Raw genomic sequence first — 57,671 nt, forward strand, 5'->3', positions numbered from 1 at the left:
GACTCCTGCGCCAGGTTTCGACGGAGTTCTCGGCAAATGGTGGCATGATGCCTGCCTAATTCACGGGCAATGGCTCTGGCACTTTTCCCCTGCTGGTGGAGGATTTCTAGCTTGCTGCGCTCGATTATGCTAAGATGTGTGTAGCTCATGGTGGATTCTCCTTGTGTGAATGCGTGGTGTAGGAACCTTCATTCTACACGAATCCGGCCATGGGCCCTTTTTTATTTATTTCCAGTAGGTGTCGCACTTCATATTACAATCCGTCTATATGAAATGCTGATGCGCTAGTCAATAACACCATCCACTTAAAAGCTGAAGGGGTCTATACTTCCAAAATCAGTTTACCCACCGTGTTTTTTTGTTCTAAAGCTGCAAGTGCTTCTCCTGCCTTTTCCATTGGAAATACACCGTGAATCTCAGCATGGATCTCTTTTCTTGCCAGCATGGCTAGTGATTCTCGTGCTGCTTTCCCGGTCACTCCAGGATTAGTTTCGGCGTATTGGCCTATTGTAAAACCAGCAAACTGTTTGTTGGAAAACCAAAGCTGGTTAAAAGAAAGCGGAGTACCTTCTTCACCGCTGGCATTTCCGAGTACAACCAATGTGCCCAATGGGTTAAGCAACTCTATGCTTTGTTGTCGCACGTTTCCTCCTACCGGGTCTAAGACAGCGTCAATACCTCTTTCTCCTGCAGCCTCTAGAGCCTGCTCAATAAATGCTGAACGGATAAACAATTCGTCATATCCAAAGGAAGCAGCGAGTTTAGTTTTCTCCAGGTTCCCGACAGTGCCTAATACTTTGCCTGCTCCTAGACGTTTAGCAACCTGTCCAAGAAAGCTGCCTAAACCACCTACAGCAGCATGAATAAGTACGTTGTCACCTTGTTTCATTTTATATACCTCTGAAAGGGTCAGGTAAGCTGTCGTTAGATTTACAATCGCAGCGGCTGCTGTCGCAAGGTCAATTGCTGCCCCTAATTGATCAAGCGGAACCGTCATCTCTGGTCGCACATTCGCCATAGTGGCGAAGCCGTTATGATCTTTTAGCATCATTGAAGCTACGGGCTGACCGATGTGGAATCCTTCTACGCCTTCTCCAATGGCACGTACATATCCTGACACCTCTAGACCGGGGGTGATTGGAAATGGCATAAGGGACGCAAATTCGCCACGGCTCAGCAGCACTTCATAATATCCAACTCCTGCATATGCAACATCAATAGTAAGCATACCAGGGGCCGGCTGCAAATCCGGTTTTTCAACCCATTTTAAGCTTTCAGGCCCTCCTGGTTGATCGATAACAATAGCTTTCATATTAAAATGACCTCCTAAATTGGGAATGAGATCATTATATTTCGCATTGAACAAGGCAACCAGTTTCCCTGGATACAGGTATCCTGACTAATAGGATACTTGTTGCAAGTCCATTAATTTTTCTGCTGTTCCGCTATTTTCAATAGGAGTAAATATGCAGCAGTGTAGGTCTTCATGTCCGTTAATATTAGAAAACGTATTTAATTGAAAAAACATTCTCCCAACAACACAATGATCAAATGTGTAGAGGATGGCTTTCTTTTGCTGAATATTGTGCAATTCCCAGAGACTCTTAAACTCCGCGGATTCAAGGCACATGTGCTGAACGAAAGACTCAAACCACTGATCACCAGGCTTTTGGTCATAATAGATTCGAAAGGCACCTATCGTATAATCTGCAAGTTCATTCCAGTTGACCAGCTGATCACGCAAATTTGACTCTGTAAATGTTAGTCGTGTCAATATGCGTTCATCAGTAGGGATGGCATTGAAATCGGTAATAATTTCAGTTGCCATCCGATTAAAAGCCAGCACCTCGGTTCGATTATTAGCTATAAAGGCAGGGTAGTTCACTTGGTCGATAATCGCCTGAAGCTCGGGGTGTGTTTCCCCAGTGCTTGAACTTGGATGGCTATCTCCTCGATAATCGGCCAGTCGAAATAAATGATTCTGTTCCTCAGAAGATAATTGCAAGGCTCGGGATACGCTCTCAAGGACCTCCCTTGAAACGGAACCCACTCGTCCCTGTTCCAGCCAGGTATACCAAGTGATACTTACACCCGCAAGCTGAGCAACCTCTTCTCTGCGCAATCCCGGCGTTCTTCTTCTGCCATAACGACTGGCAATCTCGATCTGATCCGGCTTAATCCGTTCACGACGGGATTTTATAAAGTCACCAAGTATTTTCTTATCATTTTGCAATGCCATTTGATTACACCTCATAAAAGGAATTGTAGGGCAGAAGTCATGATTTCCGGCAACCGTGCAATCATGGTAGTCACAATGACGACAGGGCAACGGTCCGTTCAGCAGCCGTAAGGATTACATTCTATATGATCGTGTGTTGACCTTTGAGGTAAGTGAGTATCCATAGAATTACTTAAGGGCTTCATCGGCTAATGCTGATGGAGCTTTTTTTACTATACGGATTGTCAAGTCAAGGGGTGAATAAAGCTTCGATTACTTATCCCTAGGTCTTGGAAATAGCCTATCAAGCAATAAATATAAAGCAAAGGGAATAGCAACGGACAACCCTAAGTTCAAGATGAATTTAATAATATTTTCTAAGGTGAAGACACCCAAATCTCGATTGTACTGAAAATAGTCTAATCTTTTGTAGGTTAAATTCCCGATCATATTACCAATAAGTAGTGCAATGATAACTTTCCAAATATGCCTCACATCGCTCCCCCTCTGTCTATAATGTAAGTAACTATATTTTACCATCCATCAGATTCATCTACAAAAAGCCAGATACGCCACGCGAGGTGTTGTAAGAGCCATACTTACAGAGCTCTGAGCAATGCTTCATACACGAAAATAGTAATGGAGCATTGTGACATTTTGTTTGCATCTGCGTCAAACTTTGGTGACATCTGACCCCTATATTGAAGTATATTGCCGATTAAGGAAGCCTTACAAGCTTGATTATGGCTAGCAAAGATAGGAGAGAGAGCATTGAATACAGTGTTGACCCGCATGATGACGCTAGTAACTGCACTGTTACTATTGGTAGAGCTGCTGCCTTATGGGACATTGGGTGCAGAAGCAGCGCAAGCTTCAGGCAATATTTCGCGAGGTGCTAACCGCAGTGGAGTAGTTGCAGCTGAGAAGCCCCCACAAGTTCAAATCCTTAAGATGGATAAGCATGTTGCATCCATGACGGAGAAGAGGACATTCCACGTTCAATTTGATCTGCCGAACGGGGTAGAAGCGAAAAATATACATTGGACGTATGACGGCAAACCACTAACGGAATGGAAGACGTTTGAAGACTTTGATTTCACTGGCCCCTCTTTCATCACAGTGAATGGGGAGCAGGTTCAGAAAGGGGTATACACGGCGAACGTAACTTTTGATCTTCCTTACGGAACAAGCAATCTGGCTGAACCTCGTTTGCGCCGCCCGTTATTTGCATCCATGATGGGTACATATGAACTAAGCGCAGTAGCCAATGGACAGGTGATTGCACAGGCACCAATAAAATTAACACCATATGACAGCTTCCTGACATATGGTGAGCTGAAGCCGGCAATTGATGCTGTGACAGCGCAAGCAGGAAAAACAAATGATCGATATATTACAACGACTTCAATAGGGAAGTCCGTGGAGGGTCGAGATATATACTTCACGATCGTAGCTAAAGACCAGGAAACGATAGATAAATACCAAAATGTGACGCACCCGGCCATGATGAATGATCCCAAGAAGCTGCAATCAGATATTCAGTCGGGAGCATTTGGTGACTATGCAGTGCCGATCTGGATCAATAATATCCATCCCAATGAATCGCCTGGCGTGGATGCTATCTTTAATTATTTCAAATCCATGGCGCTGGATAAGGAGCTAGTGTACGATACCACGCTCCCTGATGGTGAACGTGGCAAAGTGAATCTGAATGTGGATGATGCGTTAGAGCATGTGTTCTTTTTGTTCGTGTATACGAATAATCCTGATGGCCGTGTCCATACAGATCGTGTGAATGCCAATGATTTTGATTTGAACCGTGATAACTCGTACCAGACGCAGCCGGAGACACGTAGTGTTACGGAGCACATTGCATTATGGTCCCCACTGTCGTTTCTGGATTTGCACGGATTCGATGCCAATTTTCTGATCGAACCAGCAACCCCGCCGCATGACCCGAATATGGAATACGATTTGTTAATTGGTAGTATGGTACAACAAGCGAAAGCGATGGGAGAAGCAGGAACTGCGAATACGAAATATGATTACTATCATATTCCTTACGAGGAACATCGAAAAACTGTCGAGGACCCCAACTACGTTTCCAAAGGAACGTCTTCGAATTGGGATGATGCATCTCCAGCCTATACGGCAGTATTCGCCATGCATCACGGTGCATTAGGACATACGCTGGAAATACCTGAGAATAACGAAGAATCGACGAAGGCATTATATTACAGCATTGCAGGGGCCACATCCTACGTCATGAATCACCAAGAGGAGCTATTTCTCAATCAACTCCGAATCTATGAACGTGGGATGGACAACGAGGATAATCACGCAGTAGATAAATACCTGGTTAATGCTAAAAACGAAATAATTGGCCGCCCACGGGAGGGAGCTCAAAACTTTTTCCCGGAGTATTACGTGCTGCCAGTCGATACAAGAATTCAAAAAAATGCACTCGAAACGTATCGCATGGTCGAATACTTGCTGCGCAATGGGGTTCAGGTGGAACGGTCCCGGGAAGCAGTCACCGTTGAAGGAATGACGTACCCTGAAGGATCTTTTGTGGTGAATATGCACCAAGCAACAAGAGGCATGGCAAACTTGGTCTTATATGATGGAATTGACGTCTCGGATTATGCATCGGTGTCCGGGGCGATTGTTCAGAACTTCCCGGATTTACGGGGCTTCAATCGTTATATTGTGAGACAGCCTAACGTATTCGCGCAGAAAACGACTCCTGTAACATTTGTAACGATTCCCAGCACTCAAATGCCGGATGACACCGAGTACGTTCTCATTCGAAATACCAATAACGATGCGATTATGTCAGTCAATGAATTGCTCTCTGCTGGAAAACCAGTGACGATGTTAACGGCAGGCGGTGCCGATTATGAGTTGGGGGATTTCGTCGTTTCTTATAAGGACTTGCATCCCTTGGCGTCGAAGTATCTTCTTGAAGTGAGTACTTATGACCGTAAGCCTGTTGGCAAACAGCTAAGAAGGATAACTGTAGCAGCGCTGGGCCAACCTGCCTACGTACTGCAGAAGATGGGCTTTAATGTGACGGCTGAGCCGGAGAGAGCCGACGTACTTGTCAATATGTTCGATTCTGATAAGTTCATAGCGAATGGGAAGCCTTTTATCGCTTATGGTAATATGGGCATGGGGATTGTTCAGGATTTCATTCCTGACTTTTCCTTCAGAGGACCAGAATGGGAGAGCTATGAAGGCGTATACCTCACAGACGTCAACCAGCATAGCGTAATCACAGCACCATATGATACGCAGGAATACTTTTACACCGTATCGGGATCTTATATCACATCGGCTCCACAGGCAGCAAAGATTCTTGCTACATTCAGCGAACAAGATAATTTTTATAAAGCTGGCTGGTGGCCAGGGCATGACAATGCCAAGGGGCATATTATGGCCTTCACGTATAAGGATAGTCATACAAATGTGACTGTGTTTGCCAACGATCTGGTCAGTGTTGATCATTCGCAGCATCAATATCGATTATTAGCGAACTCCATCTTTAATATCATTCCAGAGTAGACCCCAACACCTTAGTCTTTGTCGGAATAGATGAAGCCAAACAATTCATATAAGGCTATTTTGGTGGTAACGATGATAACGGGCTAATAACAAAGGTCCATTCAGCAGTCGTAAGGATTACATTCTGTATGATCGTGTCCTGACATTTGAGGTTAATGTAAATCAATCTAGGGCTTCATCGGCTAACGCTGGTGGAGCTTTTTTATACTTTTCCTTCTCCTAGTACTTTCACGTTTATTAACTTATATACCAAGTCTCATATTCCTATTTAAAACTTTGGAAGTTAATATTATATAAATAGTAAATAAAATACAATGTTTTGTCGATAAACCTTATTGAAGAGTCAAATCAAACAAAATATTGGGGGACTGTTGTTGGAAAAGCTAGTAAAGAACCGAGTTGATTACGAAGCATTAGAGAATGAACAAGTAGTAGAAAAGGTAGAATGGAATGAAAAAATTCATGGACCTAGAGGGATTAGCGGCTGGTTATTGGTCGTGTTTATAGGTTTGCTGATTTCGATGTTCCTTGTAGCGAATCATTTATTTAGTAAAACGCTGCCGGCCTTGTTCTCAGACTCTAAGATTGTGCGGTTTGAGACATGGTGGTTCAGAGAATATTACAATGCTGATTGGGCGACCATTTTGACTTACGAAGCTGTGGTTGAGGGGCTGATCCTTCTCTATAGCTGCTATGTTTTATTTGAATTTTTGCAAAAGAAGCCGATCGTACCGCGTTTAATGATCATTTTTTATATCGTGAATCTGCTAAGTATAATCATCGAAACATGCTTGCTTTTAACGACTGTTGAGGCTGTTAGCGAAGAGATTAGATTAGCATATTGGTCAATTGCTCAAGCTCTTGCTGTATGTTTAATATGGATTCCTTATTTTAAACTATCTGTTCGTGTGGAAAATACATTTTCTGATTCTTGGCGTTCGTGGAATTAGAATAATATGCCAAATGTTTAGTTAACGTCAGAGGAGAATTGTTCATAGGAATTACTTGAAAATTCCCCGGTTTCATTGGTGGGCCTAAGCTTCACCTGACAGTTAAGGTTGATTATGGTCAGATACTCCCATGATTGACCTTTTTGTTATGTTTTTATAACCAAAATCAAGAGATCTGATGGATAACGATGGAAGGTTTTTTATTTCTCGATACATTACATAATATGTAAATTTTGTGAACGACAATTTTCACCTTACTTCGACATATTCAAAGGTGTAACTTAAATGTGTAAGTAAATACATATATTGGAGGCGTAGTTGTGAAAAAGAAACTAGCAATAATAGCTCTATCCGCAATTCTCCTTTCAGTTCCAACTCTTTCTGTTGTCGATGCTAATGATACTCAAGAACCTATTGCACAAGAGCAATGGCAGTCAGTCACAGATGAGGTGTATGAAAATAGGCTAAGCGCAGTAAGTCTTACTGCCACTGGTTATTCGATCGGACAAGTTGTATCACACCGTGGTATTGCTGAGAGAGAACCTAAATCATCATCTAATATTAGCGTCGAAAAAACAGGTTTTCAAGTATTTGCATCCAATGCTCCAGAAACTATTAAATATAACACTCAGATCAATCAGACACTTTATAAGGATAATGTACATGGGAAGTTTAGGGTCTGGACTTCCCACTTTAATGACGTGAGCACTAGATTGAATTTTTATGTTTATATTAAGAATCCTACTTCGAATCCCGTGAATCTTTATAAAATAAGAGAGAGCAGTTCCGCAGGCGGAATTACTGCAGCACCGCTAGAAGCCACACAACAATTTATGAGAAAGAATGGTGCTACCCAGAAGTCAAAACCAGATGTTGTTATTCCTGCTGGAGGCTCCTATACGATTAATTATGGTTCCAGTGTAGGTCAACAAAGAGCTGCTGTGTATATAGGAGATTTTATTGCTATGAGTGTAATTAATGGAAGGGAATCGGGGCCTGCTGATTTAAAAGTTTCTGATATTGTTACAAATTCGAGTTCAGCAAATCTTGATAAAATTTCAAATACAGCTACGATAGCGCCTACTAACTTTGGATTTAAACAAAGTGACGATAATTACAGAGGTTTGTTGAAGTTTTCTGGGAGAACAGTTACTTTTAATAATTTTACGCTCACCCCCTCAAGCCCCGCAAAATATCTCGGGGTTAGTGATGGATACGGAGCAGAGTTTAAGGATGAGCAAGATGAGCTTTTATCTAGATGGACCGTGGAAGGGAATCCCCAAAATCAAGCGCCAGTTATAGGGAGAATATCTGGGAAAAAGGCAGGTGCATTTTGGTGTACAGACTACACCTATAAAATAGATATTAAAAATAATACAGGGCGCTCGAACGTCTATACGATTTATGGTGGTATAGACAGACCAGATCTGAAAGATGATCCAAAATGGGCAGAAAAGGTTAAATCTGGCTTTATAAACTATAAGACGGATACAGGTGCATTAGGATACTATAATTATAGTAAACTAAATGGAATGGTTATTAGCAACCGCTCTAAATATGATTTGTATACAATGGTGCAACCAGGCGCATCATTGCCATTAGGAATTTATTTTGTAGCTAAATAATATGATGATTAATGGTGACTACTCCCAGTTGAAGAGTCTAGCTTTTGGAAGCGAAGATGAGGATCGATGGATTGAGATTGACGACATCGTGGGAGCGCATGTGGATGTAGATAGATAAAGCCCAGGGCATATGCCTCGGGCTCTTTTGTGTTCTATTGGATGGGGAATACGAGCAAGATCGTTTCTAACTTCAACTGACAGTTCAGGTTGATTATGGCCAGTTACTATGATCGACCCTTTTGTTATGTTTGCCTACAAGCCTACGCTGGAAGATGCCGAGCTATTATTCCCAGCAGGCGATTAATTGCTTGATAAAATCCTCGTAATTATCCAAGGAGGAGAGGACATTCACATGGGTATCATTCGTTAATATGGTGGCGAGCGAATCGAATACGTCACGGAAAATCTTTCTTCCTTCTCCGCTCACGGTGATTAATAACACAATTTTCACGATAGAATGATCCCACTTGATCCCATTTGGATTCAGGTAGATGAACATGCCTGTTTTGTGGGACTCCATTTTAATCGCATGCGGAAGGGCTACCTGTCCAAATGCCGTTGACGACATGGTTTCTCGTTCCAGGATTTTGGAATAATAATCCTCGTCCGTATACCCATCCTGATTCATAATTTGGCAAATAAACCGTAAAACATCCTCCTTCTCAGACTGCTCCGTGGAGTGGCAGAAATGCCTTTCGTCCAGGAAAGCTTCCAGATGGAGCTTGAATTGATTCTTCTTCTTTTGCTCCTTTATCTCATATATTTTATCCGATACTTTTTCGCGGTCACTTTCGATAAAAAAGGGAGTAATCACGACAAAGGGCACTTCCGGAATTTTGTGTAGCTGGGCCGATGAAATAATGAAATCACTAGATGTGTAATTCAAGTCGCTTTCATCCGTAACAATCGAATGAATCGAAATATCGTCGCCAAAATACTGCTGCAATTTATTGATCATTTGTACATTCATGTTGTAGTAGAGTGGAAACAGCACCGTACACGAGATTTTTACGTTTGTTTGCCGCTGCAATTCAATGGCATATCCCAGATGAAAAGCCAAATAAGCAATTTCATCGTCGCTGATCCGATAACCGGTTCGTTCTTTAATTACAAGGGATGCATGTACGGCACAATCGTAAATCAGAGGGCATTCCTTTTTGATCGTGCTCGTTAATGGATTTTTCGTTGAATGGTTGTTGTTTAATCGCATCAACAGGTTTTTAACATGCAGCGTGAAACGGGTAATAAAATCAGCATCGGCAATACTGATATAGTAATACTTGTGCAAGTTGAATGCGATTTCGCTGACCAAATCAATACAGTCGCTCCCGGCGATTCGTTCCAGATCGCTGACTTCGATTTGGGTAAAGTTGACGTTTGTACCATTGCACGAAATCAGAAGCGCCAAATCCGCGATTTCCTCTTCTGAATATTGGACGTGAAAATAGGCTGCCAATTGCGAGGCAATCTCTCTGGCAATCTGATATGCAGCATTGTCCGTCTGAAAATCTACAGCCTTATTCAAAAACTGGAAATCATGCTTCATTCTATCCAGCGCAATGGTAATGTGAATAATCACGTTCGTTAAATAAAAATCATTAGTGAAAAAGTGGTGGGAGGAAAAGGTCTCGACAACGACTTTTCGAATGTAATCTACATTCAGTTCTCTATAAAAACTCTTGATTTTATCGACGTCGATAAAGCTTCCGTTTGCTTCTTCGTACAAAATGCTGCTCATTAATTTACGCTTGTCCTTTTCTTTGCCTCGTAAATCAATATGATTCTTGGCCCAGCTCAATTCCAGATTGCTTTTGGCAAGCCTTTCCTTGATCAGCTTCAAATCCAGCCTCAGCGTTGATTCACTGATAAACAGTGCATCGCTTAAATCGTGTATATAAATAGGTTGATTGGTGTGCACTATTTTTTTCAGAATATAGGCAATTCGTTCGGATTGCATCTGAGGGATGGCTGTTTGTTCGCTGTTCAGAAAGGTGTTCACCTGATCCGTATCCACTTTATAGCCTTTGTTTGACGAGAGGATTAACCCATGGTGGAGCTGATTAATCTCACCAATGTAAGACTTGATGGTGCGTTTGGACACACCATATCGATCTGCCAAGCTTTGCGACGGTATCCAATGCGTGCAGTTGCTTAAATAATGAATTAAATCGATATACTGTGTTTTCATAGGCGTTTCCTCGCTTTAACATCTTTCACCTTAGGAGTGCAGTTTTTTATTTGAGAGCGGCTTTGAAATTGTAATATAGTGTGGTTGTAAGGATGACAGCGCTGTCACAACACGATTATATAGAAAAGCGAGGATGATTACCATGGCAAATGCAGAAGAAGTGCTGAACGTGTTGCTAATCTGTGGGTCGGGAGCAAGCTCCGGTTTTATGGCTGCCAATCTTCGCAAGGCTGCTAAAAAAAGAAGCCTGAATATGGAGATCAAAGCCAGAGGAGAGGCAGAAATTGAAAATTACATTGATGATATTGATGCATTATTAGTGGGTCCTCACTTGGCTTATATTATGGATGACATTAAGGAGCTCACGGATGGCACTGATGTTAAAGTGCTCTTAATGAAGCCATCTTATTATTCCACCTTAAACGGGGAAGAAGCCTTGGATGATTTGTTAAGCGAGTTGAACATTTAAAGGGGATAAGGACAATGAATAACTTCATCGAATGGCTCAAAAATGACTTCTCTCCAAAGATGAATAAGGTCAACAATAATGTTTGGATTGTGACACTCAAGGATTCTGTCATGCAGCTGTTACCTTTCATTCTTCTAGGCTCGGTATTTTGCCTGCTGACGATACCAGGTGATTTATACAAAATACCGAATTACCCTAATTTCTGGGTACCGTTCGGATGGACGATGGGGATGCTTTCACTGTTAGTTTCTTTCCTCATTCCATTTAATCTGATGGAGAAAAAGAAGTTAAGAAAACAGCGCTTTATTGCCGGATGTACAGGTCTGATCACTTTTTTGATCATCGTTTCCCCTCAGGTCATCAAGGATGGTACGGTCGGATTTACCCATAGTTCGCTGGGAACCGGAGGAATGTTCGTTGCCATTATCGCTGCTCTTTTTACCGGGTATGTGATGAGCCTGTTCGGAAAATTCTCTTTCTTCAAGGAAGAGTCCGTTATCCCGGACTTTGTCCGATCCTGGTTCGACTCGATGCTTCCGATTGGCATCACGTTGATTATAGCCTGGCTGTTAGTCGATATCGTTCATGTCGATATTTACAACATCATTCTGAATATATTTATGCCGCTGGCCCATATAACGGAAAGCCCTTGGGGATTTATGCTGATTCTGTTTATTTATTGCTTCTTGTATTCCATGGGGATATCCAGTTGGGTATTGACCCCGGTAACCAAACCCATTTTTCTGGCGGCCATCACTGCTAATGCGACGATGGGCGCGCACAATCTGGTTACATCAGAGACGATATTTTCCGCTTACCTGTGGGTGGGGGGCGTTGGTTGTACATTGCCACTACTTGTTATGCATATGTTCTCCAAAAGCACCAAACTGAAAGCTCTGGGACGGGCAAGTCTGGTTCCCTCCATCTTTAACATCAACGAGCCTTTAATATTCGGCTCCATCGTATGGAATCCGTTATTGATGATTCCGATGTGGATCATTGGTATTGTCCTGCCTGCGATCGTTTGGTTCGGAACGAAAGTGATTCCGTTTGCTCCTATACCAAAAGTGATATTCGATATGTGGTACGTCCCGTTTCCGATCTCTACCTGGATCACGACGGGAACGGTCACAGGCATTATGCTGATGCTGATCTGTGTTGTTGTAGCTACGCTGATTTGGTATCCATTTTTCAAAACGTACGAGAAACAAGAGGTTGAGAAGGAAGCGCAGCAAGCCCATTAATTTGTTAAGGAGATCATAATCATGACATCGGAACAAGTGGCTCAGGAAGCGATGCAAATCATTTTGCATGCAGGAGAAGCAAGAAAGCACTGTATGGAGGCATTAAAAGACATTGAGAATGCTGAGTTTGACGGCGCAAGGTCAAAAATGAAGTTAGCCAACGCTGAAATCGTCATTGCTCATCGGGTGCAAACGAATTGCATCCAAAAAGAAACGGAAGGCCAGCAAGGAGATTATTCGGTGTTATTCGCTCATGCACAAGATACGCTAATGACCGTCTACAGCGAGATTAACTTGGCCAAGCGGCTGCTTGATATTTTTGAAAGCTTCGACAAGAGATTGAACCAATTAGAGACCAATAAGCAAAGAGAGGAAGTATAAACTATGAAGACCATTCCATCTGGGTTTCCTGCCGACTTTCTATGGGGAGGGGCCATTGCTGCCAATCAGGCTGAGGGTGCTTATGATATTGACGGAAAAGGGTTAAGCGTAGCGGATATTAACGAGTATAAAGACCAAGTTCCGTTAGAGAAAAAATACAATCTGGAGCTGACTACCGACTATATTAAAAATGCCATTCAGAATAAAGAGAAGGTTTTTCCAAAGCGCTGGGGCATTGATTTCTATCATACCTATAAAGAAGACCTGAAGCTGCTCAGTGAGCTTGGACTCAAAACGTTCCGCACGTCGATCAACTGGACGAGGATTTTTCCAAACGGCGATGAAGAGCAGCCCAACGAAGCTGGATTGAAGTTTTATGACGATTTGATTGACGAGATTATTGCCAATGGGATGGAGCCGATGATCACGCTGTCCCACTATGAAATGCCGCTTCATTTAACTTTGGCTTATAAAGGCTGGTACTCCCGAGAAATGATTGATTTTTTTCACCGCTTTAGCCAAGTCATCCTGGATCGTTACCATACCAAGGTGAAATATTGGATCATTATTAATCAAATCAATTTAATCGTTCATGAATCCTTTAACCATCTAGGTATTGCGGAGGATGTTGTGGATGATCTGCTCTCCGCTAAATATCAAGGTGTGCATAATGAAATGGTAGCCTGCGGCTTGATTACGAAATATGCCAAAGAGCTGAATCCTGACTTGCAAATAGGTATGATGCTTTGTGGTGGACCTGCGTACCCGGCGACCAGCAAACCAGAAGACGTATTCGCTACCGTTCGCAATAACCAAATGGAATACTTCTTCTCCGATGTGTTGCTGCGTGGTTATTATCCTGGCTATGCTTTCCGTTACTTCAACGACAACAACATTACGGTTGAGTTCGCAGAGGGTGATGAAGAAGCGCTGCGACATACGGCTGACTTTATGTCATTTTCCTACTACTATACTCGTATTTTTGATAATGAGAGCTTGAAAAACAAAACGGGTCCGTACCGCAACTTCGAGCTTCCAGCTAATTCATGGGGATGGACCATTGATCCTGTCGGACTGCGTACCTTGCTTAATCTGTTCTATGATCGGTACCAGTGTCCAATTTATATTACGGAAAATGGGGTCGGCTACCATGACCGTCTGGAAGAAGATCATTCCATCCACGATCCTTACCGGGTTGACTATTACCGGGACCATATTGAGCAAATGAAGGAAGCTATTAAAGATGGGGTAGATTTGAGAGGGTATTATGCCTGGGGACCGATCGACATTGTCAGCTGCTCCTCCTCGGAAATGAGCAAAAGGTACGGTTTCATTTATGTAGATCAGGATGATTATGGTCAGGGAAGCAAGAAGCGTTATCTTAAGGATAGTTATCATTGGATGAAAAAGGTGATTGCTTCCAACGGAGAAGATCTCGATTGAAATTGGTTTCCCCTGTATTCGCAAATCGTATCGGCCAATTGGTTATCGTGTTCGTAGCGACTCTGTTAAGCGCCATAGCCGTCAATTTATTTATCGAATGTAATATAGGGTCCGATACCTTAACGGTTTTATTAGACGGCTTGCATAAAAGCCTCGGCATCAGTGTCGGGCTTGCAAGCTTCGGCCTAAGCATTGCTTTTCTTGCTGCAGGTCTTTGGTTAAATCATAAGTCTATCGGGTTAGGCTCCATTATGTATTGTCTTCTAATCGGTCCCTTGATTAACTGGGTTCATCCGTTCATTGCCGATATGGACTTGCCTCAATTATCACTATGGGCAAAAATCTCCATTGTGCTTCTTGCCAACATTTTTTTCTCCATGACTTATGTGTTGTTGATGAATTTCAGCAATGGAATGTATGCGTTAGACGCTGTTCTGCGATACGTCGAGTCCAAATTCGGACTTCGGTATGACATCGGTAGAATTGGCGTAGATGCCATCTTTTTTAGCACTGGATTTATTCTTGGAGGGGTTGTAGGTATTGGAACGATTATAGCTTTTGCGCTAACCGGACCGGTGACCCTGCTCCTGGAAAAAATGCTACTTAAGTGTAAAAAAACTTTGAGCTTTTAATTGAATAGTTTAACCATTTAGTATTGTGGGACCTAGGTAATGCGAAGAGCAGGAGGATGATTTTCCTCACTGCTCTTTGATGGATATAAGCTTACTTATCGATCGGAACGATCAGGTACTCTTTTTCTCATGCCCGCTAATCCGATCAGACCTAATAATCCCAGCCAACCCCAATTCGAGTTGTTATCGTTGTCCACTGCATTAGCTCGAACGGAGTTCGTTTGGTAATTAGCCCTATTGTTTTGATACGTCATGTCTCGATCCGTCGTGTGTTGGGCAAAAGCCGGAGCTGATAAGGCTGTAACCAGGAGCAAGGGTAATACATATGCAACTATTCGTTTCATTACAAAAATCCTCCTCACAATGTAATGGTTATAGCTTGTTCGCAATGCATACCCAATATGCAGTGTTTTATAGTTATATAATTCCATTTATTTAAGGGTCAATAAGCTTTCCTAGCATTGTACACAGTGACTAGGTAAGCTTATTGACTTTGTGTAGCTGGTTATAACTTAGCAGTTGACTATAACTTAGATGAACCGCTATTCGTGTCGGCTGCGGGAGTGAAGGCTTGGTCGAATCTTCTCATGAAGGCTTCAAGTGGACCTGTGCGGCGCAGCGCAATGATCCAACTAATCGCTACGGTTATTACTGTAACGAGCAAATCACCTAATGGCATACTACCCAATCCTAGTTCAATTCCAGCTAGCTCAAGTATCCAGATCACAATGAACTGTAAGGTATACATTGTCAATGCGACACGTCCGACGGCTGCAAAAGGCTTGAGCAGTGCTGAGAGCTTGTTCGGTATGAGGCAGACAATTCCTAGCACCAGGAACGCGATTCCCAGCCCCATAAGTGTCTGAAATGTAGAAGCACTGTGTGGAGCTGTCCACAGAAGCATATGCCACATCGGAGAATCCACATTATGCGGCCAAATAGCATAAGGATCAGGTTGGTTGACTACAGTGCCCTGAACACTTACGATCCATGCTTCAAATGACTGATTAAGACCAGGCAGAATGAACGTAGCGAGCAGTTTGCTGATCGCGATAATGAATCCTCCGCTAACAACGAACAAGAAGGCTGTTCGCGCATGCTGAAGATTAAGGCGGCCAATCGCCATACCAGCTACGAAGGCAGGTGAAAGTCCAAGCGCTGACATTGGACCACCAGCAATGTCCCTGAGTAAGTAAGTGCCTGACAGGAGGCTTCCTCCAAGGATCATCAGAGGTGGGGCGATCAAGATCAGAACTGCTGTTGTCAAGACAAGCGTCCGGGTCGAGCGACGCACCAATAGCAACGCCAGAATGAACAGTCCAGCATAGGCTGGCAGAATCACACCGAACGGAGCATTTAACATGATCAGCAGATATCCAATGATGTCGATGAATACGGACCGGGCCAGCATTCGCGTACGAAATACCTTTATGTCGGTACCTTTCCCCAGCATTCGTCCGGCCATAATCGAGTAAGAGATTCCGCCACAGAGTATAAAAAGCAAGGTTGTATTCCCTGAAACAAAGGCGTTCCTTTCATTCAGCGCAAAATGCTGCAAAAACATGCCTATTACGGCCAGTCCCCGAACAGCATCAAGCGCGATAAGGCGGCCAGAGCCCGAGGGATTTGCTCTTTGGCGCTTTTTTCCTTCCATAGAATCCTCTGTGATCGTTGTTGCATTGCTATCCTGTTGCAGTGTATTACGAATAGACACCGATATCCTCCTCCCAGAAAGACTCTGGTTTTGATATGTACTTTTCATTCCTTGTGATTAAGGACTGAATATAGAGCATATTAGAGGGGAGATGTCACTAAAGTTTGATCAGGATGTAAACAATTTGTCACAAGACCGTTTAAAGATTGTGTCTGGTAGCTGTATCTGCTACCTTGAACGATAAGGACTATTTTGTAGGAAGGACCCCAAAACGCAGTTTTCCCATTTTTTTGGGTTACCATCTATTTTAGTTATTGGGGTATTATGGTGCAACCATATTAGCTATTACTTTGTGAACGTTACGTTAAGAAGAAAAGAGTTGAAGATCCGTTGAACAATGCAAAAATTCTCATCATTGAAGATGACGCGCCGATAGCCGATCTGCTATCCTATGGACTCTCCAAGGAAGGCTTCCAGACGCGGACTGCTGCAAGCGGTGCTGCAGGCATGAAGGAGTTGGAGCTATTTAAGCCAGATTTATTGTTACTGGACTGGATGCTGCCCGATCAGAGCGGGCTGGATATTTGTAAAAGGGTGACTGCAGACTATAACATCCCCATTTTTATGATTACAGCTAAATCAGACATTACCGACAAGATCCTTGGACTGGAAATCGGAGCGGATGACTACATCACAAAGCCCTTTGATTTACGGGAGGTTATTGCCCGGATTCGAACAATCCTGAGACGGCTTGATTCTGCGAGAAGTGAAAGCCATGAAGAGAATGGTAAAGGTGTTCTAAGCTTTCATAAGCTGGAGATTGTGACCGAGGAACGACTCGTCAAGAACAATGGGCAAGCCGTGGAACTGACACCTAAGGAATATGATTTGTTGCTGCTCCTGTGCAGAAATCAGGGCAAGACATTTACTCGCTCGGATTTGCTGGATTTGGTATGGGGCTACCAATTTGTAGGCGATACACGTACAGTAGACACTCACATCCAGCGACTGCGTAAGAAACTAGGTGCCAGTAATTATATTATTACTGTGTTCGGTATCGGGTATAAATTTGTAAAACAGGTGGATTAAGAATCATGAAGAGAATCAGTGTTAAATTTCTTGTAGGATTCTTTCTTATCTTCTTCCTCTCTTTTCTTATTCTTAATCAGACGGTTAAGGAATTCATTCAGTCCAGCAATCAGAAGCTCGTAACCTCAGAGTTAGTGGGACTTAAGAACAACAGTAACATTTATGTTCGTCAGGCGTTTCTCATTAATCATTTCACAAGCAATACTCTGTATTTTGGTGAAATGGCTCAGGAAATGGCGGATGATCTAAATCATGCGACAGGCAGCGCCGTAGGTGTCTACACAGTGGAAGGCGAATTACTCCATGCCTCGGACAGCTCTATGTTCGGACAGCATCAAGAGAATGATCTGCAGCAGGCTGTGAATGGCAACATGGCTTATAGCATCACCTATGACCACAGCAGTGCTGTGGCTCTCTTCTCCTATCCTGTCGTTATTGATGGAGCGAGAGTGGGGATATTGCGTTTTTCCAAGGATTTCAGCCTGTTATACCAGCAAAGTGGTCGGGTCCTGGATATCATCTTTTACATGTCATTGGCCATTTTTGTGGCGGCCTTCCTCTTCTCGTATGTTCTGTCGCGACATATCACCGTTCCCTTGGTCAAGCTTAGCCGCGTATCTACGGAAGTAAAGAATGGGAATCTGGATGTGCGGGCTCAGGTGAAGCAGCAAGACGAGATTGGCAGGTTGGCGAACAACTTCAACGATATGATTGAACAGATCAGCAAACAAATTACGATTATCAAAAAGGATCGAGATCGTCTTCAGGAGCTTCATCGGAAGGAAAAGCTATTTTTTGATAACGTGACTCACGAGCTCAAGACACCTCTCACGTCCATTTTGGGATATGCTGAACTGATCCGGGAGAACGGCGAGCAGGATCGAAGCTTTTTTGATAAAGGAATGAATCATATCATTGAGGAAAGCAAGAGATTACATGCCATGGTGGTGAAGCTCCTTGAAGTCTCGCGTAAAAACGTAACAACAGAGGAATCCGATAAGGTCGAGGCAGGTCTGATTCTACAGGATGTGTGTGAGTCCATGACGATCCGCGCACAGCGTTATAAGAAAAAAATAAAGTGTGAAATTCAGCCCGATCTGATGGTAATGATCCACAAGGACAGGCTCCGCCAAATCTTTATCAATCTGCTGGACAACGCGATTAAATATAGTGCATCGTTCTCGGAAATCAATGTGAAGGCATTTCACGCCGATGGTAAAATTCGCTTTGTGTTTGAGAATCCGAGTGATCCAATGCAGGCAGATTCATTGACTGATTGGTTCGAGCCCTTCTATCTGGCCGACCCCAGTGGATCGGAAGAGGGTAGCGTAGGGCTGGGACTTAGCATCGTAAAATCTATCGTGCATGAATCTGGAGGAACGGTATCCATCCTTAATCAGCAGGGTCATACGAGCGTAACTGTAGAATTTGACGGCTTGAAGATCGCAAGAACGGGGACATCGTTATGAACAACACACGCGTTGCATTGCTTCTAATGAGTCTCGCATGTAGTGTGATACTCTTGTCAGGCTGCAATATGGGGCCTACAACGGAGACTGTCATTATACCTGGTCAGGAAGATATGAATATAGAAGAGCCTGATTCTCATCCATTCCAGGTCCATAAGATCTATCGACTTCCTGATGAGATTACGAATTCGGATCTATTATTAGGGTGGGCAGCTTCGAATTCTGTACTTGCTGTCACTCGAAATGAAGGAATAACTGGTCGGACTGAATTAAGGCGTATAACCAGTCCCTATGATCAAAGTAAGGTCGTACCTAATATGGACCATGTCAACACTCAAATGCTGTTGTCGCCTGACGGTAAGTATGTTAGCCAAATCACAAGTTCAGCATCGGAGAGTAGGCTGAAGATCATTTCCTTAGCCGATGGTACCGAGGTAGAAGTAGCCAAGATTAGCACCCGTGACCCTTTTTTCCTACAGGACGTGTCCTGGTCGAACAACGGCAAATACCTGAGCTATCTATTGGTAGGTTATCAGGGAGATGAGCATAGCAGGCTTCGCTCGTATGATGTTGTTACGAAGACATCGAAGTCCTATACGTTAGGAGACCTGGCTTCATTGGGGTCAGTTCTTACCGTACAGATGTCCGATGATGGAGAAAGTGTACTCTTAACTACGTATCCACCTGGTTCGTATGGCAGGACCAATCTGCTATTGGGATCAGTTAGTGGAGACAGCATTAGAGTTCAATATGAGCGCGAAAGGGCGGGGGCGCAATATGCTTGGCTTACAGCAGATCAATTCGTATTCCTCGGTGCTGATCGAACCCTGTATGTATACGATAAGCGTAGCAGTGAACTGTCCATATTGCTGGAGAAGGTGAATTACTTTCAACTGTCGCACGACAAGAAGAGTATTGCTTATTCTTTATATGATCAGGATGTTTTCTATGTCGGGAAGGTTCAGGGGAAGAATATTCTCTCTAACGAACCTGTCTACCGTGGGCTGATCGCGAATGAAATCTATTGGAGTCCAGATAACAAGAGTGTGTTAATTCGTGGGCAAAAGATGTTCTCTACTACGCAAGCTATCGCCTCGGATGGGAAGGACGAGCAGACATTCATTATCGAATTTCGATAATCAAATGGCTTGAACATCGTACTCTACAGCCCAGAGTATAGTTTGTAATTGCATATAGCCCTTCCTGAGCATCCTTATTCCGGTTTACGGAGATAGGGGTGCTCCTTTTTATTTAATACATTCCTCAAATACGTTCTTCGCTTGTGACAACTTGTTTACATGTTGATCAAATCTTGGCGACATCTGCTCGGTATATTGAATGTGAGCAAGAAATACCCTGTAGCGAAGAAGGACTGAAGCTTAATGGACAGAAATAGGCGACCAATCAGAAGGGCGATAGGCAAGCCATTAGAAAAGCCAAAAGACAAGCGCTACATACCTGGATTAGATGGTCTTAGAGCAATATCTGTCCTTGCTGTGATAGCCTATCATCTGGATGCAAAGTGGGCCCAGGGGGGTCTGCTGGGTGTGGGAATCTTCTTTGTATTATCTGGTTATCTGATTACAGATCAGATCATCATGGAATGGAGAACGAAGGGGCGGCTACTCATTGTCGATTTTTGGATTCGCAGAGCTCGAAGGTTATTACCGGCTATGGTCACGATGCTCCTTTTTGTTGCTTGCTGGCTACTTATCCTGGACGCTCCAAGGCTGCAAGCCTTACATGGAGATTTCCTTACTTCACTGCTGTATGTGAATAATTGGTATCTCATTTTTCGTGAAGTATCCTATTTCGAAAGCTTCGGTCCACCCTCGCCGATCGGCCATATGTGGTCACTTTCCATCGAGGAGCAGTTCTATGTGCTCTGGCCCATTATCCTCATATTGGGGATAAAGCTGGTCTTGCGTAGAGGTAGATTGATGCTGTGGATTCTCATAGGTGCCGCGATATCAGCTATGGCAATGGGCTTGATGTATGAACCGGGTACCGATCCAAGCCGCGTATACTATGGAACAGATACTCGGGCATTTGCCCTTCTGATTGGAGCTGCTGTGGCGGTGATCTGGCCTAGCTGGAAATTAAGCGGCAGGATTACGCGGCCCGCTCGTTCGGCGCTTGATTCCATAGGGGGATTAGGAATGGTCCTGCTGCTGGGACTGATGTGTGTTACGAATGAGTATGATGACTTTCTATACCGCGGCGGCTTTGTATATTTATCCATTCTCAGTGCGGTGGTGATCGCTGTACTGGTGCATCCTGCCAGCAGAGTGAATGGCATCTTGGGGTGGAGGCCGCTTGTATGGGTTGGCAAACGATCTTACAGTCTCTATCTCTGGCACTATCCTGTCATCATTTTGACGAATCCTGTCACCCATACAGAAAAGTCGAGCTTTACACATATTCTGTTGCAACTGCTGGCTACTGCCATCCTTGCTGCTCTGTCCTACACGTATATTGAAGAGCCTTTTCGTAGGGGGAACATCAGAGCAACTTTGCATTGGATTCGAAAGAGACGGATCGGACTGCTAGCGGTACTTCTGCCATTGTTCCTGACTTTGGTTGCTTGGAGTGATAGCCTGAAGGAGCCATCAGCAGAGGAAGTACCCACCATGAGTCAGGAATTGGCACCTGTGGCGCCAGCAGCGGCATCCACCAACCTAAGTGATGAGTTCGGGAAGCATGAGGATGAATCCTTGTCCAAGGCAGAAGACGGCATTACCGCGATTGGGGATTCTCTGCTAATCGGTGCAGCACCTGAGCTGGAACAAATGCTGCCTGGCATCGTTATTGACGGTAAGGTAGGTAGGCAAATGTCTCAGGCACAGAGGATTGTCGATGATCTTCAGGCGCAGGGCCAGCTGGGGAATCATATCCTTCTTGAACTGGGTACGAATGGTCCTTTTCGCAAAGCTCAATTGCGGTCTTTGCTAGAATCCCTGAATCATGCCAAGCAAATATATATTGTGACGACACGCGTTCCAAAAGATTGGCAGGATACCGTGAATGAAAGTATCCAGGACGTTGCTGCTGAATTCGGGAACACGACTGTCATCGACTGGTATGCAGCCAGTGCTGGCAGGCAAGAGCTGTTCTCCCCCGATGGCGTTCATCTAACTACAGAGGGAATCCGGTTCTATGCCTCGCTTCTAGCAGATAGGATAAAGCAAGATACCCATCAGTAAGAGATTAATTCATGAATATAAATTCATATTGACAGTTCATTATGAGAGGATGAGAAGGTCATGAAGCAGCGTAAAATGATGAGATTATGGTTCGTTTTGGTATGCGTCATTGCTATATGTGTGTACTGGGGAAGCCGATCAGAGGGAGTCACGAGAGCTAAGACACCTACAGCTTCGCAAAGTGATGTTCATTCCATAGCGCAGGGAGAAAGGGTGCATCAAGCTAACGATCATGGATTGGCTGCAAAGGAGGCGCCAGCGAAGGAGAGGGATTCTAATGCGAAGAAAAAGGAGTTAGCACAGCTAGCAATCAACGGAGAAGGAATTACCGCCATTGGTGATTCTGTGATGATCGGGGTTAAACCCTACCTGAAGGAGCAGCTTCCTGAAATCACCGTTGACGGCAAGGTGGGCAGACAGATGTCGCAGGCGAAGAAGGTCATCCATGATTTACAAGCGCAAGGAAAACTGGGGGAACAGATCGTCATTGAACTGGGTACCAACGGACCGTTCAGCAAGGAGCAGCTTCGTTCCTTATTACAGTCCCTGTCCGACGCCAAACGAGTGGTATTGGTAACAGCACGGGTACCCAAGGGATGGCAGGATACGGTGAACAGGAATATCAAAGAGGTTGCTGAGGAGTTCAGCAATACGACAGTGCTAGACTGGTATGCTGCCAGTGAAGGCAAAGGAGAGTATTTCTATAAAGATGGCGTTCACCTGAAGCCTGATGGCGGAAGATATTATGCTTCACTTATTGTAGAAGCCTTGCAGGACCATTAATTTATCTCAGTATACAGCAAGGTCGAGAAAGGAAGTAATCGAATGACCCTTAGAAAAAAAACGTTAATCAAATTATTATTGTTAATCCTAATCATGGCACTTGGCTCTGCTATCTATTACGTTTCCTCTATTTATAGAGGACTGGAGAGTCTGAATAAGACGCCAGAAAACTCTCCTTTTAGTGAGATTAATGAAGCTGTAGCTGTTGAACCACCTGAGTGGCTGGGCACCGAGCCTGTGAATATTCTACTGATGGGGGTAGATGCCCGTGGAACCAAGAAGGGGGAAATTCCGAGATCGGACAGCATGATGGTAGTATCCCTGGACCCTACGCAGAAAAGCATCCATGTGTTCTCCATTCTTCGAGATACCTATACGGATATAGCTGGACACGGCAAGAACCGGATAAATACAGCCATTCAACACGGGCCACAGGTGGCTATGAGTACAGTAGGCGAATTGCTAGGTATGCCTGTTCAATACTATGTGTATACAGATTTTCAAGGCTTTATTCAGCTGGTCGATGCTGTAGGTGGTGTTGATTTTCATGTTGAGAAGGATATGAATTATGAAAGTAAAGCGGATAAGCACGAATTTGATATCAACCTCAAAGAGGGAATGCAGCATTTGGATGGAACAACAGCCCTGCAGTATGTGCGCTTCCGCCATGATGCCATGTCTGACTTCTCGCGTACGCAGAGACAACGAGATTTCCTGAAGGCCATTGCCGAGGAGATGAAGACGACGACCTCGATTATGAAGCTCCCATCCATCCTGAAGGAAGTAAGTCCCTATATAGATACCAATCTATCGGTCGACGATATATGGAAGCTGGCTTCATTGGGTTACCAGAGCAACGTTACAGCTAGTGAGCAGATTCCTCCTATGAAGCTAATCGAACAGACTTATGTGGGGCGAGCAGCAGTCTTAAGTGTGACGAGTAAAAGTGATTTGAGAGCATTTGTACAAGACGTGCTACAAACCAGTGAGCCTGATTCAGTTGTAGACGAGGCGGGTGTAGACCAAGCAAGTACTAGTGTGGGGAAGTAAAGAAACACGAAACAATTGGAGGTAGCTTAATCTATCGCATAAGGTAATACAGCTATCGGGAACATTATTTAGCAAGTTTACAGAGCTGAACCGTAAGGCAGAGCAATTAGTTGAATCAACATTGGTTAGTTCTAGTATTAGGAGTTCTGCTGGCGAGCGCTGGCAGAGCTTTTTGTATCAAAATGAAAACCAATAAAAAATAATTATGCAAAATTATAGTATATTTTTATAAATCAGTAAGTTTATGTTTAGACATGATTGATGGATTACCTTATTTTTAAGTGGATTCACCAAATATTAGGGGGTATTCCGATGAATAAGGAAATACTAAGAAAGTTTACGATCATTTTTGGTCTTACGCTCTTCATGCTACTCTCTTTAACGGCAACAAAAACCTATGCAGCCAATATAGGAACCGTACTTAAGAACCCGGAAAATGGCTGGACTAGATATGAGGCAAAGCTTCCTATGCCCTCGACAAGTATGATCATAACAAAGGTCCATTCAGCAGCCGTAAAGATTACATCTTATATGATCGTGTACTGACATTTGAGGTCAGTGAGTATTAACAATATACCGTCATATTCAAAAGAGCCCTGCCAGCATTCATACTGGTAAGGCTCTTTGCCGTTTAACGAGTTAGAGCAAGTTAATCATTGCACCACCGGCTGCACCAGCGACGACAACGATCCAGGGCGGTACTTTCCAAAAAACGAGCATTAGAAACAAAATAGTTACCAGTGCAAAATCAACAGGAGCTAGGACAGATGTTGTCCAAAGCGGATGATATAATGCCGCCAACAGGATGCCTACAACAGCAGCATTAATTCCAATTAGAGCGCCTTGGATTTTGGGGCTTTTACGTAAAGAATTCCAGAAGGGCAATGCTCCTACGATTAAAAGAAAAGCGGGCAAAAATATAGCGATCGTTGCAATCACTGCTCCTGTAACTCCGCTTATCATCGCTCCCAAATATCCGGCAAAGGTGAATAATGGCCCCGGTACAGCTTGTGCTGCACCGTATCCCGCCAAAAAGTCGGACTTGTGGATCAGACCTGTAGGGACGAATTCACGCTCCAGCAGTGGAAGTACGACATGACCTCCCCCAAATACAAGCGATCCTGAACGGTAGAAGCTATCAAAGAATGACAGCCATCCCGAACTATCCAATTGGCTTAGCAGCGGTAGAACAATCAAGATTCCAAAGAAAGTACCTAAACAGACTACTGCCAAGCTACGGCTTACAGGAACAGACAGGTCTGATGTCGGAGTGGTTGTCGTTTTTCTAAAATAGATCATACCAATAAAGCCAGCCATAATAATAAGGAGGATTTGAATGAAAGCAGTCTGCCACAAGAGGGTCGCCGCAGCCGTAAAGATGGCAATGGTTGCTCTGCTACGGTCAGGAGCTAATTTTTGTCCCATACCGAGTATGGCCTGGGCGACAATGGCTACAGCAACCAATTTAAGACCATGAATCCAACCTGAGCTGCTGATATCAAACCCTTGCAAGAGGAAGGCGAACAAGACTAAGGCAATGACAGATGGAAGTGTAAAACCTAGCCAAGCTATCAGCCCACCGAGCAGCCCGGCGCGGATAATCCCAATTCCAATCCCTACTTGACTGCTCGCAGGTCCGGGCAAAAATTGGCACAGTGCTACTAAATCCGCATAGCTTCGCTCATCCATCCATTTTCGACGGCGAACGTACTCTTCATGAAAATAACCAAGATGTGCGATCGGTCCTCCAAATGAAGTGAGGCCGAGCTTCGTGGATACAGCCAGCACTTCAGACAGTGCCCTGGCTTTACTTTTAGGTTGGTCTTGATGTAGAACTTGATGATTCTCCAAGCGTTGTTATTCCTCCTCAGCGGATTATTCCAGGTTATCTAGTTGATTAATAGTCAAGGGAGGTCGCATTGTACTCCACCTGATTAGCTCTATTATAATCATCATAATCATTATTAATTTAAACGCTGGATTAAATAATGATGGCGGCCACGATGTTACATAAGTTATGGAATTGGTCTAAATGTTCATATCTAATTTTAGGTATGAGCACAAACACTCGGGACGATACATGCGTATATTGTGGTAAATCACAAGGAGGTGTTTGTAGTGAGTTGTGAGAAAATTTGCCCGATTTACACTTCGACTGCCGTGATTCTGGTACTCTACATTCTCTTGGTTATCGTTCTGAGAACTTTTTGCTAATTGATTGCGTTCATTGCAGTGAGGCTGAATACATCTTGCAGCTTGATCACACCCCGTCTATGATTTCGCTTGTTCGGTAAAATACATCACAAAAAGGAATGGCTCTGTTTGTAAAGACAGGAGTCATTCCTTTATTCACGATGATGAAGTATTCTGTTAGGTGTACAACAACGTAATGACGAGCAATTCATAGAGAACAAGAGTTAAAATGAGCTCGTCATTGTAACCAAAACCTCTCCCATAAGTACCATGCCCGTGATGACCTTCATTATTTTTAACAGCGATGTTCAACAATCCCTTGTCACAGCTCACAATTCTACCAACAACAACCTGACCGTCTAAGGTCTCGATACGAACATATTGGTGTACATGATGTCTGCAAATGTTGTGCAGATGATCTCTATAGGCTCTTATGTTTTGAGCTGTATTATGGTCTGCTTGAAATAGCACTCTTTGCTGTGGATTCAATTGTAGGGTCATACTCAGCACTCCTTATTTGATATGTAATACACCATATGCCCAGACTGATTTTATTGTTCATAAAAAAGTTCTGTTCGTACCAGATGCTGGACTTCCACTTCTCTGCTCTTCATGTCAGGACAGGTCAGACCATTACAGGTTCCAGCAATGAGCAATATGAAAAAGTGAACTCCTATACAGAAGGTCTACAGCGAGCCTTGATGGGGGAATTGGGTGCAGTAGAACGATACCGCAAGATTTGGTTTGGACTGCCTGCTGGCATCTATAAAGACACGGTGTTCGGCATCATATTGGATGAGCTTAAGCATGCTGATAAATACAATTATCTGATTACATTGAATACTTAGGTGGTTCTTAAAAAAATCCTACCAAATAAGCGAGAGAAGTACGTAATGATATCGACATAATGTTCGATTGATCGTATATCTACTCGCTTATTTGTATTAGAGTTGTCAACTAGACATGATCTGGTCACAACATGAAGTGCGTTAACTGCTATACTAAGAGGAGATTTCAGGAAAGCGTTCTGATGCTTAGGAAAACACACAATCGAAAATGCACTTGATTTACAGCCAACTTACACTGTACAAGAATACATACCTCAAAGGAGATTCATCTATGAATCATTCACCTGGTTATATTATTGGCATCGATCTCGGGGGAACCAATATCAAAGCAGCTATTCTAGATGAAAGCTTGAGTGTTTTATCAGAGCGAAATGAGCCTACATATGCATCGGAGGGTCCTGATTATGTTATCATGGCCATTAAAAATATGATCCGTGAGCTAATGCAGCTTCATCAAATATCCGACGAGCAAGTATTGTGCATGGGAATAGGCATTCCTGGATTGCTGAATCCCAGGGAGGGGCTATCTATTTTCTCGCCGAACTTCCCAGGATGGGAGAATATTAATGTAGTCCAAGAAATGAGAAAAGACTTCTCATTCCCGGTATTTATGGATAACGATGTCAGGGTGAATCTTTATGGAGAGTGGCACTTTGGAGCAGGAAAGGGCTTGAATAATATCGTACTGGTCACCATTGGAACTGGCTTGGGGTCTGGGGTTGTAGTAGATGGAAAAGTTCTATATGGAACGACTTCGAGCATCGGAGAAATTGGACATATGAACATGTTCCGGGAAGGGCGTCCGTGCAGATGCGGGAGTACAGGCTGCCTGGGGAGATATGTATCTGCTGTAGGAATGGTACGTACTTGTATTGAGAAGCTGGAACGCGGAGAGCATAGCATGATCCAGACCTGGGTGGAAGGTGATCTGAGTCAGATTAGTGCAAAAATGCTCTCAGATGCTTATGATCTGAACGACCCGCTAGCGATTCAGGTTATGCATGAGACAGGGGAGATCCTCGGATTCGGTCTTGCGAATGTCATTAATCTATTTAATCCAGAGTTAATTATTATCGGTGGAGGGGTATCGGCTGCAGGAGAACGCTTGTTACATACTGTACGAGAGACCATTCAGGCTCATGCACTTCAATTATCGTCAAATGCTTGTCGTGTCGTTATTGCACAGCTTGGTGGGCGAGCAGGTATGATCGGTGCGGCGGCTTATGCATCGAATCAGATAAACAAGACGAATTAGATGAATTAGATTTAAAAAGAGCCTCATTCACACTGCCAGGGTTAATCCCAGTCCCGCAGTGAGTATGAGGCTTTTTGCAGACTACGTATATGAATTGCCATAAATACTGTGCCATTTGTATTCCGTATGTCTCAATTCGTCGCTAGCGAGTCTGACAATGGAATGATGGCTAATCCTGATAGCATAACCATTAGTAAGGATCAGGCAAGTATTTTTATGGTCGTTTATCTTGGGCAAGGCAATGAGGCTATCTACCGTTATGCACTTCAAGATACCAAGGATGATGAGCTGTTCATTCGTGCTGAAGAAATCATTCAATACTCCCTATTAAATAATGGCGATATCATGCTAATGGGTAGAGTAGATGGAACCAGAGGGCTGTTCCTGTATGATTCCAGTAATAATGAGCTGCATGTCACCTACCTGAGAAATGACACACTCCAGTCAGATACGATCATCTATCGCAACGTCCAGGATTTCTACCAATTGACCTGGTTGGAGGATAGTCTATTTGTCGCTGGAAGCACCCGAGACACAAGTGAAATCTATCGTTTTACATTTAAAGTGTGGTAGGAAAATTATTGTATGAAAGCTTTGTGCTTTTGTACAGTTTTTATGATTTCACAACACTGTGACAACGCTGTAACAACACCGTTACAAGTATGGGTAGGAAAGATACAACTGCTTGCTATAGTAGGACAAGACAGAAGGTCAATCCATTTATAGCGAGGTACACCTGAATGAAAAAGAATGCTGCATTGCAAATGAGACGTGCCAGAGGAATGAAAAGATCTCAAAGAGTGAAAAGAAATCGACTAATCCTATTGCTTATAATTATCTTGATACTGGTATGTATAAGAGTATTAACGAGTAACGAGTCCTCCAAAAGCGAGCAAACCAAAGAGTTTGCCTCGATTCCTGAAGAACAGGTGTCCGGGGAGTATATGAATGCTGAAGGGCCGATTCTTTTAAATAGTAATGAGATCGTTCCGCTTCAGAAAGATCCTCTGGCTGAGGATGTTGCATTTGTGGAGAAATATTTAGAACAGCAAATGCTTGGAGATATGCCAGATGGAGCGAATGGGGAAAAGGTTGCCTATTTATCCTTTGATGATGGGCCTTCCACGACAGTGACCCCGCTAATCCTGGATATTTTGAAGAAAGAAGATGTGCGAGCTACTTTTTTTGTATTAGGAAAAGCGGTAGATAAAAATGAAGATACTAAAAATCTAGTCAGAAGAATAGCCGCAGAAGGACATGCGATAGGCAATCATACATATTCACATGATTATGACTATTTATATCCTGGCGGAAAGGTTAATGCAGATCATTTTATGAAAGAAATTAATAAAACGAAGGACTCTTTGCAGATGGTTCTCGGACAGGATTTCTCAACCCGGGCTGTTCGATTTCCTGGAGGACATATGACCTGGCAGCACAAAGACCCTTCCGGTATATCGGTATTGGACAGTATGCTGCAGGCTGATGGCTATCATCAAGTAGATTGGAATACATTGCCGAGAGATGCTGAGGGGGCGCCCAAGAAAGCAGAAGCGTTAGTAGAAGAGTTCAAAAAAAGTGTGGCTGGCAGGGAAAAAGCAGTAATTTTAATGCACGACACCTATGGTAAAGAAGAGACGGCAAAGGCTCTCCCAGAAATCCTGAGATATTTGAAGGATCATGGTTTTACATTTAAAACTATGAGGTAGTGATGAGGTAATATTGGATACTAAGGCTCTGCATTTGTGGCAGAGTCTTTTTGATTTTTTTGCCCAAGGGGCAGGTGGATTCGCATCCTTTCTAAGAAATATAGTATAAATTTATAGATCAGCAAGGAATTGTTTAGACAAAATTCTAGATATTCAATATTTTTTAATAGAATGAATATTACGCAGGGGGATAAGATGAGAGAAACATTGTTGAAAAGAGTCTGTCTGATGTTTAGTGCATTGTTACTTTTTTGCTTCATTGATGCTGGTAGTATTTTTGCAGCATCTGTAGGCGGTAGACTTGCGGCGCCGGAAGCGGGATGGAAAAGAGTGGTTGCCAACCCACAAAACTATTTTTACTACAACAAAACCTGGACACAGATTCCTAATTTTTCATTGTATAGAGGTACCAAGAACTCAAAGGTTGTCTTTGGCTTCAAGGGCAGTAAGCTAAGAATAATGGCTTATCGGTATAATGAGCGATTCACAGATAATAGAGTCATCATTGATGGTGTCACATATACTTACTCCGAATTTGGGAGTGATCAACGGCAAACATTGGTGTTTGAGATAGATGGTCTGAGTGATCAGGAGCATCATGTGGAAATTATTGGTGGGATTAATGGGACGGGTTGGATTACAGTGGAATCAATAGATATCGATAGTACGGGAGAAATGATAAATTATGCTCCTACAAATTTAAATGCTACTGCTTCTAAGCAACAAGTCATATTAGATTGGGAACCGAACCCGTATGCAGATAGCTATATGATTAAATACGGAACGGAGCCAGGAAATACACAGATACGGTGTCGGTTACCAAGGATGCTTATGGAAATTATGAAGTCCCAGGATTAGCAAACGGGGCGACGTATTATTTTGTGGTTGCGGGAATCGTAAACGATGCGGAAACGACTTATTCCAATGAGGCTTCAGTAACATTTGAAGCTGCCCCTGAAGCCGTGTTGAGTGTTACCATCGCTGAAGATACTGTAAAAGTCGGAGATGAATTCATAGCTGCTATTTCGCTTGAGAATGTTAGTAGCATCTATGCCGAGGATTTCAGAATAAAGTATGATACAGAACGATTTGAATATTTAGGGTTTGACCAAGTGGATGGATACAAGGTATATAATACCCCAGTGGATGAGAATGGCCAGATTCGCTTTATCGTGGCTAGTCAAGGTGAGGAATATGGAATTACTGGGGCCGAAGCTAAAACATTCTTGAATTTGAAATTCAAAGCGAAATCTGCGGGTACGGGTGATGTAGATGCTTTGTACTGCCGCATAGCGAATACAGAGACGGAATGGGATCTGATAGACGATTCATGCGGAGGTGACACGGTGACCGTAGAACAAGCTGATATCCTGGACGTTAACCATTCCGGTGAATACACACTGGTTGATCTTGCGATCGATGGGTTTTATTTTGGACGTGCAGCTGCCGATACGGATACAATCAATCATAGTGCAGATCAAGTTGTTGATGGGAACGTGAATGACGCTGACCTGGTGTATATTGTGAATCAGATGCTGAACAATACCAATTATGCACCCAATCTCTTATAGAAAATAGCTAACACTCTGTCGACTAACGTTGGCAGAGTTTTTTTCTTTTACAATCAGGCCCAACCCAACAGGAACACCCCTCGCCCGTCTGGACGAGAGGTTATATTTAATTGATTACATTACTCCAGGCTTCCATGGTTGTAATATTGAATATTCTCCACTTGAACGGGTACAGTTCCTGAAGGAATTTCCAGCTCATACACTTCATTTTTTTGTGCCATCAGCAAATGTAAGCCTATAGGAGAAAGAAACGATATGAGATTTTTGTCCGGATCTGCAAGGGAAGGAAAGACAAGGACAAAGGACTCACTTGTACCATCATCCAGATATTGTATAGTTACTTTGCTTCCAATCAATACGAAAGTATTCAAATTACGATCCGTAAAGTTCTGAACAATGCCTTCAATAATGGACGTATATTTTGTTAGCGTATTTTCCACTAACTTTCGTTGTCTATTGGGAGTTGGGAAATACTCATCCATAAAGGAAGACAAACCTTCGTCCAGATACACTAATTGGTCAATGAGTTGTACTCTTGATCCTTCCAGCAACAAACTATGGTTCATAATAGATAAGCTCCCCCTGAAAGATAAGTGGATTGGATGAATAGCTCATGTTAAACCCTCCGTATTTCTTTTGTTATAGAGAAACTAAGTTAGAGCTCGTGATCCCCTCCTTAATAGTATTTCTATAAGAGGACATACAACTAAGACACTTCGCCTCACTGACGAAATGTGAACCTTCACTTCTTATTCGATTTCTATGCTCACCGTCAAACCATCAGATTTTTTTGTAGACTACCAAAATGGCTGATCTGTTATGTTTACAGCCTTGGGCATCCAGTACAGTGTGAGTATCGTATAGCACCTCTATGAATTGTTCCTCATGAAGCTCAGCAAGGAAATTATTTGCTTCTTTTTCGGCATAAGAAATATCAGTGCTTATAAATTCTTTAACCTGGATCACAGCATCACCTCCCTACAATGTAGTGCTAGTAAGAAACCTTTATAGGTATCCATGAAGCATAGCATAATAAAAGTTTTTGTCTAAACATTAAATGTAATATATTGAATAAAATTTATTTTGGATACCATTTATGCAAATGTATGGTCCGAAAGTCGTGTAAGCTATCTCAAGCGTGAATGTTGGAGTTTTCCATTGCAAGAATGCTATGTTAAGATAGGTGTAATAATGAAATCAGGTTTCAATAGATGAAACTAATTTATTTTTAGCTATCACCAAAAAATTCGGGGAGTAAAGAAGCAAGGGAGCAGGAAGAAGGGAGATTTTAACGTCATGCGAACTATATTTGATGCTCATTTACACATTATTGACCCACGCTTTCCATTAATCGAGAATCAAGGGTTTGTGCCTGATGCGTTCACCTGCACAGATTACCTGAAGCAAGTCCAAAATGTAGAGGTTAGAGGCGGGGCTGTCGTATCTGGTTCATTTCAAGGCTTTGATCAGACCTATTTGATCGATTCATTGCAAAAGCTCGGTAAAAATTATGTTGGAGTCACTCAAGTGCCTTACAATACCCCGGACGAAGAAATTATAAGGCTTCATGGGTATGGTGTAAGAGCCATTCGGTTCAATGTCAGGCGCGGAGGTTCAGAGGATATCTCTCGTTTGGACTACTTTGCAAGAAGAGTCTATGAGGTAGCAGGATGGCACGCGGAGTTATACATTGACTCTACTTCCTTACCGGACATCGCATCCGTATTGGAGCATCTTCCAGCCGTCTCGGTAGACCATTTGGGGCTATCCAAGGAAGGATTTCATCATCTGCTATCCTTAGTCGATAAAGGGGTAAGAGTTAAAGCAACAGGCTTCGGTAGAGTTGAGCTTGACGTAGCACAGGCGATCCGTTCCATTTGCTCCGTGAATCCTGAGGCTCTTATGTTTGGCACGGATCTGCCCTCCACGAGAGCAAAGAGGCCCTATCATCCTTTTGATATTGAACTGATTTATAATACGCTTGGTGAAGAACAGACGGAACAGGTTCTATATAAAAATGCAATGAACTGGTATCTAAAGTGAAGCTGGCAGCTTAGCAGTGGTTGACAAAGCATTCACATGCAGCGGCTCTATTCTGTTGTGTGATCTGGTCAAGGTGCTAGTGTGATTGTGCAAAAAAACAAGTAAGAAAAGATATCAATCTATCTTTTCTTGCTTGTTTTACTTCATTGTATAGCTGATAACTCAGTATTATGGTTTAATCATCGTCTGACGAATCCACTCTGCCAGTGTATTTAACTGAAGGCTGGCTTTAAGGCTCGCATCGACCTTCTGATATAACGGAAGGTGATCGGTATGATCATAAATCCACTGATACATTCCTTTTGGGCCACTGGCTGTCTCTTCTCCTAGAAATGGACGAATGCCCGCTTCAAAGCTGTCAAAAGGCAAGGAAACGAAGCTTATATTGTCACCCAGTACATGACTGAATACTTCAGCCAATTGTGAGCCCTGTGAATGCCTCCGGCCTACTTTTTTCATGTAAGTATACCATTTCATCTTCAATATTTGCCATTAGATAGCCTTGTACTGTACTATTCTCATTGGACTCAAGTCATTCCCTTGCAGGAGCTTATTGCCTTTCTAGACCGAAAAGAGCTTTTTCCATGTCTAATCAGAGCTTCTTCTAGGCGAGAACATGGGTTATGTAAGTAGTGACTAGGTTGAGATATTATTCACATATAAGTACTATAGAGGAAGGGCAAAATAACATGTTTATTTTCCTGCAATAGAATTTCCTAATGGCATACAAGGGTAGCTCATGAAAGGAGTGTCTTACAATCTATACATCACTAGAGGCATGCATAAAGGATTTGGAACAAAATGGGCATCTCATTCGCATACGAGAAGAAGTAGACCCACTGCTTGAAATGTCCGCCATTCACCTGCGAGTGTTTGAAGCGGGAGGTCCCGCTCTTTTATTCGAGAATATCAAGGGATCGCGTTATAAGGCAATATCCAACCTGTTCGGCACAATGGAGCGGGGCAAATTTATTTTTAGAGATACCTGGGAATCAACACAGAATATCATTGCCTTACGCAATGATCCGATGAAGGCTTTAAAGAACCCGTTTCGGCATATTTCCGATGCTACGTCGGCCATTAAAGCGCTACCACTCAAGCAAGGGAATGTTCTATCAGGCTTCAAAGAAATCCAAATTACCGACCTTCCGTTGATTAAGCATTGGCCGATGGATGGAGGGGCATTCATTACGTTGCCGCAAGTATATAGTGAGGACCCTGACAAGCAAGGAATTATGCAAGCTAATCTGGGAATGTACCGTGTACAGCTCACAGGCAATGAATTTGAGACGAATAAGGAGCTTGGCCTGCATTATCAAATTCACCGGGGCATCGGAGTTCATCAGCACAAAGCCAATCGGAAAGGGGAGCCGCTTAAGGTAAGCATTTTCGTAGGCGGACCACCCGCACATACCGTATCAGCTGTGATGCCGCTACCAGAGGGATTAAGCGAAATGCTGTTTGCTGGACTGTTAGCTGGCAAAAGGTTCAGGTACGGATATGATGAGGCCGGCTACTGTATAAGCCGGGATGCGGACTTTGTGATTACTGGAGAAATTCATCCTAGTGAAACAAAACCTGAGGGACCTTTTGGTGATCATCTGGGCTACTATAGCTTAACACATCCATTCCCTATGATGCGTATTCGCAAAGTCTATGCGAAGCAGAATGCAATCTGGCCCTTCACCGTCGTTGGCCGGCCACCGCAGGAAGACACCACGTTCGGAGCACTCATTCATGAGCTGACAGGCGGGGCCATCAAGCAGGAGATTCCAGGGGTGAAGGAGGTACATGCTGTTGATGCTGCGGGGGTACATCCACTGCTACTTGCAGTTGGCTATGAACGCTATACTCCGTACACGAAGGTAAAGCAACCGGCGGAACTGCTCACCATCGCTAATCGAATTCTGGGTACCAACCAACTGAGTCTTGCCAAATATTTATTCATTGCAGCAGAGGAAGAGCAGCCGCTCAGCACTCATAACATATCTCAGTTCTTATCTTATGTGCTGGAGCGCATTGACCTGAAGCGAGATATTCATTTTCAGACCAACACAACTATTGATACATTAGATTATTCGGGTAATGGACTGAATCAGGGAAGCAAAGTCATATTTGCTGCTTGTGGCGACAAGAAGCGTGACTTGTGTACAGAGGTTCCAGAACAGCTGAAGGAGCTAAGAAATTACGTCAATCCGCAGCTCATCCTTCCGGGTATGGTAGCGATTGAAGGGCCAGCGTTCAATACGTATGCAGATGCAGAGCAGCAGCTGGATGAGCTGACGAATGCCATTAGTATGCGTGGTGAATTGTCCAACTGTCCGCTAATCGTTCTATGTGACAGTAGCTCTTTTGTCAGTGAGAAGCTTGATAATTTCCTATGGACGACCTTCACTCGGAGTAATCCTTCTCATGATATTTATGGAGTGAATGCTGACAGTACCTTTAAGCATTGGGGCTGCGACAATCTTATTATAGATGCTAGAACGAAGCCACATCATGCCCCTCCACTTATTCCGGATCCAGCTGTTGAGAAACGAATTGATCCGTTATTTGCTCAAGGTGGCAGCCTAAGCGGCGTACTGAAATAGTAGTGTAAGCTTGCAACAGGTAAGTATCTATTAGGTTGTATCTATTATAACTATTACATGAAAAGCTCTGCTGGCTATGCTAGAAGAGCTTTTTTTGCCTTCATGTGAGTACCTATAATTATATATGAGAAACAAAGTATACCATTATATGGTGATGAGTATAAAAATAGAGTTCATCAAGAATAGCCATGCTCCAGGTGAAATCCCTCCACCCCCATACAAGCTTACCTATATTGAATTATTATATAGAGCTGAAATCTAGCTATCTTTGAACAGTTTGATATTTTTCTTCTGTTGAAAATACACCCACAATCCAAAGGCTGCACCGGCAATAATCCAAACAACCATCGAGAACCAATTCATTGTGATCGTCCGATTAGCTATAGTAGGAAACAGAAATTCTATCATAATCATCATGCTAAAGCTCCATTGAATACCAGATATAATAGATTTTCTCTTCAAGACATAAATTTTATTATTGTAGTCCGTTTCAAGATCATACTCAGTTTCAGCGATCCCTGTTTTTTTGAGTTTATTTACAGTGAAGTAAGATATAAATTGTTGCACAATGAATAATGACATGGTCCCGAAGCTAAATGTGTGATGTGCAGTGTCTATAATCAAACTTATGAGCATTAGAATAGTTGCCAGGTAGAAGGCGTACAGACAGGCATTAGCTAAAATGCGATAGATCGCTTCTTGTTGGTATTCATCTCTTTCCTCCACATAACCTATAAAGTGCTTTAGCATTTTCTTCTCAAAATGGTTTGCTTCCATTAATTTTCCTCCCAAAAAAGTGTGTTCAAATCAGTGTTCAGGGCTTTAGCTAATTTAATACATAAATCCAGTGAAGGATTGTATTTGTCATTTTCAATTAGATTAATAGTTTGTCTGGCAACGCCAACCTTCTGAGAGAGAGCAAGCTGTGACAGGCCTGATTGCTTTCTGAATTCACTGACTTTATTCATAAATCCTCCTATTATGTCACATATAAATGACATGAAGTTAGCTCTTATGGTATATCTTTATTAAAGATATGTCAAATATATATGACAAACTAAAGATTTTACGAATTTTTGAATCCCATGCAGATATGGAGCTAAAAGCTAATAACAGCAGACATCTTGACTATCTGGTAACGTCATACTTTATTGTTATCACAGAAACGAGTGGCTGAAATGATAGCTAGCTCATCAGATTGGCTAAGGTGGATGATTAGAATTATGAAAGTAGATATCCAAAAAATCACAAAGCATAATATCAAAGAAGTATTATCCTTGAGTGTGAACAGTGATCAAGAAATATATATTGAAACGACTCAGCAATGTTTGGAGGACGCACAGCAATGTAAGCATTATCAGCCTGTAGCACTTTATTGGAATGATGAACTGGCAGGATTCGCTATGTATGGATTGTTCCCTGGAGAAGGCAGGGATGGACGGGTATGGTTAGATCGATTTCTGATCGACAAGAGCTTTCAGGGGAGAGGTATCGGAAAAATCATGCTCAGTAATCTCATTGAGCATCTTGTTAAGATATATGGCTGTAAACAGATATACCTTAGTCTATATGAGAATAACCAAGGAGCACTGTATTTATATCAAAAGTTTGGATTTCAGTTCAATGGAGAGCTGGATATAAACGGGGAAAGGGTAATGGTGAAGGAGGTCTGATCACAAGGCTTGGCAACAAACAAAGATCCCTGCTAACTGATCTAGTAGTAGTCAGGGACCATTGTCGTTTAAGCAAAGACTGAGCAATTATCTATTCACTCGCAAGGGACGTGACACCTATCGTGATCTGGGTGACGTAATTGCGGTCACTTTGTTCCGTGACCTCATCAATAAGATATTCTTCGTAGGCATAATCAGCGAGTGTTAGGCCTTCTTTGTTCGCATACTTAACGAGCCTTTCATACGTCGCACCAATGGTTGCGTAGCTACCTTGATGGTAGGCAACGGCATACATGCCCTTTGGTTTAATGAAGTTGATCGCCGAATTATTTGGTTTACTCCTGCTTTTGACAAAAAAATATGACTTGGAGTGGTAATCACCCTGCAGGATACTCTCCTTGCTAAGCAGGTAACCTACGAATGAGGTGTCCTTAGTGATGTTACGATCTTCGAAGCTGTGAAAGGCTAACATCCAGTGAATGTATTCATCTTCATCCAGATCCGTTAAAGGCTCGCTTCGGATAATTAGCTCTTCTGCCTGTTCCTCCAGCCTAACCGTGTAAACATCCGCACTTAAGCCTCGTCTTATATTGCTAACGGATTCCTCTAAGGTGTATTTAATAAAGGCTAATCGCTCGATCTCCCTATTAATCTCGCTGATTTTTTGCTCTGACATCTGTATGGATCGTTCGGCGTTTCTTACCGCAAGATAATTCTTTATTTCGTTAAGTGGGACATTCAAATCTTTGAGTATGTTGATGGTGAAGTCAAGAGGGGGATACCTGTTACTTTGAGGTAGCATTTTTTTTATGGAAAAGGAGAACGATATGAGTGTGAGAATTGAGAGTGTCGATAAATATTTTAAAGGTATGGATAGATTGCAAGAGCTTTACGAGGGAGCATTTCCTGAAGAAGAAAGAGTGCCTATGTGGATTCTATTATGGAGAGCCAAGAAGAATCATATCCATTTTAAAGCCTTTTATGATGAGCATACATTCGTTGGCTTTACCTATCTGATTGTATTTAAAGACATTACTTTTGTATTTTACCTGGCGATTGATAATCAGATCAGATCTAAAGGATATGGTAGTCAGGTGTTGACTAAGATTAAGGAGATGTACCCGAATAACCGTATTATTCTCAATATTGAAGCCGTTGAGGAGGAGGCCAGTAACCATGAACAGAGGACACAACGTAAAAGCTTTTACTTAAGGAATGGTTATCAAAATTCCAAGCTGACGATCAGTCAATTCAATCAATCCTATGAGGTTATGGTTCATGGTCAAGATATTACCAAAGGGGAACTTCGTGGTGTATTCAAGTCGTTCATGGGTAGCCTTCTCTACTGGTTCAGTAGGCCCGAGATATCCGAGTTGCAAGACTAGTGAACCCTCATTTTAAAAAATGTATAATAAGGAATTCGAAAGGTTGGGTACTGCCCTCGCCATCATAGGCAGGGGCATTTTTTTATTTGGAGGTCAGAAGATCGTGAGGCAGGCTCGTGGGTATGTAATCTAAATCAACAAACGTACTCGCGTTGCTACTTTACTTCCCCGCCCTCAGCTATAATCAGGTCCACAATTCCAGGGAAACGATGATTCAAATCCTCCTTCCGAATAGAGTAGTAATGTTGCTTTCCTTCAATTCGTGGTTGAATGACTCCTGCTTCCCGTAAAATCTTGATGTGATGGGACAGCGTTGATTTGGATATATGACCTACTTCAAAAGCGGAGCAGTTCTTCTCGCCTGAGCTAGCTAAGCAATGGGCGATCTTCATACGAATCGGATCTCCAAGTGCGTTGAAGACGGTCGTCAGATTTAGGGTAGAAGTATCTGGGATCGTTGGTGTTTTCATAACATAACGGTAACACAGGGGACTTGATGTTTCAATGTTTGATTTTTTTCGAACTGACAGTTGTGATGGGCTACCTATTATGTTATTGTGATTAACATTGGTTCGAAATTTATCGAACTAATATACAACACTTTTACTTGGAGGAACATCATGACTACTGCATTAAATAACTATTTCCGCTTGTTTGACGCTTCACGTACGGAGCAACGTGCGATGGACGATCTGCTCTCCATGTTCACACCTGATGCCGAGATCGTACTTAACGGTACGACTAGAACAGGCTTTGAAGGCTTTATGAAGGCCTTCTACGAGTACAACAGTGATGTCAAGCATATGTGGGATCAATGGGAACTACAGCCGGACGGCAGCTACCGGACAAATTGGGCCGTATGTGGGCAAGCTGCAGATGGCACCGTATATGCTAGAACTGGCATTGACATTGCCAGGCTGAATGAAGCAGGAAAGATTGTATATCTGGAGAATATCCAAGAGGATCCAAATGCATTTCGGAATTATAAATAAGTGCCAAACGACAATAAAGTACTTTATTGATTGAACTTAGGCTGTTAAGATTCAATCATTAATAATGAATGAATACCCAGAGGATGCCGTGATCAGTGGCATCCTTTTGTTCGCTATAGGACAGTGTGATATGGCTAGTACTACTCCGTACTTGACTTTCCCCTGCACGGGAACCTATATACTCCTATTATGTTTAGAGCGGAGGTGATATTTTGTTTAAAATCAGTGAGTTTGCAAGGCTAAGTAAGGTCTCCTTAAAAACACTGCGTTATTATGACCAGATTGGGATACTGAAGCCGAGAAGGGTGGATCACGATACCGGCTATCGTTACTATTCCGCCGATCAGCTTCTGGAGCTCAATCGAATCTTAATCTACAAGGAATTGGGCTTCACATTGCCGCAAATTGCACAGCTGCTGCAGGAAGATATTTCATTGGAGAACATCCAGGGGATGTTCAAGCTGAAAAGAAGTGAAATCCAGCAAATCATTGACACGGAACAAGCCAGACTCATCAGAATTGAGGAGCGCATGCAGCTTATAGAACAAGAGGGACAATTTGAGACAGAGCAAGACGTCAGAGTCAAAGCAGAAGAGACTAGGCAGTTTCTTTTTCAGACCGCATGCGGGAAAGAAGAGGACATTCCAGATTTGCTTTGTCGGTTGGAGCAGTTATTAACGAAGGAAATTCGCCAATGGATTCAAGGTCCGCAGGTTGTTTTGTGGAAAGAAATCGAGGGAAAAGAGGATGAGTTTGAATTTGAAGTCGGTTATTTTGTAACCTGTGAGCTGCAATCGTACCCAGGGCCTTTTCAGCTACGAACTCTTCCTGCTGAGCCGATGATGGCCACGATGGCTTTTCATTCCAATACTCATTTTGATGGTGCAGCTTGTGTTCATTTAGCTAGATGGATTGAGAGACATCAGTATCAGATCAAGGAAAGCGAATCCGGTAGGGAGCTGTATTATTCGTTATCTTCAGAACAGGATGCACAATTGATAGAAATACAAATTCCAATACGATATAGCGAACTGGGCAAGGAGGAATGAGTGGATTGAAAAACAAACTGATCATCTATGTTCTCGCACTGGCTGTTTTTCTGATCGGAACCATTGAATACATTATTACAGGAATCATTGAGATGATCGCTACGGACTTGAAAGTATCGACCTCCGAGGCAGGGTTGCTAGTGACAGTGTTTGCACTCGCAGCGGCCATAATCGCACCGATTCTCATTGCACTCACGATCAATATAGATCGCAAGAAGCTATTAATGTCCACTCTGGGAGTGTTTATCGTGAGTAACGGAATGATGCTGGTGAATCTCTCCTACGAAACATTACTATGGATTCGAATGATTCAGGGAGCTAGTGGAGGAATCACTACCGTAGTTGCCATGGCAATAGCGACACGACTCGTTGAACATGAGAAAAGAGGTAACGCCATTGGCATTATTCTGATGGGGCTTAGCAGCTCGTTAGTGCTCGGTGTTCCTATTGGCACATTTTTCAGTGAAATGTTTGGATGGAGGAATCTTTTTATTTTCATCGGTGTACTAAGCATTCTGCCATTAGTTATCATCTATAACAAGGTTCCGGCAATCAAAGAAGAAGAACAAGTTACGCTCGGAATGCAGCTCTCAATGTTGAAGAGTTCAACGGTTCTGACTGCACTGGTCATTACTTTATTATATGTCGGAGGCTATTCTACACTGTTCACTTATATTACGCCTTTCTTGCAAGCTACATCCTCACTGTCCATTACGGAAATTAGCGGGGTTCTGTTCCTGGCGGGAATTTGTAGCTTCGTTGGGTCAAAAGTGGGTGGGCAGCTGGCAGATGCCAAGGGCTCGAAATTTACAATTTGTCTCGGTCTTCTGTTACAAGGGGCGACACTTCTTTTATTTGCTCTAGCCGGTGTCAATCTCTATGTATTGATCTTGGTTCTAATGATCTTCATGCTAGCAACGTGGAGTATTTCCCCTGCGCAGCAACTATATCTGGTAACTTTAGCGCCTCGAAATCCCGACATTGCCCTGAGCGTAAATACTTCGTTCATTCAATTTGGCTTTGCACTGGGATCTGGATTAGGCGGACTGGTCATCAGCCGTACATCTGTCCTGTATTTGAATTGGCTGGGTTTTGCCGCTGTAAGCACAGCTTTACTTCTTGCCATCTTTTTATTTAAAAAAATGGGCAAAAAGAGAATTGTAGCATAATCCTTCTGTTTTTCAGCATGATTGAACTATTTCAACTCCATACTTTCATGCAAAGATATAAAGGCAGCAGTACCAATAGAGCAGAGGCATGACATAGCGAATCAGAAAGAGTATGGAGGAAATCAATCATGGCGAGATTCAGTTATCCCCTTAGCGAGACATGGAAATTCCAAGCTGACCCTACGAGCGAAGGAAGCATGCAGAAATGGTATGAGCGTGGGCTTCCAGATGCTCAAGAAGTCAGCATCCCACACACCTGGAACGTACAGGCAGGGCTGGAGGAGTTCAGAGGTACAGGCTGGTATTCCTATTCCGTATTCGGTCAGCCGGAATGGGAAGGGCAGCTGCTCCGATTACAATTCGATGCTGTCTACCGGGATGCCACGGTCTGGGTGAATGGGCAGCATGCAGGTGAGCATGCCAATGCCGGTTACACCTCCTTTGTATTGGATGTGTCAGGACTTATTACTCCTGGTAAAGACAATTTGATCGTGGTATCAGTCAATAATGAGAACAGCATGACAGCGCTTCCGTTAAGCAATAGCTTCGATTGGTCTGATGATGGCGGAATTATTCGCGGCGTATCACTGATCGTCACAGGACAGTATGCGATGGATTATACCAAGCTCAAGGCTGTACCCGTATTTACGGATGAGGGCAATAGTGCTGCCTATGGTGTATTATCTGGTGATGTTTTTTTAACTACGGAGAAATCCGCTGTGTTGGACGTACCTTTGATCATGAAGATAGGCATTTTCAGAGAAGACAGTCTTATTGCTCAGCAAGAAATCGAGGTAAGATCGAAGGGGAATCCAGTACAGCTACCCGAGATCCGGGTAGAGCAACCGCACTTGTGGCATTTTGATCATCCTCACCTGTATACCGTCTCCATCTCTTTAACATGCCAAGGACTCATGACCGATGAATGGAAGGGAACCATAGGCTTTAGGGAGATTCAAGCACAAGGTCATCTGCTGCTATTGAATCGAGAGCCTGTGCGATTAATGGGGGTAGAGTGGATGCCAGGGTCGCATCCAGATCACGGAATGGCAGAGACGGAAGAGCAATGGATTGAGATGCTTGAGCATATCAAGCATGCGAATTGCGTAATTACGCGTTTTCATTGGCAGCAGGACAGCAAGCTTCTGGACTGGTGTGATCGTCATGGCTTACTTGTGCAGGAGGAGATTCCGCATTGGCAGACACCGGCAGATCCTGATGATACCTGGCTGGAGCGCTCCATACAGCACGCCTCAGAGATGATTAATCGCCATTATAACCATCCTTGTATTTATGCCTGGGGGTTAGGTAATGAGGTCAATGGACAGTCTCCAGCTACGGTTCACTTTTTCAGGAAGCTAAAATCACTGGTGCACGAAATGGATGATACAAGATTCATTAACTACGTATCTAATACGGTGCATGAGAATCCTGGGCTAGATGCAACCGGGGTGGGCGATCTAATTATGTGGAATGATTATATTGGAACATGGCATGGGGAGCTAGACCGCCCTGCCGTCATTCGGAGCATAAGCGAGGACTATCCTGATCAACCCATTATTGTAGCGGAATTCGGATTGTGTGAACCAGCATTTTCAGGTGGAGATGCACGACGTGGAGAGATTCTGGTAGAGAATACCCTGGAGTACCGCAAGCACCCTGGCATTGCAGCACTCATCTATTTCAGCCTGAACGACTATCGTACGCAAATGGGTGAGGATGGAGAAGGAAGACTTCGACAGCGTATACATGGCTCTATGGATTGCTACGGGATGCCTAAGCCGTCCTATGAGGTGCTGAGAGAATTGGGCTCTCCATTGGAACTAAGGGCTGTCTGCAAGCCGGAAAAGGATGAGCTAGAGCTAAACATTACCATTCGTGACAGTATTCCTAGCTACACTTTGACGGGGTATACACTAACAGTACATGAACCAGGTGGAGGGAACACGAGCATTACACTTCCTAGCATGTTGCCAGGCAAGAGCTATGTAGTGAGTCTCGACGGCATCGCTACAGACCATTGGCAACAAAGCTTGATTCAGATTCAGAGGCCAACTGGCTTCTCTGTAGTGTATGGTGAGCTGATTGAATTTATGGATATATGAGAAATGAGAACGGGGTAACCCTCGTAGATATAGTATTACTTTTCATTGGTTAACTCGTGACATAACTTGACTCAGTAATTCACTGTTTACACTCGTCTACACCGGCATAAGCGCCCCGTGGAACAGATTTTGGTGACCGCCAAGTCTATTCTACGGGGCTATTTTTAATGGATAGAATGTATATGTTTTCAGCGGAGCTGAGCCATTCGATTATCGCAAGAAGAACATTCACTAAAGGCGGTCTGTCTCCTGTGAAAGTACTTCGAAAGACGTTTTTCTTTTGCTTAAAGGATAACTTATATAAGTGATCAGGACTGCTCCCGATGCTGCTTGCGGAAATGGGAAGGCGTTACTCCATAATAGGAAGCGAATTGCCTTGAGAAATAGTCCGATGAATGAAAGCCCACATCCAGTGCAATCTCGGTGATAGGACGGAATGTATATTGCAGGAGCTTCTCGGCTTGTCTGAGTCTGTACTTCATCAAGGTCTCAATAATCGAATCCCCTACCTGCTCTTTGAAGAGGTGCGAGAGTCTCGACGGGGAAAGACAGACTTTGTGCGCCAGCTCCTTGATCGGATGATCCTCTGCGTACTGCTCCACAAGGATATTGAGAACCTCCCGAATGCGGGGGTCCAATGCTTTCTTGTCGGACTGTAGCCCGGAGAGCAACAGAATGATCTCTTCCAGAGCGTTGAGCGTGAGCTCATCTCGTAGCAATGCAAATGGGTCCAGGCGGTAGGAAAGCACACGGCGAAACGCCGATTCGATGGAAGCGCGGGTGCTCTTATCAGTAATATTGATCTGATATACAGGTCCATCCGTATTGCTGGAAGGCATCCAATCGATCCAGGTGATGCGCGGGATGAAATGAGCCCACATTTTCTCCCAGATCATGTCTTCCGTCGTGAAATATTCTTGCGGTGTTCCTGGAGAGAGGAGGGTAACTGTGCCTGGGACACACTCCAGATAGCCTCCGTTACCATTCCGAATCCGGCCTTGGCCTGACAGCGTGTACATAACTAGCCAGTCCTTGGTGCCCTCGGGGCGATGGCACTTATATCCGTAGGGTTCACGATAAAGATCGGACACCAGGATACCGGGTGGATGGGGCGCTTGTTTATGTGATCTGGGGACAGCAGGATAGTCAGGTTTAATAGCCATATTATCATTCCTTTCCGATCTCTCCAATCTTACAATTAGAAGTATATACAGCACAATAGATGATCGCTATATTGCCAAAAGCTGTTGGGAGGAAGGAATGGACTACATGCACTTAACCACACAGCATGATTGTACGGTTATTGCCTTAGATGGCAATGGGCTTATATATTGGACTATGCATGTTCATAATTTTGTCTATAAGTAATAGTCGTATCGTATACTTTGGCTTCATCAGCTCTTGCTGGTGGAGCTTTTTTATTGAGCAAGGATTCGAATGTGGTTGTAGCCCGGCAAAAACAACTTGTTCGTCGTGAGCAAGAAGCGATTTCATTATAAAAATTGAATAGTTTTCTAAGTAAGTTCTATACTTTTTTAGGTCACTGAGAATGAGGCTTCTTGTTATATTGAAAGGGCTTACAAAAATATCCAAAACTAAGGGGGATTCAGCCAAATGTTTAGAAATAAGCTACTAAATGTCTGCCTAGCCGTTCTGTTCATGCTTGTTGGTTGCAGCAAGGAGGCAACCCCAGCCACATCGACCACCGATGGAAGTGAGAGTCAAGCGGTTACCTTTACCTATTATCATTTTGCACCTGGAAACAGAGATATATTAGCTAGCGAGACAACGATTGGAAAGGAGCTTCAAAAACAGACTGGCGTAGACTGGAAGCTGGAGTACCTGGTTGGTGACAGCTCTACCAAAGCAGGTGTTATGATCGCTAGCGGAGATTACCCGGATATTATTAGCTCAAGTGGTGAGATGGATAAGTTGCTTGGTGCAGGCGCATATATTCCATTGGATGATTTGATTGAAAAGCATGGTCCTAATATTAAGCGCGTGTACGGTCCCTATTTTGACAAGATGAGACAGAAGGATGGCGCTATCTATACATTGCCTTACACGGCCAATATGGGTGAGTATATCGGATCTCCTAACATCAGTGGCGGAGCATTCTGGATTCAGCGAGCTGTATTGAAAGCATTCGATTATCCGAAGATCACTACGCTGGATGAGTATTTTGACCTAATCAAACGTTATAAGGAGAAATATCCGAAGGTGGACGGCCTCGACACGATCGGATTTGTTTCCCTTGCAGGTGTTACTAATAACTTCTTTACGCTGCAGAATCCGGCCATGCATCTGGCTGGTTATCCTAACGACGGAAGCGTCATTGTAGATATGAACACTCACGATGCAAAGCTTGTAGCAGGAACAGACTATCAGAAAAGATGGATTCAGAAGCTGAACGAGATCCATGCTCAGGGATTACTTGATCCAGAATCTTTTACTATGAATAAGGATCAGTATTTAGCCAAACTGACCTCTGGTCGTGTGCTGGGGTATTTCAATTACGAATGGCAGGTGGGCGATGCCAACAAAAATTTATTAAGTGCAGGTATTGATGATAAACGGTATGCTCCTCTACCCATTGTATTTGACAAAGGCATCAAAGACCAATATATAGATCCTCCAGGCTTCGTGAACAACTACGGGATCGGCATTTCGGTCAAAGCTAAGGATCCAGTCCGTATTATCCAGTATTTTGATACTTTACTAAAGGAGGAAAACCAGGTACTTGTTCAATGGGGAATTCGGGATCAAACGTACAGTGTAGACGAGAATGGTCGTTACTATTATAAAAATGACGAGCAGCGTAGATATCATGATGATCCTGAGCTAAGACGCACCTTTGGTTTCTCTTATTTTGGCGCATATTGGCCGCGTTACGGTGATAATTCGACCTTGACGGATGGTAACGCTTATAATCCCGGGAATCAGCCAGAGGCTGCATCGTTTTCATATACCGAGGGAGACAAAAAGCTTCTGGATGCATATGGTGTAAATACCTTTAGCGAGCTATTTGCCAAACCGGAAGAGCGCCCGTGGTTTCCAGCTTGGTCTATTGAGTTGGCTCAGGGCTCTCCAGAGCAGATCTTTATCACGAGGTCTGATGATCTGCAAATGAAGTACCTTCCTAAGCTGATCATGGAGTCTACAAGCAATTTCGAGAAGATATGGCTCGAATATACGAATGAGCTTAATAAATTGGACAAAATCACATATGAAGAGACTATTAACCAAGTGGTTAAAGATCGAATAGCTGGGAAATGGTAATGGCCTTGTATTTATACCAGATTGAATATTGAGTGAACCTAACTCCACTAACTCCACATAAAAATAATGGAACCCGGGGATACTTTTATCAAATTCTCCAGTGGAGTGAAATGAATGGATAGTTCCTTTTCGAAAATAAAAGCATCCGGAGTTGTCATGGTTGTCATGAACAGCATGTTGGGGGCTGGAATATTGACGCTTCCCCGGACTATTAGCCAAGCGGTGGGCACGCCTGATGCCTGGATCTCCATAATCCTATCAGGTCTGATGGTTACGGGAATAGGCCTCCTACTGGTTTTTTTGTGCAGAAAATTCCCCGGAAAGACGGTATTTGAGTTCATTCCCGAGATTATTGGGAAATGGCTTTCTTATTTACTCGGGATTTTTATTATTTTGTATTTTACAATTCTTTGTTCCTTTGAGATTAGGGTCATGGCAGAGATTACGGATATGTATTTGCTGGATCGTACGCCGACCTGGGCCAGCATTATGGTGATCATGTGGGTTGGGATCTATATGATTACGGGTGGCATTACGGTGATGATACGGGTATTTGCAATTATTTTACCGATTACATTAGCACTGTTTCTTCTTGTCATGCTACTTAGCAGCCAGACGTTTGAATTGAACCATCTCAGACCGGTATTAGGCCAAGGTATCGTGCCTGTGCTAAAAGGAATCAAGCCATCGTTTCTGTCATATTCGGGATATGAAGTTGTTCTGATCACGACGGCATACATGGCCAATATCAAGGATAGCAATAAAGCAGTATACACCAGCATATCTATTGTTACCTTAATTTATCTGGTTACCATTATTATGGTGATAGGGAGCCTGTCTCTTGAGGGAGCTGAGGCAAGGACTTGGCCGACCTTTGATATGGTCAGAAGCTTTGAGATGGAGGGTTTTCTTTTTGAGCGCTTTGAATCCCAGTTTCTTATCTTTTGGTTAGTACAGATCTTTGCCACTTATGTCTTCAAGCACTATTTCGCATCTGTGGGTATTCGAGATATATTTGGAATTAAGAAAATAAAGACCATACAGTTCATTCTACTACCCGTGCTGTATATCATTTCCTATTTGCCGAAGGATTTGGATCAGACCCTGGCGTTAGGAGATCTACTGGGGGATGTATCTGTCCTTTTGTTCGGGATCATCCCGGTCATGCTGTTGATCGTCAGCTTTATCAGGAAAAGGGGAGAGAGCAAGCCTCGTAGGTCCAAGACATCCTAGGCGTGTACAAAATATACGTGCCCAACAGAGAGTCATTGCATAAACTCGAAGCAAGCACTATTTAGCTGTGATACTTGTCCATGAATGTCCTCCCACATACTCGACCTTCAGGGATGGTTTATACCGTCCCTTGATTGTAGTATCATACATACTAGAAAAAGGTGGAGAGAAGTGGGGAACAGGACAGGATGAGAAATACAGATAGTCAGAGGAAACAGATGCACCACAATAGGAAGAACACAGCTAACATTTGGCTGCATCAGTTCAAACGTTATCGGGCGTTGATCTTCATGCTGATCATTGCCGTAGCTTCGTTATTCAGTGTAGCGCTGCAGCACGAGGAAACAGGACGATCAGAAACAGATAAATGGACTGCTGGTGGGCGTGTTCCTGCTACATGGGTCAGGGCGGTAGATGGTGACACGTTCGTTGTCTCTATCGGAGGGAACGAAGAGAAGGTGCGTTTGCTGTTGATTGACACTCCTGAAAGCGTGAAGCCCAATACACCGGTGCAGCCATTTGCGAAGGAAGCTTCGGATTATACGAAAAGTATGCTTGAGCAGGAAGAATTATCGCTTGAATTCGATGTGTCTGAACGAGATCGCTATGGACGACTGTTAGCCTATGCTTGGGTTGGAGACCGTATGCTGAATGAAATGCTACTGGAGGAAGGGTACGCCCGTGTCGCATACATCTATCCCCCTAATGTGAAATATGTGGACCGGTTCAAGGAGATTCAATCCGACGCCCAGAAGGCAGGAATCGGTATTTGGAGTATAGAGGATTATGTGCAGAAGGATGGCTTCCATCCAGATGGAAGGTAGTCAAGGAACAGAAGCTATCGCGAAGATATCTAGAATTACTGCAGGGTTGGAATAACCTAGCTGCTTGTGGTATGACGTAATACGACAGCCTTCACTCCACTTGAGATAAGGGAGTGAAGGCTGTATTTGTCTTCGTACATCGACGTACAATTGTTTTATTTGGAATAAGTATCTTCTACCACGGTGTTCATCAGAGCTGCATCATCTAGATTCAGTGTAGCTGAACTTGTCAGATCGCCCACGAAGGTTGTGACGCTTCTGGCTGGCAGGTGGGCATAGAATGAGCCGCTGGATGCATTGAGTGTGGCTTCAGATGCCATATTCCGATTGGCATCTGTGATCCATCGGGATAGTGTACCTGCCCTTCCATTTTGCAGGACGAAATTCTGATTGACGGCTGAATCCCCACGATTGATTGCTACGATAACGACTTTGTTGTTGCCTTTGTAAGCAGACACATGCACGTTCGTATCTGGATTCTTGGTCGCATCGACGCGCACATAGCCAGGACGGACGAATTTCGAAAAATGAGCCATATTATAGCCACGCTTGCTGATGGTACCATCTTCTTTCATAGGACCGTATTGTCTGCGGATATACCACCATACATACGCTTGAAAATCGCCTTCTACCATGGCATTATGCATGTGATAGGAGACGTCCAGCGCTTCAGGCCAGCGGTCTGCCGAATTATTGTCACTATTAGGATAGTATACCTCGGTCATCCATAGCTCTTTGCCTGCTCCTTTTTGCTTAAAGAGGGGATAGGCAAAATTGCTGACCTGGGTTCCATACAGATGAGCGCCGAGGATATCCATATTGGCAAGCGCCTGCGGATCATTCAGGATCGGGTCCGATATATTTTTAAGATATTGGAACGATTCAGGTGCCATGACCTTGCAATTGATGGAGCCGGCATTTTCCTTCATGAAGCGAAGAATCTCCTGCGGAGTCCACCATGTCCAGTCATGAGCATAGTCGGGCTCGTTTTGCACCGAGATCGCATAGAGATCTACCCCGTTATTTTTCATATAAGTCACGAAATCATTAAGATGCTGTGCATAAGCAGCGTACTTGTCGTATCTGAGCCGCTTGGCATTGCTGTCACCGTTGCGATTGAAGGTCTCAATCATATCGCTTGGAGGATTCCAAGGGGAAGCGAAGACAATGGCGCCTTTTTCAATAGCTTTCTTAGCGGTGGCTACCTCGCGATTCCAGTTATTGCGATTGGAGTCTACGTAGATTCTCAGCACCGAGAAGCCTAACTGATTTTGTCCATTACCAAAAGCCGTCTCACGTTGGGATGCTGTCAGATCACCAGCCCATGCAGGGTGGTTGATGCCGCCAAAGCCGCGAATGACTTGCTTTTGCGCTGATAAATTAATGGTAGCATCACTTGCCGCAGACGCTGGATTAGGGGCAGGTACACTCAATAGTAGCGGTAATGCCGTCACGCAGGCCAATAGTGTGCAAATGGTCTTTTTTACCCGTGAAATCATGATCTCATCTCCTCATTAATAAATAATTGCATAGCACCATACACTTTAGACATGCAGCTTCTGTAACAGTCTAAGCACACTTTCCGTGTACACCTTTATGAACTTGCCGCGACATTCTCCTTTCTCATAGCCCAATTCCTCATATAAGTAAGCGCTTTCTATTCTGTGTATTATAATACTGAAATTGGTTATGCAAAAAATCTAACACATATCATATTCGCCAAATATTCCCAAAAACCTTTATGTATAAGATATATTTTTTTTGTATTTCAATCCTTCCACTCATGAACAGTCATGATAAGGGATGTTAGAGAATGATATGACGAGCATTGCTGGCTAACGTAGTCTATTGTAAAGGACTCCAGACCCAACTATACGTTGGTGGAGTCCTCTTCTATTAATCAGCAATAATTAACTCTCAAATGCGACAGGATGGTGTGATTACACAATTTTTGTTGCGCTCATAAGCAGATTGGAGAATTCCTGAAATCGCTGCTGCTCGCCCCATGAGTACTGAACTCCGTACCCATGGGCAATGTCCAGATGCTGTAGCCCCTGCTGTAAGATCGAAAATCGGGAGTTCACATACTCGAAGCCCAGGTACTTGTAATGAAGCAGAACGATCTCGATGGTGGGTGGTGAAATGATATTGCCTACAGGAGCAGCTCGATGTCGACCAGGCGTAAAGTTCGTCTCTGTAATCGCGTTGGGATTGAAAATTTGCGGCTTGTCATACATGTGGCGTCGTACTCCGTGTTGAACTGTCTCGCACAACTTGCTTGCTTCATCCGGAAAAGTATCTGTCACCATTTCGAATCCGAGGGGAGTAACCAGGGTAATTCCTTGCGCCTGGCAATCCTCCAGGTAGGCCCTGAGATCCGTATGATATAAGTGCTCATCCACGTCACAGACAATAATCCAGTCCGCCTTGCCGATGCTGTTTTTCCAGAACTGATTGAATAGATCAAGAGCTGTCAATACGAGTGAATGCTCCTTGGTCTCGAAGCTACCGACCGTTACCTTCGGATGCGCCTCCAAGATGGATAAGGAGCGATCGGTCGAGCCATTATCGAAGATAAAGTATTGGTCCACGATATCATCATAATGCCTGAAGAAAAAAGGGAGCATCTTCTCCTCATTCCAGCAGATGGAGTATACATGTATAATCATATGCTTTCCCCGCCTATCTTTCTAATATAATATCGCAAATCCGGTCGACATCTTCTACTGCCAGCTCGGCATACAGAGGCAGGGTGAGCACACGCTTGGCAATAGTTTGGGCTACAGGAGTTGCATTGACATCAAATCGCTGATTATAGCATGCGAGTGTATTGGTCAGAGGATAGAAATACTTTCTGGTGATGATCTGATGTTTCTTGAGCCGTTCATAGATTTCATTTCGGGTGAATCCGAAAGTCGTCTCATGGAAGACAACCGGAAAGTAAGCATAGTTCGATTGCACACCCTCCACGGGACGAATCAATTGAATCCCTTTCACAGGAGCTAATCGCTCCCGATAACGGCTTACAATCTGTTTTCTTTTCTCCAGAACCTCAGGCAGGTGCCGCAGATTACAGATACCCATGGCCGCCTGGAATTCATTCATTTTGGCATTGGAGCCTATTCCTTCTACTGATTCCTCTGACGTAATCCCGAAGTTTTTCAGATGATACAGCTTCTTGCCGATCCCTTCGTCAGCAAAGGTAACCGCACCACCCTCGATGGTGTGAAATACCTTGGTGGCATGAAAGCTGAACATGCTGGCGTCTCCAAATCTACCTACGCTCTGACCGTGAATTTTCTCCCCAAAGGCGTGAGCGGCATCATAGATGACCTTCAGCTCATATTTCTTGGCGATTCGTTCGATCTCATAGACATTGCAAATATTGCCGTACACATGAACGGGTAAGATCGCTGAGGTCTTATCGGTAATCAGGCTTTCAATCCTGCTGACATCCATGGTGTAATCGACCGGGTTCACGTCGCAAAAGACTGGAGTCAGTCCATTCCTGACAATCGCGTGGGTCGTGGAGGCAAAGGTGAACGGTGTGGTGATGACCTCGCCTGTCAGATTCATGGATTGCAGCACTAGCTCCAGTGCCAGATGCCCATTCGTAAATAAAGAGATATAATCAACATCCAAATATTCAACAAGCTGCTGCTCAAAGCGATTATGATATGCCCCCATATTGGTCAGCCAGGCCGTTTCCCACATTGGTCTGATCTCATTCATATATTCCTCAAATGGCGGCATTGAGGAACGGGAGACATAGATTGGTTTTTTACTCAAGTCCGCCGCGCTCCTCTAACCATTTTTGTTCGAGCACAAGAGCTTGCATGCTTCTTTTTTTAAGCTCTTTGCTCGGAATTCCCGCATTGATTGACCATTCATTGGAGTCATTCTTGATAAAGCTGAACGCGCCAAATGAGCTTCCCTCCCTGATGGTGACTCCCGGCATGACGATGCTGCCGCTGCCGATAAGGGAATGCTTTTCAATCCGTATCGGCTCACTGGTCACGTGCTTATACTTCTCAGGCACCATAGGATTCGTCATCGTCTCGCCGGAGTAATCGTCAGATATCGAATAAATGGACACACGTGAGGAAATGTTGGCAAAATCCTCGATGAATATACCCTGATCTCCCCCGTACAAAGCAGAATAAGCAGCTACATGAATATAACTGCCGAGGGTGATCTTTCCGCTCAAAATGCAAAAATCATCAATACGGACATGATTGCCTAGACGTATGTGCTGTGCACCGTAGATGCTAGCTTTGCGGCTAATCCATACGTTATGGCCGTATTCGGCTAATCCAAGCTCAGCGAGCTCATCGTGTGTGTAGAAACTATTAATGGCTCATCCCTCCTTTTCATAGCTAATACAAATATCTTGTTCATTGTATGTAAGTAGGAATTTTTCTGTGCTGATTCTAGGTTGTGGTAGTTTCAAAGACTATTCAGGCTGAGGCGCAAAAAGCAGGGCATTGCAAAAGTGCTGGAGTAATAATCTGGGACTTCCGGGGAAAGCTAACCATCACTCCTGTCTAAGTAACCTAATTACTTATATTCCATCATCCGTGGCATGTCATGTGCTTAGCTTTTTCTGAAACTACTGATGCTGACATAAGAAAGGAATGAGTATATGCGAACATTATATCGGGATTCGACGGGTGTGCTCCGAACGCCACTTAGAGGCAAGGATATCCTGTCCAATCCGTTATTGAACAAGGGAGTTGCCTTTACGGAAGCGGAGCGGTCAGCCCTGCATCTTAATGGCATCCTGCCTCCAGTCGTCCTGAATATCGAGGAGCAGGTGAGTCGTGCTTATGAGCAATTGAAGAATGAGCCAAGCGATCTGCGCAAAAATATAATGCTGAATGATTTGTACAACCGAAATGTGGTCCTCTATTATCGCCTGTTGAGTGAGCATCTTAGCGAATTGCTGCCTATTGTCTACACACCGACGGTAGGACAGGCCATTCAGGAATATAGCCACCAGTACCATAAGCCAGGCGGTGTGTATTTGTCGATTCACAATCTGGATGGCATTGCAGAAGCATTCCACAATACAGGCGTGGAGGCTGGCGATATAGATCTGATCGTAGCTACCGACTCGGAAAGTATACTGGGCATTGGAGACTGGGGCATTGGCGGCATTAACATAGCCATCGGCAAGCTTGCTGTATATACGGCTGCTGCCGGGATCGATCCTGGTCGAGTCTTGCCAGTTGTATTGGATGCGGGGACGAATAATCAGACCTTGCTCCATGATCCGCTATATATCGGGAATCGGCATGAACGAATTCGTGGAGAGCAATACGAGCAATTCATTGATGCCTATGTCCAGACAGCCCGCAGGTTATTTCCGAAGGCACTGCTGCATTGGGAGGACATGAGTCATGTCCATGCCAGAAGCATCTTGAACCGCTACGGTCCGCATATGCTGACCTTCAACGATGATATTCAGGGCACTGGTGCCGTAACACTGGCAGCGATTTTATCCGGGGTGCAGGTTAGCGGTATTCCTCTACGTGATCAGCGAATTCTTATCTTCGGTCCTGGGGCTGCAGGCATCGGCAATGCGGATCAGATTCGCGATGCGTTGATGAAGGAAGGGCTGAGTAAGGAGGAGGCGGAGAGACGGTTCTGGGCATATGATTATCGTGGACTACTCACGGATGAGACGGAGGGGGTGCTGGAGTTCCAGAAGCCGTATATTCGAGGTGCCGAAGAGCTTCGTTCCTGGACGATGGACACGAGCGGCAAAATATCACTACTGGAGGTGGTGAAGCAAGTGAAGCCGACTATTCTGATCGGCACCTCTGGTGTATCTGGTGCATTTAGTGAGCAGGTTATCAGGGAGATGAGCAGCCATGTGGAGCGTCCCGTAATCATGCCCATGTCTAACCCGACCAAGCTCGCGGAGGCGGTGCCTGAGGATCTGCTCCATTGGACGGACGGTAAGGCCTTGATTGCAACAGGTAGTCCATTTGAACCCGTAATCTACAAAGGGACGATCTATGAGATTGGACAAGCAAACAATGCCTTCGTATTCCCGGGCTTGGGACTTGGAGCTATTGTAGCTCAAGCCAAGGTATTCACCAGCAAAATGTTCACCGCCGCTGCTCATGCCGTAGCGGATGCTGTAGATTCAACCAAGCAGGGTGCTCCGTTGCTGCCGCGGGTGAAGGATCTGAAAAATGTCTCGGTTGCAGTAGCTATAGCTGTAGCCAAGGCTGCCATAGAGGATGAGGTTGCATTACAGGTGCCAGAGGATGTAGAGGAGGCAGTGCGCTCTGCTATGTGGCAGCCTAGGTACAGGCCGCTACAGGCTATGGAGAGACTGGAATCCAATAGCTAATTACCAAAGTAGTTACAAGTGCTGAATAGGCTGCAGACGGACATGAAATCACCCGCTACCGCTCGGTAGCGGTGTTTTTGATAAGAAGTGGTTAATTGCATGATTTCATAAGCTATCGAGAGCTTGGAATAGAAAAAGGCAACTTTACCCGTTTACATAAATCATTCCTGTCAAAATTAAGCTAGCCGCCGTTTTACACCATCGGTATAAAGGAATATTCTATTCAAGTCCCGACTGGCGAAGATAATCCTGGCCGCTTGGGGGAGACTATGACAACGAGCAGATTCGCATGCTTAAGCATGTGTGAACTGATTCATTCTTCTTAGAAAGTAGCGGTGAGCCTTGTGTTTTCTCAATTAAAACGCTTTTTAATCGGTAGACCCTTGAAATCTCATGAAGCCGGGGAGCAGAAGCTGAACAAGAAAAAGGCGCTCGCAATCCTGTCCTCGGATGCCCTGTCCTCTGTGGCTTATGGACCGGAGCAGATCCTGATTGTTCTGGTGACCGTGGGCACGGCAGCCTTCTGGTATTCCATTCCTATCGCAGTATGTGTGCTCGTGCTGCTGACGGCCTTGATCCTGTCCTATCGGCAGATTATTTTTGCGTATCCTCAGGGGGGCGGAGCCTATGTCGTCTCCAAGGAGAACCTTGGAAAATATCCAGGGCTTATAGCTGGCGGGTCATTGCTGGTGGATTACATTTTGACGGTTGCGGTCAGTGTATCAGCCGGTACGGACGCGATTACCTCGGCTTTTCCAAGTCTACATCCTTATAACGTGCTTATTGCGGTAATCTTTGTGGTATTACTCACGATTCTGAATTTACGGGGCGTGACGGAGTCGGCTTCGGTACTTGCGTATCCGGTGTATTTGTTCGTGATCGCTTTATTTATCCTGATCGGGGCAGGATTATATCGTATTGTCACAGGTCAGGTGGACCCAACGATGCATGCGAATATTGGGACGCCTGTGGCGGGTATCAGTTTGTTCTTGCTGCTACGCGCCTTCTCATCAGGCAGCTCTGCCCTGACAGGGGTAGAGGCCATCTCGAATGCGATCCCGAACTTCAAGAGTCCGGCACCGAACAATGCAGCCAAGACACTACTCGCGATGGGCTCATTGCTAGCCCTGTTGTTCTCGGGTATTGTGCTCCTTGCCTACTATTATGGTGTGACTCCGCTTAGGGAGGTGACTGTGGTATCGCAGATTGCCGAACAGACCTTCGGCAGGCATGTTATGTACTATTTCATTCAAGGTACGACAGCGCTTATTCTTATTCTGGCAGCCAATACGGGGTATTCGGCCTTCCCGCTGCTGGCGGTTAATCTGGCCAAGGATAAATTTATTCCGCGAATGTTCACGGTTCGAGGGGATCGTCTTGGCTATTCGAACGGAATTATTAGTCTTGGTGCCTTGTCTATTATTCTGAT

54 protein-coding genes and 2 pseudogenes (1 of these 56 running past the window's edge) are annotated in these 57,671 nt (G+C 43.9%); 36 read left to right on the forward strand and 20 right to left on the reverse strand.

The window, feature by feature from the left end:
* From K331_RS31630 to K331_RS0119580, 3 genes are all read right to left on the reverse strand, one after another.
* Window positions 1-149: helix-turn-helix domain-containing protein (locus K331_RS31630; protein WP_156897689.1), on the reverse strand; the 149-nt coding region annotated here is incomplete at its 3' end.
* Window positions 150-322: 173 nt separating this feature from the next.
* The gene (locus tag K331_RS0119575; RefSeq protein ID WP_028591611.1) at window positions 323-1,312 is read right to left on the reverse strand and encodes a quinone oxidoreductase family protein; all 990 of its coding nucleotides are present in this window, start codon (window positions 1,310-1,312) and stop codon (window positions 323-325) included.
* Between the two features lie 87 nt (window positions 1,313-1,399).
* Window positions 1,400-2,239, reverse strand: coding sequence for a helix-turn-helix transcriptional regulator (locus tag K331_RS0119580; protein ID WP_028591612.1), 840 nt, complete (start codon window positions 2,237-2,239; stop codon window positions 1,400-1,402).
* 91 nt (window positions 2,240-2,330) lie between these two features.
* Here K331_RS0119580 and K331_RS33140 point away from each other — a divergent pair.
* From K331_RS33140 to K331_RS0119600, 4 genes and pseudogenes are all read left to right on the forward strand, one after another.
* Window positions 2,331-2,405, forward strand: a pseudogene (locus K331_RS33140) (galactose oxidase); the annotation flags it as partial.
* A 593-nt stretch (window positions 2,406-2,998) separates the two neighbouring features.
* The gene (locus tag K331_RS29960) at window positions 2,999-5,782 is read left to right on the forward strand and encodes a M14 family metallopeptidase (protein ID WP_226383647.1); all 2,784 of its coding nucleotides are present in this window, start codon (window positions 2,999-3,001) and stop codon (window positions 5,780-5,782) included.
* Between the two features lie 374 nt (window positions 5,783-6,156).
* Window positions 6,157-6,732, forward strand: coding sequence for a DUF2569 domain-containing protein (locus tag K331_RS0119595; RefSeq protein WP_028591614.1), 576 nt, complete (start codon window positions 6,157-6,159; stop codon window positions 6,730-6,732).
* A gap of 320 nt (window positions 6,733-7,052) precedes the next feature.
* Window positions 7,053-8,357 carry a hypothetical protein gene (locus K331_RS0119600; RefSeq protein ID WP_051289927.1) on the forward strand — a complete coding sequence of 435 codons (1,305 nt, stop codon included), beginning with the start codon at window positions 7,053-7,055 and terminating at the stop codon, window positions 8,355-8,357.
* A 283-nt stretch (window positions 8,358-8,640) separates the two neighbouring features.
* Here the strand turns inward: K331_RS0119600 and K331_RS0119610 are convergent, their stop codons facing one another.
* Entirely contained in the window at window positions 8,641-10,545 is a 1,905-nt protein-coding gene (locus tag K331_RS0119610; protein WP_028591616.1) for a BglG family transcription antiterminator, read from the reverse strand.
* Window positions 10,546-10,705: 160 nt separating this feature from the next.
* Between K331_RS0119610 and K331_RS0119615 the strand changes: the two genes are divergently transcribed.
* The 5 genes from K331_RS0119615 to K331_RS0119635 are packed head-to-tail and all read left to right on the forward strand — an operon-like array spanning window position 10,706 to window position 14,714.
* A complete protein-coding gene (locus tag K331_RS0119615; protein ID WP_455430263.1) occupies window positions 10,706-11,014 on the forward strand; it encodes a PTS sugar transporter subunit IIB in 309 nt (102 codons plus the stop codon).
* A gap of 14 nt (window positions 11,015-11,028) precedes the next feature.
* A complete protein-coding gene (locus K331_RS0119620; RefSeq protein WP_028591618.1) occupies window positions 11,029-12,258 on the forward strand; it encodes a PTS sugar transporter subunit IIC in 1,230 nt (409 codons plus the stop codon).
* Window positions 12,259-12,279: 21 nt separating this feature from the next.
* Window positions 12,280-12,639, forward strand: coding sequence for a PTS lactose/cellobiose transporter subunit IIA (locus tag K331_RS0119625; RefSeq protein WP_028591619.1), 360 nt, complete (start codon window positions 12,280-12,282; stop codon window positions 12,637-12,639).
* Between the two features lie 3 nt (window positions 12,640-12,642).
* Window positions 12,643-14,082, forward strand: a complete 1,440-nt coding sequence (locus K331_RS0119630; protein WP_028591620.1) for a glycoside hydrolase family 1 protein — start codon at window positions 12,643-12,645, stop codon at window positions 14,080-14,082.
* Complete coding sequence (locus tag K331_RS0119635) at window positions 14,079-14,714, forward strand: hypothetical protein (RefSeq protein WP_036635369.1); 636 nt, start codon at window positions 14,079-14,081, stop codon at window positions 14,712-14,714. Before K331_RS0119630 ends, K331_RS0119635 begins: the two co-directional genes overlap by 4 nt.
* Window positions 14,715-14,809: 95 nt before the next feature.
* Here the strand turns inward: K331_RS0119635 and K331_RS0119640 are convergent, their stop codons facing one another.
* Window positions 14,810-15,058: a WGxxGxxG family protein gene (locus K331_RS0119640; protein WP_028591622.1), complete on the reverse strand. Its 249-nt coding sequence runs from the start codon at window positions 15,056-15,058 to the stop codon at window positions 14,810-14,812.
* A 179-nt stretch (window positions 15,059-15,237) separates the two neighbouring features.
* Complete coding sequence (locus K331_RS0119645; protein WP_051289928.1) at window positions 15,238-16,476, reverse strand: DUF418 domain-containing protein; 1,239 nt, start codon at window positions 16,474-16,476, stop codon at window positions 15,238-15,240.
* A gap of 282 nt (window positions 16,477-16,758) precedes the next feature.
* On the opposite strand from K331_RS0119645, the gene K331_RS0119650 reads away from it, so the two are divergent.
* From K331_RS0119650 to K331_RS33240, 7 genes and pseudogenes are all read left to right on the forward strand, one after another.
* The gene (locus K331_RS0119650; protein WP_028591624.1) at window positions 16,759-17,457 is read left to right on the forward strand and encodes a response regulator transcription factor; all 699 of its coding nucleotides are present in this window, start codon (window positions 16,759-16,761) and stop codon (window positions 17,455-17,457) included.
* A gap of 2 nt (window positions 17,458-17,459) precedes the next feature.
* On the forward strand, window positions 17,460-18,926 hold the full coding sequence (locus K331_RS0119655) for a sensor histidine kinase (RefSeq protein WP_028591625.1): 1,467 nt from the start codon (window positions 17,460-17,462) through the stop codon (window positions 18,924-18,926).
* Window positions 18,923-20,065, forward strand: coding sequence for a hypothetical protein (locus K331_RS0119660; protein ID WP_028591626.1), 1,143 nt, complete (start codon window positions 18,923-18,925; stop codon window positions 20,063-20,065). The genes K331_RS0119655 and K331_RS0119660 overlap by 4 nt, the downstream gene beginning before the upstream one ends.
* A gap of 243 nt (window positions 20,066-20,308) precedes the next feature.
* On the forward strand, window positions 20,309-22,129 hold the full coding sequence (locus K331_RS0119665; RefSeq protein ID WP_036635372.1) for an acyltransferase family protein: 1,821 nt from the start codon (window positions 20,309-20,311) through the stop codon (window positions 22,127-22,129).
* 60 nt (window positions 22,130-22,189) lie between these two features.
* Entirely contained in the window at window positions 22,190-22,912 is a 723-nt protein-coding gene (locus tag K331_RS0119670; RefSeq protein ID WP_028591628.1) for an SGNH/GDSL hydrolase family protein, read from the forward strand.
* Between the two features lie 42 nt (window positions 22,913-22,954).
* Window positions 22,955-23,962: an LCP family protein gene (locus tag K331_RS0119675; protein ID WP_028591629.1), complete on the forward strand. Its 1,008-nt coding sequence runs from the start codon at window positions 22,955-22,957 to the stop codon at window positions 23,960-23,962.
* 455 nt (window positions 23,963-24,417) lie between these two features.
* Window positions 24,418-24,531: pseudogene (locus K331_RS33240) on the forward strand (fibronectin type III domain-containing protein); the annotation flags it as partial.
* 70 nt (window positions 24,532-24,601) lie between these two features.
* On the opposite strand, the gene K331_RS0119685 reads toward K331_RS33240, so the two are convergent.
* On the reverse strand, window positions 24,602-25,813 hold the full coding sequence (locus K331_RS0119685) for a chromate transporter (protein ID WP_028591631.1): 1,212 nt from the start codon (window positions 25,811-25,813) through the stop codon (window positions 24,602-24,604).
* Between the two features lie 282 nt (window positions 25,814-26,095).
* On the opposite strand from K331_RS0119685, the gene K331_RS33065 reads away from it, so the two are divergent.
* Window positions 26,096-26,176 (forward strand): YjcZ family sporulation protein, encoded by an 81-nt coding sequence (locus tag K331_RS33065; RefSeq protein ID WP_318842592.1) that lies wholly within the window; start codon window positions 26,096-26,098, stop codon window positions 26,174-26,176.
* A 156-nt stretch (window positions 26,177-26,332) separates the two neighbouring features.
* Here K331_RS33065 and K331_RS0119690 read toward each other — a convergent pair whose 3' ends face one another.
* Entirely contained in the window at window positions 26,333-26,656 is a 324-nt protein-coding gene (locus K331_RS0119690; RefSeq protein WP_028591632.1) for a hypothetical protein, read from the reverse strand.
* A gap of 35 nt (window positions 26,657-26,691) precedes the next feature.
* Between K331_RS0119690 and K331_RS29965 the strand changes: the two genes are divergently transcribed.
* From K331_RS29965 to K331_RS32780, 6 genes are all read left to right on the forward strand, one after another.
* Complete coding sequence (locus tag K331_RS29965; RefSeq protein ID WP_226383643.1) at window positions 26,692-27,003, forward strand: ferritin-like domain-containing protein; 312 nt, start codon at window positions 26,692-26,694, stop codon at window positions 27,001-27,003.
* Window positions 27,004-27,274: 271 nt separating this feature from the next.
* Window positions 27,275-28,258, forward strand: a complete 984-nt coding sequence (locus K331_RS0119700; RefSeq protein WP_028591633.1) for an ROK family protein — start codon at window positions 27,275-27,277, stop codon at window positions 28,256-28,258.
* Between the two features lie 162 nt (window positions 28,259-28,420).
* Window positions 28,421-28,831, forward strand: coding sequence for an SH3 domain-containing protein (locus K331_RS0119705; protein WP_226383644.1), 411 nt, complete (start codon window positions 28,421-28,423; stop codon window positions 28,829-28,831).
* 167 nt (window positions 28,832-28,998) lie between these two features.
* Complete coding sequence (locus K331_RS0119710; protein ID WP_084165518.1) at window positions 28,999-29,967, forward strand: polysaccharide deacetylase family protein; 969 nt, start codon at window positions 28,999-29,001, stop codon at window positions 29,965-29,967.
* Between the two features lie 195 nt (window positions 29,968-30,162).
* Window positions 30,163-30,825 (forward strand): hypothetical protein, encoded by a 663-nt coding sequence (locus K331_RS32775; protein WP_051289929.1) that lies wholly within the window; start codon window positions 30,163-30,165, stop codon window positions 30,823-30,825.
* A complete protein-coding gene (locus K331_RS32780) occupies window positions 30,777-31,538 on the forward strand; it encodes a cohesin domain-containing protein (protein WP_051289930.1) in 762 nt (253 codons plus the stop codon). Before K331_RS32775 ends, K331_RS32780 begins: the two co-directional genes overlap by 49 nt.
* A gap of 119 nt (window positions 31,539-31,657) precedes the next feature.
* Here the strand turns inward: K331_RS32780 and K331_RS0119720 are convergent, their stop codons facing one another.
* Window positions 31,658-32,104 (reverse strand): GreA/GreB family elongation factor, encoded by a 447-nt coding sequence (locus K331_RS0119720; RefSeq protein ID WP_028591636.1) that lies wholly within the window; start codon window positions 32,102-32,104, stop codon window positions 31,658-31,660.
* Window positions 32,105-32,318: 214 nt separating this feature from the next.
* Complete coding sequence (locus tag K331_RS0119725; RefSeq protein ID WP_028591637.1) at window positions 32,319-32,504, reverse strand: sporulation protein Cse60; 186 nt, start codon at window positions 32,502-32,504, stop codon at window positions 32,319-32,321.
* A 330-nt stretch (window positions 32,505-32,834) separates the two neighbouring features.
* On the opposite strand from K331_RS0119725, the gene K331_RS0119730 reads away from it, so the two are divergent.
* Window positions 32,835-33,581: an amidohydrolase family protein gene (locus K331_RS0119730; protein ID WP_028591638.1), complete on the forward strand. Its 747-nt coding sequence runs from the start codon at window positions 32,835-32,837 to the stop codon at window positions 33,579-33,581.
* Between the two features lie 168 nt (window positions 33,582-33,749).
* On the opposite strand, the gene K331_RS0119735 is transcribed toward K331_RS0119730, so the two are convergent.
* Window positions 33,750-34,040 (reverse strand): hypothetical protein, encoded by a 291-nt coding sequence (locus K331_RS0119735; protein WP_211237347.1) that lies wholly within the window; start codon window positions 34,038-34,040, stop codon window positions 33,750-33,752.
* A gap of 299 nt (window positions 34,041-34,339) precedes the next feature.
* Here K331_RS0119735 and K331_RS0119740 point away from each other — a divergent pair, with 299 nt between their 5' ends.
* A complete protein-coding gene (locus K331_RS0119740) occupies window positions 34,340-36,172 on the forward strand; it encodes a UbiD family decarboxylase (protein ID WP_028591640.1) in 1,833 nt (610 codons plus the stop codon).
* A gap of 258 nt (window positions 36,173-36,430) precedes the next feature.
* On the opposite strand, the gene K331_RS29980 is transcribed toward K331_RS0119740, so the two are convergent.
* A complete protein-coding gene (locus K331_RS29980) occupies window positions 36,431-36,949 on the reverse strand; it encodes a DUF3278 domain-containing protein (RefSeq protein ID WP_051289931.1) in 519 nt (172 codons plus the stop codon).
* On the reverse strand, window positions 36,949-37,140 hold the full coding sequence (locus K331_RS0119750) for a helix-turn-helix transcriptional regulator (protein ID WP_028591641.1): 192 nt from the start codon (window positions 37,138-37,140) through the stop codon (window positions 36,949-36,951). Before K331_RS0119750 ends, K331_RS29980 begins: the two co-directional genes overlap by 1 nt.
* 255 nt (window positions 37,141-37,395) lie before the next feature.
* On the opposite strand from K331_RS0119750, the gene K331_RS0119755 reads away from it, so the two are divergent.
* Window positions 37,396-37,845 (forward strand): GNAT family N-acetyltransferase, encoded by a 450-nt coding sequence (locus K331_RS0119755; RefSeq protein WP_028591642.1) that lies wholly within the window; start codon window positions 37,396-37,398, stop codon window positions 37,843-37,845.
* 91 nt (window positions 37,846-37,936) lie between these two features.
* On the opposite strand, the gene K331_RS29985 is transcribed toward K331_RS0119755, so the two are convergent.
* Window positions 37,937-38,521: a GyrI-like domain-containing protein gene (locus K331_RS29985; RefSeq protein WP_169718364.1), complete on the reverse strand. Its 585-nt coding sequence runs from the start codon at window positions 38,519-38,521 to the stop codon at window positions 37,937-37,939.
* Between the two features lie 151 nt (window positions 38,522-38,672).
* Between K331_RS29985 and K331_RS0119765 the strand changes: the two genes are divergently transcribed.
* A complete protein-coding gene (locus tag K331_RS0119765; protein ID WP_169718365.1) occupies window positions 38,673-39,230 on the forward strand; it encodes a GNAT family N-acetyltransferase in 558 nt (185 codons plus the stop codon).
* A 155-nt stretch (window positions 39,231-39,385) separates the two neighbouring features.
* Here K331_RS0119765 and K331_RS0119770 read toward each other — a convergent pair whose 3' ends face one another.
* Window positions 39,386-39,700, reverse strand: coding sequence for an ArsR/SmtB family transcription factor (locus K331_RS0119770; RefSeq protein WP_028591644.1), 315 nt, complete (start codon window positions 39,698-39,700; stop codon window positions 39,386-39,388).
* Between the two features lie 150 nt (window positions 39,701-39,850).
* Between K331_RS0119770 and K331_RS0119775 the strand changes: the two genes are divergently transcribed.
* The 4 genes from K331_RS0119775 (at window position 39,851) to K331_RS0119790 (ending at window position 44,545) form a co-directional block, all read left to right on the forward strand.
* Complete coding sequence (locus tag K331_RS0119775) at window positions 39,851-40,222, forward strand: nuclear transport factor 2 family protein (RefSeq protein WP_025679937.1); 372 nt, start codon at window positions 39,851-39,853, stop codon at window positions 40,220-40,222.
* A gap of 212 nt (window positions 40,223-40,434) precedes the next feature.
* Complete coding sequence (locus tag K331_RS0119780; RefSeq protein ID WP_028591645.1) at window positions 40,435-41,271, forward strand: MerR family transcriptional regulator; 837 nt, start codon at window positions 40,435-40,437, stop codon at window positions 41,269-41,271.
* Window positions 41,272-41,276: 5 nt separating this feature from the next.
* Window positions 41,277-42,440, forward strand: coding sequence for an MFS transporter (locus tag K331_RS0119785; RefSeq protein ID WP_028591646.1), 1,164 nt, complete (start codon window positions 41,277-41,279; stop codon window positions 42,438-42,440).
* A 128-nt stretch (window positions 42,441-42,568) separates the two neighbouring features.
* Entirely contained in the window at window positions 42,569-44,545 is a 1,977-nt protein-coding gene (locus K331_RS0119790) for a glycoside hydrolase family 2 protein (RefSeq protein ID WP_028591647.1), read from the forward strand.
* Between the two features lie 308 nt (window positions 44,546-44,853).
* Here K331_RS0119790 and K331_RS0119795 read toward each other — a convergent pair whose 3' ends face one another.
* On the reverse strand, window positions 44,854-45,708 hold the full coding sequence (locus K331_RS0119795; protein WP_028591648.1) for a helix-turn-helix domain-containing protein: 855 nt from the start codon (window positions 45,706-45,708) through the stop codon (window positions 44,854-44,856).
* 451 nt (window positions 45,709-46,159) lie between these two features.
* Here K331_RS0119795 and K331_RS0119800 point away from each other — a divergent pair, with 451 nt between their 5' ends.
* The 3 genes from K331_RS0119800 to K331_RS29990 all read left to right on the forward strand — a co-directional run bounded on the left by K331_RS0119800 (window position 46,160) and on the right by K331_RS29990 (window position 49,881).
* Complete coding sequence (locus K331_RS0119800) at window positions 46,160-47,824, forward strand: ABC transporter substrate-binding protein (RefSeq protein ID WP_028591649.1); 1,665 nt, start codon at window positions 46,160-46,162, stop codon at window positions 47,822-47,824.
* 114 nt (window positions 47,825-47,938) lie between these two features.
* Window positions 47,939-49,057: a GerAB/ArcD/ProY family transporter gene (locus K331_RS0119805; protein ID WP_028591650.1), complete on the forward strand. Its 1,119-nt coding sequence runs from the start codon at window positions 47,939-47,941 to the stop codon at window positions 49,055-49,057.
* Window positions 49,058-49,275: 218 nt separating this feature from the next.
* On the forward strand, window positions 49,276-49,881 hold the full coding sequence (locus tag K331_RS29990; RefSeq protein WP_226383645.1) for a thermonuclease family protein: 606 nt from the start codon (window positions 49,276-49,278) through the stop codon (window positions 49,879-49,881).
* 155 nt (window positions 49,882-50,036) lie between these two features.
* On the opposite strand, the gene K331_RS0119815 is transcribed toward K331_RS29990, so the two are convergent.
* The 4 genes from K331_RS0119815 to K331_RS0119830 all read right to left on the reverse strand — a co-directional run bounded on the left by K331_RS0119815 (window position 50,037) and on the right by K331_RS0119830 (window position 54,088).
* On the reverse strand, window positions 50,037-51,380 hold the full coding sequence (locus K331_RS0119815; RefSeq protein ID WP_028591651.1) for a glycoside hydrolase family 30 beta sandwich domain-containing protein: 1,344 nt from the start codon (window positions 51,378-51,380) through the stop codon (window positions 50,037-50,039).
* 441 nt (window positions 51,381-51,821) lie between these two features.
* Window positions 51,822-52,550, reverse strand: a complete 729-nt coding sequence (locus K331_RS0119820) for a glycosyltransferase family 2 protein (protein WP_018883443.1) — start codon at window positions 52,548-52,550, stop codon at window positions 51,822-51,824.
* A 13-nt stretch (window positions 52,551-52,563) separates the two neighbouring features.
* Window positions 52,564-53,670 (reverse strand): DegT/DnrJ/EryC1/StrS family aminotransferase, encoded by a 1,107-nt coding sequence (locus tag K331_RS0119825; RefSeq protein WP_028591652.1) that lies wholly within the window; start codon window positions 53,668-53,670, stop codon window positions 52,564-52,566.
* Window positions 53,663-54,088 carry an acyltransferase gene (locus K331_RS0119830; protein ID WP_226383646.1) on the reverse strand — a complete coding sequence of 142 codons (426 nt, stop codon included), beginning with the start codon at window positions 54,086-54,088 and terminating at the stop codon, window positions 53,663-53,665. The genes K331_RS0119825 and K331_RS0119830 overlap by 8 nt, the downstream gene beginning before the upstream one ends.
* A 435-nt stretch (window positions 54,089-54,523) precedes the next feature.
* Here K331_RS0119830 and K331_RS0119835 point away from each other — a divergent pair, with 435 nt between their 5' ends.
* A complete protein-coding gene (locus tag K331_RS0119835; protein ID WP_028591654.1) occupies window positions 54,524-56,242 on the forward strand; it encodes an NAD-dependent malic enzyme in 1,719 nt (572 codons plus the stop codon).
* A gap of 344 nt (window positions 56,243-56,586) precedes the next feature.
* Window positions 56,587-57,671, forward strand: partial view of an APC family permease gene (locus tag K331_RS0119840; RefSeq protein ID WP_028591655.1) — the 5' portion only. Its footprint extends 742 nt past the window's final position; the window shows 1,085 of its 1,827 coding nt (coding positions 1-1,085); the start codon lies at window positions 56,587-56,589; its stop codon lies off the right edge, out of view.

The sequence above is a fragment of the Paenibacillus massiliensis subsp. panacisoli DSM 21345 genome (assembly GCF_000426545.1).
In the GTDB taxonomy this organism is placed as follows: Bacteria; Bacillota; Bacilli; order Paenibacillales; family Paenibacillaceae; genus Paenibacillus; species Paenibacillus panacisoli.

What these genes read in the sequence shown, in the direction of transcription:
- K331_RS0119575 (WP_028591611.1), bottom strand. Translation starts at nt 1,312, where the DNA reads ATGAAAGCTATTGTTATCGATCAACCAGGAGGGCCTGAAAGCTTAAAA.
- K331_RS0119580 (WP_028591612.1), bottom strand. Translation starts at nt 2,239, where the DNA reads ATGGCATTGCAAAATGATAAGAAAATACTTGGTGACTTTATAAAATCC.
- K331_RS0119610 (WP_028591616.1), bottom strand. Translation starts at nt 10,545, where the DNA reads ATGAAAACACAGTATATCGATTTAATTCATTATTTAAGCAACTGCACG.
- K331_RS0119620 (WP_028591618.1), top strand. Translation starts at nt 11,029, where the DNA reads ATGAATAACTTCATCGAATGGCTCAAAAATGACTTCTCTCCAAAGATG.
- K331_RS0119625 (WP_028591619.1), top strand. Translation starts at nt 12,280, where the DNA reads ATGACATCGGAACAAGTGGCTCAGGAAGCGATGCAAATCATTTTGCAT.
- K331_RS0119630 (WP_028591620.1), top strand. Translation starts at nt 12,643, where the DNA reads ATGAAGACCATTCCATCTGGGTTTCCTGCCGACTTTCTATGGGGAGGG.
- K331_RS0119640 (WP_028591622.1), bottom strand. Translation starts at nt 15,058, where the DNA reads ATGAAACGAATAGTTGCATATGTATTACCCTTGCTCCTGGTTACAGCC.
- K331_RS0119645 (WP_051289928.1), bottom strand. Translation starts at nt 16,476, where the DNA reads ATGAAAAGTACATATCAAAACCAGAGTCTTTCTGGGAGGAGGATATCG.
- K331_RS0119660 (WP_028591626.1), top strand. Translation starts at nt 18,923, where the DNA reads ATGAACAACACACGCGTTGCATTGCTTCTAATGAGTCTCGCATGTAGT.
- K331_RS0119665 (WP_036635372.1), top strand. Translation starts at nt 20,309, where the DNA reads ATGGACAGAAATAGGCGACCAATCAGAAGGGCGATAGGCAAGCCATTA.
- K331_RS0119670 (WP_028591628.1), top strand. Translation starts at nt 22,190, where the DNA reads ATGAAGCAGCGTAAAATGATGAGATTATGGTTCGTTTTGGTATGCGTC.
- K331_RS0119675 (WP_028591629.1), top strand. Translation starts at nt 22,955, where the DNA reads ATGACCCTTAGAAAAAAAACGTTAATCAAATTATTATTGTTAATCCTA.
- K331_RS0119690 (WP_028591632.1), bottom strand. Translation starts at nt 26,656, where the DNA reads ATGACCCTACAATTGAATCCACAGCAAAGAGTGCTATTTCAAGCAGAC.
- K331_RS29965 (WP_226383643.1), top strand. Translation starts at nt 26,692, where the DNA reads ATGCCCAGACTGATTTTATTGTTCATAAAAAAGTTCTGTTCGTACCAG.
- K331_RS0119700 (WP_028591633.1), top strand. Translation starts at nt 27,275, where the DNA reads ATGAATCATTCACCTGGTTATATTATTGGCATCGATCTCGGGGGAACC.
- K331_RS0119705 (WP_226383644.1), top strand. Translation starts at nt 28,421, where the DNA reads ATGATGGCTAATCCTGATAGCATAACCATTAGTAAGGATCAGGCAAGT.
- K331_RS0119710 (WP_084165518.1), top strand. Translation starts at nt 28,999, where the DNA reads ATGAAAAAGAATGCTGCATTGCAAATGAGACGTGCCAGAGGAATGAAA.
- K331_RS32775 (WP_051289929.1), top strand. Translation starts at nt 30,163, where the DNA reads ATGAGAGAAACATTGTTGAAAAGAGTCTGTCTGATGTTTAGTGCATTG.
- K331_RS0119720 (WP_028591636.1), bottom strand. Translation starts at nt 32,104, where the DNA reads ATGAACCATAGTTTGTTGCTGGAAGGATCAAGAGTACAACTCATTGAC.
- K331_RS0119730 (WP_028591638.1), top strand. Translation starts at nt 32,835, where the DNA reads ATGCGAACTATATTTGATGCTCATTTACACATTATTGACCCACGCTTT.
- K331_RS0119735 (WP_211237347.1), bottom strand. Translation starts at nt 34,040, where the DNA reads ATGAAAAAAGTAGGCCGGAGGCATTCACAGGGCTCACAATTGGCTGAA.
- K331_RS29980 (WP_051289931.1), bottom strand. Translation starts at nt 36,949, where the DNA reads ATGGAAGCAAACCATTTTGAGAAGAAAATGCTAAAGCACTTTATAGGT.
- K331_RS0119750 (WP_028591641.1), bottom strand. Translation starts at nt 37,140, where the DNA reads ATGAATAAAGTCAGTGAATTCAGAAAGCAATCAGGCCTGTCACAGCTT.
- K331_RS0119755 (WP_028591642.1), top strand. Translation starts at nt 37,396, where the DNA reads ATGAAAGTAGATATCCAAAAAATCACAAAGCATAATATCAAAGAAGTA.
- K331_RS29985 (WP_169718364.1), bottom strand. Translation starts at nt 38,521, where the DNA reads ATGTCAGAGCAAAAAATCAGCGAGATTAATAGGGAGATCGAGCGATTA.
- K331_RS0119765 (WP_169718365.1), top strand. Translation starts at nt 38,673, where the DNA reads ATGAGTGTGAGAATTGAGAGTGTCGATAAATATTTTAAAGGTATGGAT.
- K331_RS0119770 (WP_028591644.1), bottom strand. Translation starts at nt 39,700, where the DNA reads ATGAAAACACCAACGATCCCAGATACTTCTACCCTAAATCTGACGACC.
- K331_RS0119775 (WP_025679937.1), top strand. Translation starts at nt 39,851, where the DNA reads ATGACTACTGCATTAAATAACTATTTCCGCTTGTTTGACGCTTCACGT.
- K331_RS0119790 (WP_028591647.1), top strand. Translation starts at nt 42,569, where the DNA reads ATGGCGAGATTCAGTTATCCCCTTAGCGAGACATGGAAATTCCAAGCT.
- K331_RS0119795 (WP_028591648.1), bottom strand. Translation starts at nt 45,708, where the DNA reads ATGGCTATTAAACCTGACTATCCTGCTGTCCCCAGATCACATAAACAA.
- K331_RS0119800 (WP_028591649.1), top strand. Translation starts at nt 46,160, where the DNA reads ATGTTTAGAAATAAGCTACTAAATGTCTGCCTAGCCGTTCTGTTCATG.
- K331_RS0119805 (WP_028591650.1), top strand. Translation starts at nt 47,939, where the DNA reads ATGGATAGTTCCTTTTCGAAAATAAAAGCATCCGGAGTTGTCATGGTT.
- K331_RS29990 (WP_226383645.1), top strand. Translation starts at nt 49,276, where the DNA reads ATGCACCACAATAGGAAGAACACAGCTAACATTTGGCTGCATCAGTTC.
- K331_RS0119815 (WP_028591651.1), bottom strand. Translation starts at nt 51,380, where the DNA reads ATGATTTCACGGGTAAAAAAGACCATTTGCACACTATTGGCCTGCGTG.
- K331_RS0119820 (WP_018883443.1), bottom strand. Translation starts at nt 52,550, where the DNA reads ATGATTATACATGTATACTCCATCTGCTGGAATGAGGAGAAGATGCTC.
- K331_RS0119835 (WP_028591654.1), top strand. Translation starts at nt 54,524, where the DNA reads ATGCGAACATTATATCGGGATTCGACGGGTGTGCTCCGAACGCCACTT.